General features: G+C 64.5%; 53 protein-coding genes and 1 pseudogene (1 of these 54 running past the window's edge). 23 read left to right on the top strand and 31 right to left on the bottom strand.

Annotated elements, in window-relative coordinates; translation table 11 throughout:
- From J5M67_RS15085 to J5M67_RS15050, 8 genes are all read right to left on the bottom strand, one after another.
- Positions 1 to 309, bottom strand: partial view of an NAD(P)-dependent oxidoreductase gene (locus J5M67_RS15085; RefSeq protein ID WP_207886148.1) — the 5' end (the start) only. The gene continues 600 nt to the left of window position 1, outside the view; 309 of the gene's 909 nt are visible here — the first part of the coding sequence; its start codon is at positions 307 to 309; the stop codon falls past the left edge of the window.
- 73 nt (positions 310 to 382) lie between these two features.
- Positions 383 to 1219, bottom strand: a complete 837-nt coding sequence (locus J5M67_RS15080; protein ID WP_207886147.1) for an SDR family NAD(P)-dependent oxidoreductase — start codon at positions 1217 to 1219, stop codon at positions 383 to 385.
- A gap of 37 nt (positions 1220 to 1256) precedes the next feature.
- Positions 1257 to 2015, bottom strand: a complete 759-nt coding sequence (locus J5M67_RS15075) for an SDR family oxidoreductase (protein ID WP_207886146.1) — start codon at positions 2013 to 2015, stop codon at positions 1257 to 1259.
- Between the two features lie 40 nt (positions 2016 to 2055).
- Entirely contained in the window at positions 2056 to 2202 is a 147-nt protein-coding gene (locus J5M67_RS15070; RefSeq protein WP_207886145.1) for a hypothetical protein, read from the bottom strand.
- Positions 2203 to 2224: 22 nt separating this feature from the next.
- The gene (locus J5M67_RS15065; RefSeq protein WP_207886144.1) at positions 2225 to 2641 is read right to left on the bottom strand and encodes a nuclear transport factor 2 family protein; all 417 of its coding nucleotides are present in this window, start codon (positions 2639 to 2641) and stop codon (positions 2225 to 2227) included.
- 94 nt (positions 2642 to 2735) lie between these two features.
- Positions 2736 to 3509: an SDR family NAD(P)-dependent oxidoreductase gene (locus J5M67_RS15060; protein WP_207886143.1), complete on the bottom strand. Its 774-nt coding sequence runs from the start codon at positions 3507 to 3509 to the stop codon at positions 2736 to 2738.
- A gap of 170 nt (positions 3510 to 3679) precedes the next feature.
- A complete protein-coding gene (locus J5M67_RS15055) occupies positions 3680 to 4432 on the bottom strand; it encodes a helix-turn-helix domain-containing protein (RefSeq protein WP_207886142.1) in 753 nt (250 codons plus the stop codon).
- Between the two features lie 264 nt (positions 4433 to 4696).
- Entirely contained in the window at positions 4697 to 5560 is an 864-nt protein-coding gene (locus J5M67_RS15050; protein ID WP_207886141.1) for a GyrI-like domain-containing protein, read from the bottom strand.
- 208 nt (positions 5561 to 5768) lie between these two features.
- Between J5M67_RS15050 and J5M67_RS15045 the strand changes: the two genes are divergently transcribed.
- The 3 genes from J5M67_RS15045 to J5M67_RS15035 all read left to right on the top strand — a co-directional run bounded on the left by J5M67_RS15045 (position 5769) and on the right by J5M67_RS15035 (position 7226).
- Entirely contained in the window at positions 5769 to 5936 is a 168-nt protein-coding gene (locus J5M67_RS15045) for a hypothetical protein (protein WP_207886140.1), read from the top strand.
- Positions 5937 to 6079: 143 nt separating this feature from the next.
- The gene (locus J5M67_RS15040; protein WP_207886139.1) at positions 6080 to 6604 is read left to right on the top strand and encodes a ProQ/FinO family protein; all 525 of its coding nucleotides are present in this window, start codon (positions 6080 to 6082) and stop codon (positions 6602 to 6604) included.
- A gap of 202 nt (positions 6605 to 6806) precedes the next feature.
- Positions 6807 to 7226, top strand: a complete 420-nt coding sequence (locus tag J5M67_RS15035; RefSeq protein WP_207886138.1) for a group II truncated hemoglobin — start codon at positions 6807 to 6809, stop codon at positions 7224 to 7226.
- Between the two features lie 102 nt (positions 7227 to 7328).
- Here J5M67_RS15035 and J5M67_RS15030 read toward each other — a convergent pair whose 3' ends face one another.
- Entirely contained in the window at positions 7329 to 8123 is a 795-nt protein-coding gene (locus J5M67_RS15030; RefSeq protein WP_207886137.1) for a helix-turn-helix transcriptional regulator, read from the bottom strand.
- 131 nt (positions 8124 to 8254) lie between these two features.
- Between J5M67_RS15030 and J5M67_RS15025 the strand changes: the two genes are divergently transcribed.
- Both J5M67_RS15025 and J5M67_RS15020 read left to right on the top strand, forming a co-directional pair.
- Positions 8255 to 9070 (top strand): carbon-nitrogen hydrolase family protein, encoded by an 816-nt coding sequence (locus J5M67_RS15025; RefSeq protein ID WP_207886136.1) that lies wholly within the window; start codon positions 8255 to 8257, stop codon positions 9068 to 9070.
- Between the two features lie 91 nt (positions 9071 to 9161).
- Positions 9162 to 10256 carry a polyamine ABC transporter substrate-binding protein gene (locus J5M67_RS15020; RefSeq protein WP_207886135.1) on the top strand — a complete coding sequence of 365 codons (1095 nt, stop codon included), beginning with the start codon at positions 9162 to 9164 and terminating at the stop codon, positions 10254 to 10256.
- 268 nt (positions 10257 to 10524) lie between these two features.
- Here the strand turns inward: J5M67_RS15020 and J5M67_RS15015 are convergent, their stop codons facing one another.
- Entirely contained in the window at positions 10525 to 11151 is a 627-nt protein-coding gene (locus J5M67_RS15015) for a TetR/AcrR family transcriptional regulator (RefSeq protein ID WP_207886134.1), read from the bottom strand.
- A 264-nt stretch (positions 11152 to 11415) separates the two neighbouring features.
- On the opposite strand from J5M67_RS15015, the gene J5M67_RS15010 reads away from it, so the two are divergent.
- The 7 genes from J5M67_RS15010 (at position 11416) to J5M67_RS14980 (ending at position 23342) form a co-directional block, all read left to right on the top strand.
- Positions 11416 to 12741 (top strand): hypothetical protein, encoded by a 1326-nt coding sequence (locus tag J5M67_RS15010; protein ID WP_207886133.1) that lies wholly within the window; start codon positions 11416 to 11418, stop codon positions 12739 to 12741.
- Positions 12742 to 12762: 21 nt separating this feature from the next.
- Positions 12763 to 13845 carry a polyamine ABC transporter substrate-binding protein gene (locus tag J5M67_RS15005; protein WP_207886132.1) on the top strand — a complete coding sequence of 361 codons (1083 nt, stop codon included), beginning with the start codon at positions 12763 to 12765 and terminating at the stop codon, positions 13843 to 13845.
- Positions 13846 to 13888: 43 nt separating this feature from the next.
- Positions 13889 to 15580 (top strand): amidohydrolase, encoded by a 1692-nt coding sequence (locus tag J5M67_RS15000; RefSeq protein WP_207886131.1) that lies wholly within the window; start codon positions 13889 to 13891, stop codon positions 15578 to 15580.
- 57 nt (positions 15581 to 15637) lie between these two features.
- Entirely contained in the window at positions 15638 to 16789 is a 1152-nt protein-coding gene (locus J5M67_RS14995) for an MFS transporter (protein WP_207886130.1), read from the top strand.
- A 57-nt stretch (positions 16790 to 16846) separates the two neighbouring features.
- Positions 16847 to 18043 carry a benzoate/H(+) symporter BenE family transporter gene (locus tag J5M67_RS14990; protein ID WP_207886129.1) on the top strand — a complete coding sequence of 399 codons (1197 nt, stop codon included), beginning with the start codon at positions 16847 to 16849 and terminating at the stop codon, positions 18041 to 18043.
- 353 nt (positions 18044 to 18396) lie between these two features.
- Positions 18397 to 22083: a PAS domain S-box protein gene (locus J5M67_RS14985; RefSeq protein WP_207886128.1), complete on the top strand. Its 3687-nt coding sequence runs from the start codon at positions 18397 to 18399 to the stop codon at positions 22081 to 22083.
- 113 nt (positions 22084 to 22196) lie between these two features.
- Positions 22197 to 23342: a two-component system response regulator gene (locus J5M67_RS14980; protein WP_207886127.1), complete on the top strand. Its 1146-nt coding sequence runs from the start codon at positions 22197 to 22199 to the stop codon at positions 23340 to 23342.
- A 147-nt stretch (positions 23343 to 23489) separates the two neighbouring features.
- Here J5M67_RS14980 and J5M67_RS14975 read toward each other — a convergent pair whose 3' ends face one another.
- From J5M67_RS14975 to J5M67_RS14965, 3 genes are all read right to left on the bottom strand, one after another.
- Entirely contained in the window at positions 23490 to 24017 is a 528-nt protein-coding gene (locus J5M67_RS14975) for a hypothetical protein (protein WP_207886126.1), read from the bottom strand.
- A complete protein-coding gene (locus tag J5M67_RS14970) occupies positions 24001 to 24798 on the bottom strand; it encodes a winged helix-turn-helix domain-containing protein (RefSeq protein ID WP_207886125.1) in 798 nt (265 codons plus the stop codon). The genes J5M67_RS14975 and J5M67_RS14970 overlap by 17 nt, the downstream gene beginning before the upstream one ends.
- A 190-nt stretch (positions 24799 to 24988) precedes the next feature.
- Positions 24989 to 25648 carry a hypothetical protein gene (locus tag J5M67_RS14965; RefSeq protein ID WP_207886124.1) on the bottom strand — a complete coding sequence of 220 codons (660 nt, stop codon included), beginning with the start codon at positions 25646 to 25648 and terminating at the stop codon, positions 24989 to 24991.
- Positions 25649 to 26131: 483 nt separating this feature from the next.
- Between J5M67_RS14965 and J5M67_RS14960 the strand changes: the two genes are divergently transcribed.
- The 3 genes from J5M67_RS14960 to J5M67_RS14950 all read left to right on the top strand — a co-directional run bounded on the left by J5M67_RS14960 (position 26132) and on the right by J5M67_RS14950 (position 28344).
- On the top strand, positions 26132 to 26809 hold the full coding sequence (locus J5M67_RS14960) for a DUF3313 domain-containing protein (RefSeq protein WP_207886123.1): 678 nt from the start codon (positions 26132 to 26134) through the stop codon (positions 26807 to 26809).
- Positions 26810 to 26891: 82 nt separating this feature from the next.
- The gene (locus J5M67_RS14955) at positions 26892 to 27566 is read left to right on the top strand and encodes a MarC family NAAT transporter (RefSeq protein ID WP_207886122.1); all 675 of its coding nucleotides are present in this window, start codon (positions 26892 to 26894) and stop codon (positions 27564 to 27566) included.
- 88 nt (positions 27567 to 27654) lie between these two features.
- The gene (locus tag J5M67_RS14950) at positions 27655 to 28344 is read left to right on the top strand and encodes a GNAT family N-acetyltransferase (RefSeq protein WP_207886121.1); all 690 of its coding nucleotides are present in this window, start codon (positions 27655 to 27657) and stop codon (positions 28342 to 28344) included.
- Positions 28345 to 28708: 364 nt separating this feature from the next.
- Here the strand turns inward: J5M67_RS14950 and J5M67_RS14945 are convergent, their stop codons facing one another.
- From J5M67_RS14945 to J5M67_RS14905, 9 genes are all read right to left on the bottom strand, one after another.
- Positions 28709 to 29443 carry a lipoate--protein ligase family protein gene (locus J5M67_RS14945; protein WP_207886120.1) on the bottom strand — a complete coding sequence of 245 codons (735 nt, stop codon included), beginning with the start codon at positions 29441 to 29443 and terminating at the stop codon, positions 28709 to 28711.
- The gene (locus J5M67_RS14940) at positions 29440 to 30144 is read right to left on the bottom strand and encodes a 2-oxo acid dehydrogenase subunit E2 (RefSeq protein WP_207886119.1); all 705 of its coding nucleotides are present in this window, start codon (positions 30142 to 30144) and stop codon (positions 29440 to 29442) included. The genes J5M67_RS14945 and J5M67_RS14940 overlap by 4 nt, the downstream gene beginning before the upstream one ends.
- Positions 30145 to 30147: 3 nt before the next feature.
- Positions 30148 to 30381 (bottom strand): biotin/lipoyl-containing protein, encoded by a 234-nt coding sequence (locus J5M67_RS14935; protein ID WP_207886118.1) that lies wholly within the window; start codon positions 30379 to 30381, stop codon positions 30148 to 30150.
- 4 nt (positions 30382 to 30385) lie between these two features.
- A complete protein-coding gene (locus J5M67_RS14930) occupies positions 30386 to 31411 on the bottom strand; it encodes an alpha-ketoacid dehydrogenase subunit beta (RefSeq protein ID WP_207886117.1) in 1026 nt (341 codons plus the stop codon).
- Between the two features lie 24 nt (positions 31412 to 31435).
- Positions 31436 to 32515 carry a 2,3-butanediol dehydrogenase gene (locus tag J5M67_RS14925; RefSeq protein WP_243434685.1) on the bottom strand — a complete coding sequence of 360 codons (1080 nt, stop codon included), beginning with the start codon at positions 32513 to 32515 and terminating at the stop codon, positions 31436 to 31438.
- 56 nt (positions 32516 to 32571) lie between these two features.
- Entirely contained in the window at positions 32572 to 33561 is a 990-nt protein-coding gene (locus J5M67_RS14920) for a thiamine pyrophosphate-dependent dehydrogenase E1 component subunit alpha (protein ID WP_207886115.1), read from the bottom strand.
- Between the two features lie 12 nt (positions 33562 to 33573).
- Positions 33574 to 35154: a GMC family oxidoreductase gene (locus tag J5M67_RS14915; RefSeq protein ID WP_207886114.1), complete on the bottom strand. Its 1581-nt coding sequence runs from the start codon at positions 35152 to 35154 to the stop codon at positions 33574 to 33576.
- 51 nt (positions 35155 to 35205) lie between these two features.
- A complete protein-coding gene (locus J5M67_RS14910; protein ID WP_207886113.1) occupies positions 35206 to 35724 on the bottom strand; it encodes a transcriptional initiation protein Tat in 519 nt (172 codons plus the stop codon).
- 501 nt (positions 35725 to 36225) lie between these two features.
- Positions 36226 to 36507 (bottom strand): hypothetical protein, encoded by a 282-nt coding sequence (locus J5M67_RS14905; RefSeq protein ID WP_207886112.1) that lies wholly within the window; start codon positions 36505 to 36507, stop codon positions 36226 to 36228.
- Positions 36508 to 36836: 329 nt separating this feature from the next.
- Between J5M67_RS14905 and J5M67_RS14900 the strand changes: the two genes are divergently transcribed.
- Positions 36837 to 38786, top strand: a complete 1950-nt coding sequence (locus J5M67_RS14900) for a sigma-54-dependent Fis family transcriptional regulator (protein WP_207886111.1) — start codon at positions 36837 to 36839, stop codon at positions 38784 to 38786.
- 61 nt (positions 38787 to 38847) lie between these two features.
- Here J5M67_RS14900 and J5M67_RS14895 read toward each other — a convergent pair whose 3' ends face one another.
- Positions 38848 to 39399 carry a VOC family protein gene (locus J5M67_RS14895; protein WP_207886110.1) on the bottom strand — a complete coding sequence of 184 codons (552 nt, stop codon included), beginning with the start codon at positions 39397 to 39399 and terminating at the stop codon, positions 38848 to 38850.
- A gap of 261 nt (positions 39400 to 39660) precedes the next feature.
- On the opposite strand from J5M67_RS14895, the gene lipA reads away from it, so the two are divergent.
- Positions 39661 to 40638 carry a lipoyl synthase gene (lipA, locus tag J5M67_RS14890; RefSeq protein ID WP_207886252.1) on the top strand — a complete coding sequence of 326 codons (978 nt, stop codon included), beginning with the start codon at positions 39661 to 39663 and terminating at the stop codon, positions 40636 to 40638.
- Between the two features lie 26 nt (positions 40639 to 40664).
- Here lipA and J5M67_RS29570 read toward each other — a convergent pair.
- Positions 40665 to 40841, bottom strand: a pseudogene (locus J5M67_RS29570) (ABC transporter permease); the annotation flags it as partial.
- A 97-nt stretch (positions 40842 to 40938) separates the two neighbouring features.
- Complete coding sequence (locus tag J5M67_RS14885; protein ID WP_207886109.1) at positions 40939 to 41388, bottom strand: tautomerase family protein; 450 nt, start codon at positions 41386 to 41388, stop codon at positions 40939 to 40941.
- 96 nt (positions 41389 to 41484) lie between these two features.
- Here J5M67_RS14885 and J5M67_RS14880 point away from each other — a divergent pair, with 96 nt between their 5' ends.
- On the top strand, positions 41485 to 42459 hold the full coding sequence (locus J5M67_RS14880; RefSeq protein WP_207886108.1) for a GlxA family transcriptional regulator: 975 nt from the start codon (positions 41485 to 41487) through the stop codon (positions 42457 to 42459).
- Positions 42460 to 42594: 135 nt separating this feature from the next.
- Here J5M67_RS14880 and J5M67_RS14875 read toward each other — a convergent pair whose 3' ends face one another.
- The 6 genes from J5M67_RS14875 to speB form a co-directional block, all read right to left on the bottom strand.
- A complete protein-coding gene (locus J5M67_RS14875) occupies positions 42595 to 43314 on the bottom strand; it encodes a PA1136 family autoinducer-binding transcriptional regulator (RefSeq protein ID WP_207886107.1) in 720 nt (239 codons plus the stop codon).
- A complete protein-coding gene (gene hchA, locus J5M67_RS14870) occupies positions 43311 to 44189 on the bottom strand; it encodes a glyoxalase III HchA (RefSeq protein ID WP_207886106.1) in 879 nt (292 codons plus the stop codon). The genes J5M67_RS14875 and hchA overlap by 4 nt, the downstream gene beginning before the upstream one ends.
- 343 nt (positions 44190 to 44532) lie before the next feature.
- Entirely contained in the window at positions 44533 to 46218 is a 1686-nt protein-coding gene (betA, locus tag J5M67_RS14865; RefSeq protein WP_207886105.1) for a choline dehydrogenase, read from the bottom strand.
- Between the two features lie 38 nt (positions 46219 to 46256).
- Complete coding sequence (locus J5M67_RS14860) at positions 46257 to 47762, bottom strand: cytosine permease (protein WP_207886104.1); 1506 nt, start codon at positions 47760 to 47762, stop codon at positions 46257 to 46259.
- A 132-nt stretch (positions 47763 to 47894) separates the two neighbouring features.
- Positions 47895 to 49403 (bottom strand): aldehyde dehydrogenase family protein, encoded by a 1509-nt coding sequence (locus J5M67_RS14855; RefSeq protein ID WP_207886103.1) that lies wholly within the window; start codon positions 49401 to 49403, stop codon positions 47895 to 47897.
- A gap of 61 nt (positions 49404 to 49464) precedes the next feature.
- Complete coding sequence (gene speB, locus J5M67_RS14850) at positions 49465 to 50436, bottom strand: agmatinase (RefSeq protein ID WP_207886102.1); 972 nt, start codon at positions 50434 to 50436, stop codon at positions 49465 to 49467.
- Between the two features lie 370 nt (positions 50437 to 50806).
- Between speB and J5M67_RS14845 the strand changes: the two genes are divergently transcribed.
- The 5 genes from J5M67_RS14845 to J5M67_RS14825 all read left to right on the top strand — a co-directional run.
- Entirely contained in the window at positions 50807 to 51706 is a 900-nt protein-coding gene (locus J5M67_RS14845) for a LysR family transcriptional regulator (protein ID WP_207886101.1), read from the top strand.
- 40 nt (positions 51707 to 51746) lie between these two features.
- Entirely contained in the window at positions 51747 to 53264 is a 1518-nt protein-coding gene (locus J5M67_RS14840) for a sigma-54-dependent transcriptional regulator (RefSeq protein WP_207886100.1), read from the top strand.
- Between the two features lie 327 nt (positions 53265 to 53591).
- Positions 53592 to 53963 (top strand): glycine cleavage system protein GcvH, encoded by a 372-nt coding sequence (gene gcvH / locus J5M67_RS14835; RefSeq protein ID WP_207886099.1) that lies wholly within the window; start codon positions 53592 to 53594, stop codon positions 53961 to 53963.
- 10 nt (positions 53964 to 53973) lie between these two features.
- Positions 53974 to 56847: an aminomethyl-transferring glycine dehydrogenase gene (gene gcvP / locus J5M67_RS14830; protein WP_207886098.1), complete on the top strand. Its 2874-nt coding sequence runs from the start codon at positions 53974 to 53976 to the stop codon at positions 56845 to 56847.
- Between the two features lie 64 nt (positions 56848 to 56911).
- Positions 56912 to 57671 (top strand): serine hydroxymethyltransferase (locus J5M67_RS14825; protein WP_207886097.1); only part of this gene is annotated, 760 nt, incomplete at its 3' end.

The following is a 57671-nucleotide window of genomic DNA, read 5'->3' as shown; positions in this document are numbered from 1 at the left end:
CGCCAGCGCGAAGAAGCGCGGCACCGCGTCGACGTTCGCCCGTTCCCAGTGGGCGGCCTCGTCGGTGCCAGGCGGCAAGTGGCGGATGTCGTTGCCGGCCGCGAACACGACCGCGTCGAACGGCGCGAGGTCATCGCGGGTGAAGTTGCCGGCCACGTAGTCGCGCAGCAGCACGTCGAACTGCGCGAGCGCACTGTCGGCCGCGGGCAGCTTGCGCGCGGCGAGCGTAATCTGGTTGCCCTGTGCTTGCAGGTGCAGCGCGGCATGGCCGCCAATGAGACCGGTACCGCCGACGATCAGGATATTCATGGTATCTCCGGTAGCGGCGCAGGCACGCCGCGAGAAATGGACGGATGAAGCCGCAGCGACGTGCGGCTGGCGCTCAGAAGTTGAAGCCGTTGCCCGTGACGACGGGTATGTTGGTCCAGAAGCCCTTCGGGTCGCGGTACCAGCCGGCCGCCGCGAGCGCGCCGCCATCGACGTGCAGCGTGGTGCCGGTGACCCACGCGGCGAGCGGGCTCGCGAGGTACAGCGCGGCGCCAGCGATGTCGCCGGCGTCGCCGAAACGTCCGAGGGGAATCCAACGCGGGATGTGATCCTGGTGCTCCGCCGCGACCATCAGGCTGACAGGTACCTGCGGCGTCTCGGTGGTTTCGGGGGCGATCTGGTTCACGCGGATGCCGACCGGCCCGAGTTCGAGCGCGAGGCTTTTGGTGAAACCGGTCAGTGCAGCCTTGAACGACGCATACACGGCGCAGTTCGGAATCGCGCGGAAACCTTCGATCGACGATACACCGACGATGCTGCTGCCCGCGCCGCGCTTGCGCAGCAGCGGCAGCATCGCCTGCGTGACGATGAACACCTGGCGCAGGTTCACGTCGAACAGCCGAGCGATGTCGTCGTCGGTGTAATCGTCGAACGGCTTCGCGATCTGCAGGAAATCACCAACATTGTTGACGAGCACGTCGAGCCCGCCGAAACGCGCGTCGACCGTCCGCGCGAACGCGTCGACCTCGTCGCGGCGCGTAACGTCCACGATGTCGACGAGCGCGTCGACCCCCGCCGCCTCGAGCGCGTGCCGCACGTCCTGCGCGCGGGCCGCATCGATCTCGGCCACGGCGACGCGCGCGCCCGCCGCGCCGAAGGCTTCGGCGCACGCCCGGCCGATACCCGCGCCGCCGCCAGTGACCAGTACTGTCTTACCGGTAAATGAAATCATCGAGGCACTCCATCGAATGGAAAAGCATTGCGCCGCATCACAGCGACGACACCAGTTGCGCGTTGTCGATCCGCAGTTCCGCGCCGTTCACGAAGCGCGATTCGTCGGACGCGAGGAACAGCACGAGATTCGCGACATCCTGTGGGTAGCACATGCGCGCCATCGGATCGCTGCCGATGCCCAGTACGGCCGGGTCGAGGCCGGGCATCAGCGCCTGCGTCATCGGCGTCCAGATCCCGTCCGGGTGGATCGAGTTGCAGCGGATCCGATAGCCGCTGCGCTTGCAGTGCACGGCGACGCTGCGGGTGAGCGCCGTCACCGCGCCCTTCGAGCCGGTATACGCGCACATCATCGGCAGCCCGCCGAGCGCGGCGACCGACGACATCATCACGATCGAGCCCGGCGTGTCGTTGCCTTTCATTGCGCCAATCGCGTATTTGCAGCCGAGGAAATAGCCGTCCGCGTTGGTGCGCATCACCCGCTGCCAGGTCCCGAGGTCGGTCTCCTCGATCGAGCCGACCGGGCAGATCGCCGCGTTGTTGACCAGCACGTCGAGGCGTCCGAAGCGCTCGAGCGTCGCGGCGATCGCGTGCCGCCAGCCGTCTTCTTCGGCGATGTCGTGACGCACGAACATTGCGGCGTCGCCGATCTCACGTGCGAGCGCCTGCCCCGCCGCTTCGTTGATATCGGACAGCACGACGCGGGCACCTTCGGCGGCAAGCAGCAGCGCATCCGCGCGGCCGACGCCGCTCGCCGCGCCGGTGACCAGCGCAACCTTGTTTGCGACTCGTTTCATGGATGATCGATTTCCCGTGGTGTGGAGAGAAGGCATGCACTCATGCAGCGCCAGGCACGCGGCCGGCCTTTACCGCGTCGTGGCGGCGGCCCATCAGCACGACGGCCGCACCGTCCGCGAGCAGCGCCTGCGCACAGGCCGCGAATACCACCGGCACCGCCGGTAACCAGCGCAGTTTGGCCGTCAAGGGGACGAGACGTGAGCATCGTTCAGCCCTCCAGCGGCAGGTCCTGGGTCCAGTCGACGTGCAGTGTGCGCGCCGCGAAGCGCCACGTGCCGCCGTCGAACAGGCAGCGGTCGTGATAGCGCAGCCCCCAGTCGAGCTTGCGCTTCACGCCATCGCGCACATAGACGTGGCACGCAACGCCGTAGGTCTCGACGTCGGCCACACCGCCGTCGAGCGTGACGAGCTGGTTGTGCACGTGATGCTGCGTCGTTTCGTAGCGCTCGATCGCACCCATGCCGGCGACGATCGCGTTGCGGTCGTCGAAGCGGAAGCCGGGACCGGCAAGGGATGCGTCGGCGGTGAAGAGAGTGCTGAGCCGAGCCCAGTCGCGTCGGTCGACAGCTTGTGCATAGCGGCACGCGAGTTCGTACAACGCGTGGTGGGGATTCAAATCGGTCATGCCGTACTCCAGGGCAGGAAAGGACGGCCGCGCCGAGCATGCAGGCGCGGAGGTATCGGTGAACAGCGACTCTCGATTGGGGCCAGAAGAGGCCCTAGATGCCGTACCCGCCGGACACGTTCAGCTGTTGCCCGGTGATATAGGCGGCGTTGTCCGAGGCCAGGAACACGGCGGCACGACCGATTTCCTCGGGCTTGCCCCAGCGCTTGAGCGCCAGCATGTGCAGCGTTTCGTCGATCCACCGCTGGTCGAACTGGCCCTGCTCCAGGAGTTGCGGGAACATGCCCGCCTCGATGACGCCGACCAGGACGGAGTTCGCACGGATGTTGTAGCGGCCTTCCTCGCGGGCGAGACCCTTTACCAGCGACTCGTTGGCAGCCTTCGGCGCGACCGACAGGCCATCACGATCCGGCCAGCGCAGGTGGCCGGCGGAGCCCAGCGTGACAAACGAACCGCCCCCCGCGGCGCGCAGGTGCGGCAGCGCGGCCTTGGCGGCATTGAAGAAGCCCATGACCTCGACATCGATGGCGCGCTTCCAGTCATCGGGGTCCATTTCGCTGATATGGAGCTGGTTCACGAAAGGCCCGGCAGCCCAGACGATGGTGTGCACGCGACCGTGGATTTCGATGGCCGCGTCCAGCGTCGCCTGGATCTGGTCGACATCGGTGACGTCGACCTGGTGGATGCTCGCGTCGACGCCCTCTTCCCGGATCTGGCCGGCGACGCGTTGCGCTACCTCGGCCTTGCTCCGGTAGGCGACCGCGACCGGCACGCCAGCGCGTGCGAACTCGAGGGCAACGCATTGTCCGATGCCACCGCTGCCGCCAAAGACCAAAGTGGCGCCCTGCGGGAATCCGCTCTTTCTCATCATTGCCTCTCCTTTCCTCGGTAGATCGACAGGGTGTCGTTGAGGAAAAGTATCAGCAGGCGAACCCACATGGACTGCCCAATGCGGGACTATTAAGAAAGTATCTCGGGGTGATACTTAATAGTGTCGCATTGCGGTACGCGCGCCCCATGGCAGCACGCCAGCCAGCGTCACTCGGTCCAGAAGATTCGCGGATCGGTGAGGCGAGCCATGCAGAGCATGCTGTACCACTCCGTCTGCCCGTCAGGCAGGGAACGATCGTCGGTGGCGAGCTCGCGCATACGCTGCGAAAGCGAGGCCATCATCTGACGCAACTGGTCTATCGAGCCGCGCGACAACTTGACGGTTTCGAGCTGCCAGACCGACTGCGGGTCGTGGAAGTCCATCGCTTCGAAATGCCGGCGCATCGTGTCGTCCACTGCCCGCCGCAGCGGGCCGCCTGGTATCCACTCCGGGTGCCGCACGGTCAGCAGTCGTACACGGTTGCCGGGAAACAGGTCGAGCAACCGGAGCTTTTCCAGCCGCCTGAGGTGAAGGAAGATGTCCGCGTCGTTCAGCTCGAACTCCTGCTGTATCTGTCGGGGCGTCCAGTCATAGCGCAACAGCAGAAAGATGAACGCCGTGAACGGCGCATCGGCCAGCCCCTGCTCCTGCGCGATGCTCAGCGAGCGAATCTTGCTGTCGCTTCGCCGCGCCGCCAGTTCGGCAAGATCGATCAGGCGCACACCCGCCATGGAACAGACCGACTCGAGCATCGATACGCTCAGACCATGCCCGGTCAACTTGCGCTTGATGGTTGTCTCGCTCAGGTTCAACTGCTCGGCAATATCGCAATAGCGGATATTGCGATCCTTCAACAGACGCTTCAGCTCCACGAGCAGCAGCGATTCATCGGTGGCGCCATCGAGGTTCTTCGGATGCATGGTCGGGCGTGTTCCAGTCGCAGATTCGGAGCGTTCGCAACGCCGTGCCGAGTCGCGCGGTTCGGTGGGCATGGAGGGTCGGCAGGCACTATATCTTCCGCCAACGCGGCTGAGTAGGCGGTGCGTACCTGTCGCCCACCCCGGGCAGCAAGACGGAACGATGAACGCATGGAAGGCAATGCACCTGGCCGTCGATGCGACTGGGCAGCACAAATTGCCGCCGCCACGAGTTATTCGGACGACGGCACGGTGCGAGAGCCCGTGCTATTGCAGCGGGATATAGATATCCGTCTGCCACTCTTCCAGGGGCGTCTCCGGGAAGATGCTCAGGTAGTGGAAGAACAGCGGGTGGTCGCGGAGCTCTTCGTTACTGCCGGGGAGCCAATCGCGATAGATCGGATAGATGCTCTCGCCGATGTGATCAGGCGAACCGATGTGGCGAACGACCACGCAGCGGCCACCGGGAATGACCCGCTCGCGGACGCCATAATCGTTCGGCGCCACGGCTTCGCCAATCTCGCCACAGATATCGAAGCGAAACTCTTCCGCGGGTGTCGTGTCGGGGTTGCCGTAGGGAATGCCGAAGGTGCGGTTCACGCCTACCGGCGACTGCCCGCTGCCCATGCGCCACTGGATGAACTGGCGCACGCTCTCGTCGAGCAGTGCGGGAGGGCCGCAGTGTTCGAGAGCGGCAACCCTGACTTCGGCGAAATCGACGATGCGTGCCTGCATGGTGATGCTCCTGGAAAAATGGGGAATGGCGAAAACCGCATGCCAGGTCTGCCAGTTCGGCTGTTGCCGGAATGCACTGGGCGCCGTACCGAAGTCTCGTCGAAAGGCCCGGCTGAATGCCTCGGGGCTGTCAAAGCCGGCGTCGAGCGAGGCGTCCAGCACCGAGTATTCCGCGCCGGACGCCAGGCGATGCGCCGCCCGCCGCAGGCGCATCAGCTGCACATAACGCGCAACCGGCACGCCCACATAGGCGGTGAATTGCCGATGGAAGTGAAACGCCGAGAAATGCGCCACCTCGCTCAAGGTCTTCACCGAAAGGTCACCCTCCAGGTGGCTATCGATGTAGGCAAGCACGGCGTCGAATCGTTTGGCGTAGGCAGTCGGAATATCGGACACCGGGTGGAGGCTCCTGGTTATGCGGTCGACGACAGAATCACCCAATCCGCGGTGGGTGCACCTAGCCGGGCTTGCTCAGGTTACGCCCCCGGCGGGCCTCCTCACCTGCCGGCCGGCTATGACGGTCCGTTGTCACGACAACGGCAGCCATGAGGATGGCTAGCATGCGGGCGAACTGTCCCGGATTGACGCCCAGGATCATTTTTCCGTGCCGTCGTTGAGCGCGATCGAGCTGCCATGCGGCTACCTGGCCGAGTCGGAGATCTCCAGCACCGGCACGGCTACCGAGCAGAAGATGATTCCGAGAGTCACGGGCAGTTTCGGCAGCATGTCGGGGTTTGTTGTCGTTATCGAGGAGGATACCGACCCAAAGTAGGCCCCCGCCAGTGACGGCTAACGGTCAGGAGCGCATAGAATTTCCACGACACCCGAGGCGATTTATCCGGTTTCAGATGATCCCAAGGGCCGTATCGAATACCCTTGCGCCACGTACTCAACCTCGAAGCTGTGAATTGAACGATGGGTTTTGAACAACTAGCTGGACTACGTGACCGCCTGCGGGCTGAAAAAGAGCAGGCAAAGGCCGATAGCGCGAAACATCCCAAGCGGAAGTCATCGCCACAGGCGAAGCCTCGTGAGCAGGATCCGGCGGTGGAAGCGATCTGGCGATTGCAGAAGCACTTTCCATTGGCCTTCCCGGTCAATCCGGCCCCCAAGGTTCCGCTCAAGGAAGGCATTCTCAAGGATGCCGAGCAACACCTGGAGCTGCTCGGCATCACCAGCGAACAGCTGAAGCTGGGCATCTCGACCTGGTGCCGGGGAGCCCGCTACTGGGCAAGCATGGTGGAAAATGCGCCGCGCCTGGACCTGAACGGTCAGGCAGCGGGCATCGTAACGGCCTCCCAGGCGCTGCATGCGAAGCAGCAGGCTGCGCGGCAACGCAGCCAGGACCGACGAAATCGCGCGAAGTCAAAGACGCCCGTCCCAGCCCCCGCTGCTGCCGCCGATACTGCCGATACCGCAGTGGAACAGACCGCGGACTGAACTCGGTCGCGCCCTGCCGGGGGCTGTGCTGCGGCTCCTCGGCAGGTTGCCCGTGGATGACGAATGCCTCTCCCGGGTGCGGGTTCTTGCCCGCACCCGGGGATGCCGCGTCCGTCTCCCGGGGAACGCGACGAAATGCCAACTGATCCGCCGCTGGCGCGCCGGGTATGATGGGGTTTCCGAACCTCAGCGAGCCCCGACCGTGAGCAGTACCCTCCCCTTCGGCACAGGCGATGCCTCCTATCAGGCCGCAGGCGGCATCGATGGCCTGCGCCGCCTGGTCGACGACTTCTACCGGCTGATGGACGAACTGCCGGAGGCGGCCGACCTGCGCCGCATGCACCCGGAAAGCCTGGAACAGTCTCGCGACAAACTGGCGTGCTTCCTCAGCGGCTGGCTGGGCGGCCCGCGGCTGTTCAGCGAAAAATACGGTTCCATCTCCATCCCGTCCTTCCATGCACAATGGCCGATCGACGAAGCCCGCAGCGCCGCCTGGCTGGGCTGCATGGAGCGCGCCATTGCCCTGCAGCCCTTCTCGCCGGAATTCGCCGAATACCTGCTGACGCAACTGCGCTTGCCGGCGCACCGGGTGGTACAGGCGAGCCGGGCACGGCACGGCTGAACGCACTCCGCCGCCTGCCCGGCATTTGCCCAACCGAGGCCCCTTCTGGCCGATATCTATCTGTGGCGATGGACAGTTGTCGACGCGGAGCAAGGGTTGCTCTCAGGCGGAGACTACCTGCGCGTTCTGAAAGATCTTGAAGAGCTCGGACTGCGACTTGACCTTGAGCTTGGCGTAGACATGCCGTCGATGCACCTTCACCGTCTCGGCGGAAATATCGAGCTTCGCGGCCACCTCCTTGTTGGAACAGCCACTGAGCACCAGCCGGATGACATCCAGCTCCCGGCCGGTCAGCGGTGTTCCCAGGCGCTCCATCATCTGCTCCAGGTTGCCCTGCCAACCCGCGCCGGGCCGGACCGCCGGCTCGCTGGTGCCACCCTCGAAGAACAGGCGCTGGCGCATCAGCGCGCAGACCCAGGGACGGATCATCTCCAGCAGCGCAATCTGCTGCGGTTCGAAGCGTGAACGGCTGCCGAGCGAAAGACACAGGCTGCGCCCGCCCTCGAGGCAGACGTTGTACTGCACTTCGTCCTCCACCACGTTGTGGGTGAAGTACAGCCGGTAGTACTCGGTTTCGCGGAAGCACTCCGGGGCCACCTCGCCCAGGCGAAACAGGCCGCTCGCCGGGCGCTCGCGGTTGGCGAGGTAGAAGGGATCGAGCAGGTACAGGCCCTGCACGTAATCGTTGAACAGCGGATCAGGCCCGCCGCCTTCGTAGCGGCTCTCGGCGAAGATACGCGGACGCTCGTCGCTGAACATCAGGGCTACCCAGCTGCCCAGCGCCAGATGGTCGCCCAGCACCTCGGCCAGCGCGCGCCAGAAATCGGGCTGGTCGAGACGCTCGGCCAGTTGCCCGAAGGCGCGGTGCCAGGCCAGGTCCAGGAGGGTCAGAGTCATGCGGGTACCCCAGGGGTTAACCAAACGGCGGAATAGGAAATTCGGTCAGGGTTCGCATACTTGCATCAGCCCCGGCGAAAAGTCACCCGGCTTTCCGAATACGCCTCCGGTTCATCGACAAGGTCCCGACAATGAAGCTTGAACTCGTACAACAGGCCGCCCGCGACGGCGACACGCCCTACAACCTGCATCGCATCCTGCAAGCCATCGCCGGCTGCTCGCCGGACACCGATATCGTCGTATTCCCCGAGGCGCAGATCACCGGGTTTCTCAACGCGCAGAACATCGCCGCCAACGCCGAGCCGCTGGATGGTCCGAGCGTCCAGGCCGTGCAGCGTGCCGCGCGCGAGCGTGGCGTGGCGGTGGTCGTCGGGTTGATCGAGAACGACGGCGGCCGCTTCTACAACACCACCGTATTCGTCGCCCCCGAAGGGCTGCTGCTGAGCTACCGCAAGACCCACCTGTGGGTCTCCGAGCCGGGCCTGGTACTGCCCGGCGACCGCTACGCCACCCTCGAATGGCGCGGCGTACGCATCGGCCTGCTGATCTGCTACGACAGCGAGTTCCCCGAGAGCGCCCGCGCCCTGGCGGAACTGGGTGCCGAACTGATCCTGGTCACCGACGGCAACATGGAGCCCTTCGGCCACGTTCACCGCACCTCGATCGCCGCTCGTGCCCTGGAGAACCAGGTATTCGCCGCCGTCGTGAACCGCGTGGGCGAAGGCGATGACGACATCACCTTCGCCGGTTGCAGTGCGGTGGTCGACCCCTTCGGCCATATCCAGTTCGAGGCCGGCAACCGCGAATGCCGGCACTTCGTCGAGCTGGATTTCGAGCAGATTCCGGCCGCCCGCGAGCTCTATGACTACCAGGCGGAAAAGCGCTTCCGCCTGCCCGGACAACGCACCGAGTACGCCGACGGGCGCCGCGAGTTGCTGATCCCCTGATCGCTGCACATTCATATCCGCTTTCGCTGCCTGCCAATAACAACAGACCGCTGGCCGTCCCCAGGGAACAGGCCAGCCAGGAGCCACACAGATGAAATTCCCGCGTCTTTTCTCGCTTGGCCTGACATCCCTGCTCGCGTTGGGCACCGCCCATGCCGAGCAACCGACCGTGCACCTGTACAACTGGTCGGACTTCCTCGCGCCGGAGACGGCCAAGGAGTTCAAGGCCGCCACCGGGACCACGCTGGTCCAGGACGTCTTCGACGACGCCGAGGTCATGGAAAGCAAGCTGATGGCCGGGCGTAGCGGCTACGACGTGGTCATCATCCCGGACGACCTGATCCCCAACTTCGCCAAGGCCGGCGTCCTGCAGGAACTGGACCGCTCGCAGCTGGGCAACTGGCCGCGCCTGGCTCCCGAAGTACTCGCGAAACTGCAGGTGAACGACCCGGGCAATCGCTATGCGGTCCCCTACATGTGGGGCACTACCGGCATCGGCTACAACGTGGACAAGGTTACCCAGCTGCTGGGGCAGGACGCGCCGGTGAACTCCTGGGACCTGATCTTCAAGCAGGAAAACATTAGCAAGCTCAGCCAGTGCGGAGTCGCCATGCTCGACGCGCCGGTGGAGATCATCCCGATCGCCCTGCATTACCTGGGCTTGCCGCCAAACAGCAAGAACCCCGCCGACTACGAGAAGGCCGAAGCCCTGCTGCGCAGTATCCGCCCGTACATCCGCTACTTCGACTCCTCGAAATTCACCTCCGACCTGGCCAACGGCGACATCTGCGCCGTCGTCGGCTGGGGTGGCTCGATCTACAGCGCCCAGCAGACCGCCGAGCGGGCCCACAACGGCATCAGGATCAACTACAACATTCCCCGCGAAGGCGCGCCGGTCTGGATGGAAAACATGGTGCTGCTCAAGGATGCGCCGCATCCACAGCAGGGCTACGCCTTCATGGACTACATCCTGCGGCCGGAGATCACCGCCAGGAACTCCAACCATGTGGGCTATCCCAACGGCAACAAGGACGCCACCGCGCTGATCGATGCCCAACTGCGCGAGAACCCGGCGCTCTATCCGTCCCAGGAGGTCATGGGCACGCTATACCCGCTGGAAACCCTGCCCCTGCGGCTCGAGCGAGTGCGTACCCGCATCTGGACCAAGGTCACGACCGGCACCTGATCAGGCCTGGCAGAAAATCAACCGGCCGCTTCCTGCCTGCCGCAGGCGGAAAGTGGCCGGAAGCGGCCCTGAAGCCGCGAGCGATGCACCTTGGTTCGTCACTCATGTGGAGTGACGAATCATGACCTCAGCCACAACGAAAGCCCGAGAACCGGTCTCTCCCGGAGCGGGTGGCAGGTCGGTGAGCAGCGCCCTTCGGGCGGCTCATGAATCCCGCCAGCAGGTTTACGGACTCGTCCCCATCAACGCTCGTAACGGACGGCGCAGCTCAGGAGCCGCCAGCCATGCCACGGAGGATCAGCGCCGTGGATCGCCGCACCTCGGCACGGTGGGCTTCCAGGTCAAGCTGATCGTCGCTGCACAGGCGCAACAGTTGCAGATGGCCGTAGTCGTTGAGCAGGAACGCGGCGTACTCCACATCCAGATCGGCGCGCAGCTTGCCGGCGTCGCGCAGGTCGCCCAATAGCAAGGCCATCTCGCTGACCAGGGCGTCGTTGTTGCGCTTGTACGCCTCCGGCAACTTGCGTTGATCCCCGCCCAGCAAGGGCAGCAGCGGCGGCAGGATCTCCCGCCACAGCGGCGGCGGAAGCACCTCGAAGGCGTACTCGGTCAGGCGTTGCTCGAAATAGCAGATGGTGTCCAGCGGATCGGCGAACTCCGGCGCACGCTGGCGTGCCTCGGCGATGGCGCGGTGATCGGCCTCGCGCAGCTTTTCCAGAAGAATTTCCTGCTTGCTGCCGAAATAAGCGAACACCGTGGGCACCGAAACCGCCGCCTGTCGGGCGATCTGTTCCATGGTGGTGGCCTGGTAGCCCTGGCTCTCGAACAACCCGAGGGCTGTGCGGCTGATGGTCTCGCGGCGCCGGGCCTTCTGCTGCTCACGCAATCCGCTCACGGACGCTCCTCGTACGGATATTGGTTGATGAGCCGGCAGCATAGCCGAACTTGCATCGGATAAAAATTTTATTGACTAAAGTTTTTTACCGATTAAAAAATACACCGCCGCGTCCTCTCCGCCATCCGGATCGGGTACGTGCCCCATACCTCCAGAAAACAAGCCTTCGAAGACCCCAGGCGCTCGGGTCAGGGCCTCGTCTTGCCCGTCGCCAGGTACCACCGCACTGCCCACAAACAAGTACAACGACAACGGAGCAGCAGAATGACCAGATCCAGGCACACCTGGACGCTATTGGCGCTCGGCGCCATGGCCAGCACGCCCACCTGGGCCGGCTACGCTTTCGACGCCGGCGACCTCAGCGGGGAACTCACCCTCGGCGCCGGCGCCGCCAACATCGCCGCCCGCAACGTCAACTTCGGTCTCGGCCGCATCGACCTGCGCGACGGTCGTAATACCGGGGAGAAGGCCGACTGGCAGGAGGCCTACGTCAAGCCCGGGTTGACCCTGGGCTACGCGTTGGATCCGGACACCCGTCTGCTGGCCGGCGGTTCGGTGCTGGCCGCCGGCACCTGGGGCGACGGCGACGCCGGCGGCTACACCCGCGGCAACGACGGGCGGACCGGCGTGGAAGAGGCCTGGGCCGGTGTGCAGCACGGCGAATGGAAGCTCAGCGGCGGACGGCAGAACTTTATGGTCGGCACCGGATTCATCGTCATGGACGGCGATCTCGACATGCACGACGATGGCGCCTACTGGCTGGGCCCGCGTACGGCGTTCCGCGACTCGGCGATCCTCGCCTTCGGCCATGACGAAGTCAGCGCCCAGGCTTTCAGCCTGCGCACCGACGACCACCTGGGCGACTTCCGCATGGACGGGGTGAACCTCGACTACGCGGCCGGCGGCGCGGTGACCCTGGGTGCCATGGCCATGCGGGTGAACTCGCTGGATCGGCAAGCCAACCAGCTCCAGCCGCGCGACGGCATGCAGGTCTACAACCTACGCGCGCTGCAGGGCAAGGTGCCCGGGATCGACGACCTGACCCTGCATGGCGAATACGCCATCGAACGCGGCAACGGTTCGGGCATCGACTACGACGCCAGCGCCTGGTACGCCCAGGCCGACTACGCCCTCCCCGCCCTGCCCCTGCAGCCGCTGCTGAGCTACCGGCACGCACGCTTCTCCGGCGACGACGACCCCAGCGACAACACCCAGAAGAACTGGGACCCGCTGAGCAAGGGCTTCATCGACTGGAGCACCTGGCTGCTGGGCGACATCGTCGGCAACTACATGCTCTACAACAGCAACGAGCGCGTCGACCAGTGGACCCTGCGCACCCACGTCGCGCCGACCCTCAGCCTGGGTGGCATCCACTACCGCTTCAGCCTCGACGAGAAGGTCTTCAACGGCATCCCGGTCAGCGACCGGCGCTTTGCCAACGAGAACGTGGTGTTCCTCGACTGGACACCGACGCCGGCCATCTACACCTCGCTCTCCTATAACTGGGCCCAGCCCCTGGGCGCAGCGCGCGAGCTGTTCGGCAACGATGATTTCCGCACCCTCGAGATGTACGTCACCTACCGCTACTGAGCCCTCCTACGGAGAAGCCCCATGAAAGCCCTGCTCGCTACCCTGTTGTCGCTGTGCTGCTGTCTGGTCCAGGCCGAGGAGCGCACCGTGCGCATCTACAACTGGATCGAATACCTGCCGCCGGAAGTGCTGCAGCAGTTCCAGAAGGAAACCGGCATCCGGCCCATCTACGACACCTTCGATTCCATCGACATGCTGCAGACCAAGTTGCTCACCGGGAACTCCGGCTACGACGTGGTCTTCCCCAGCACCTCCAACCTGCACAAGCTGATCGAAGCCGGCGCCATCCAGCCGCTGGACAAGGCGCGGTTGCCCAACCTGAGCCACCTGGACAGCGACTTCATGGGCAAGATCGCCACGGCCGGCGATCCGGGCAACCAGTACGCGGTGCCCTACATGTGGGGCACCACGCTGATTGGCTACAACGTCGACAAGGTGCGCCAGGTGCTCGGTGCCGACGCCCGTCTGGACAGCTGGGACCTGATCTTCGACGAGCACAACATCAGCCGCCTGGCCGCCTGCGGCGTGGGCTTCATCGATGCCCCGGACGAGATCCTGCCGATCGCCATGCGCTACCTGGGCCTGGACCCGAACTCCAGCAACCCGGACGACTACAAGAAAGCCCAGGCACTGATGCTCAAGGTTCGCCCGCACATCGCCTACTTCAACTCCTCGCGCTTCTCGATGGACCTGGCCAACGGCGATACCTGCGTGTCGGTGGGCTGGTCCGGCGGCTTCGCCCTGGCCGAGAAACTGGCAGCCCAGGCCGGCAAGGGCGTGCACCTGAACATGATGATCCCCCGCGAGGGCGTGCCGATGTGGTCGGACGTGATGGTCATCCCCCGGGGCGCGCACACCGAAGAGGCCCACGCCTTCATCGACTTCATCCTGCGCCCGGACGTGATCGCCAAGGCCAGCAACGCCGTGGGCTACCCCAATCCCAACAAGGACGCCACGCCCCTGGTCGACGCGCCCATCCGCGAGAACCCGAACATGTACGTGCCGGTCGAGCGCCAGCCGCTGCTCTACCCGATCAAGCCCCTGCCGATGCGCACCGAGCGCGTCCGCACGCGCACCTGGAACGCCATCCGCACCGGCGTATGACGCCGCCGCATCCCTTTCGATCCACCCTGCAAGCGAGAACGCCATGACCGCCGAAGCCACTTATGCCGACCTGATCATCCACAACGCCCGCATCTACACCGTCGACCCGCACTTGCCCTGGGCCAGCACGGTGGCCGTGCGCGGCGAGCGCATCCTCGACGTCGGTGACGAACTGAGCGTCATGGCCCACCGCGGGCCGGCCACCCGCCTGATCGACGCCGGCGGCAAACTGGTGCTGCCGGGCTTCGTCGAGTCCCACTGGCATTTCTGCACCACCGCCTTCGCCCACCAGGCCTTCGTCAACCACGAAGACCCGAACGAAGTCCTGGCGATGCTCAAGCGCTACGTCGACACCCACCCCGAGGAAAAGGCCATCACCGGCATGGGCTGGATCCAGGCCCTGATGCCCGTCGAACTGCTGCGCCGCGAGACCCTCGACGCGATCTGCGCCGACAAGCCGGTGTGCCTGCTCTCCACCGACTACCACACCATGTGGGTCAACAGCTGCGCCCTGGAGATTGCCGGCATCGACCGCGACACCCCGCCGGTGGAAGAAGGCGCCAGCTGGTTCGAGAAGGACGCCGTCACCGGTGAACCCACCGGGGTGATCGTCGACGGCGCCGCCTACTCGCTGTTGATGCAGCGCCTGAGCGACGCCGGTTACCTGCCCGTGGGCATCGACCTGTACCTGCGCTCCATCGCCCTGTGGCAGGAGAAGCTGGTGGCCGCCGGCATCACCACGGTATTCGACGCCGGCTTCCTCGACCCGAGCGGCGACCAGACCCTGCTCTACGAAACGCTGCAGCAACTGGAGCGCGAGGAGCGCCTGAAGCTGCGCGTGGTCGGCAGCTTCATCGACATGGGCACCGAGAGCGATCCCGTGGCAACCCTGCAGGACCTGCGCGCCCGATATGACTCGCCGCTGGTCAAGGCACAGGCGCTGAAGCTGATGCTCGACGGCACCGAGATGAACCACACTGCCTTCCTGCTGGAGCCCTATTGCGACAAGCCGCACAGCTGCGGCTCGACCGTGATGCCCGAGGAAGTGTTCGAACGCCACGTGCGCAAGGCGGACGCCAATGGCATCGACGTGATGGTCCACGCCGTGGGCGACGGCGCCGTGCGCATGGCCCTGGACGTATTCGAGCGCACCTACGCCGCCAACCCGCCGCGCGACCGCCGCCACGTCATCACCCACGCCTTCCTCACCCACCCGGACGACATCCCGCGCTTCCGCCGCATCGGCGTCATGGCCAATACCCAGCTGCAATGGGGTGTCGTCGACGCCTACGCCGAAGCCATCCAGAAGTCCTACGGCTACGAGCGCTGGGCCTCAATGTACAAGTTCCGGACCTTCATCGACCAGGGCGTGACCGTCTCCATCGGCATGGACGGCCTGGCCTGCCAGTGTCGCTGCCAGCACCGCCCGGTGGAACACATCGAGTCGGGCCACACCCGCCAGTTGGCCGGCGAACCGAACGCACCGGTGATGCCCGACGGCAACGAGCGCCTGAGCATCCCCCAACTGATCGCCGCCTATACCCTCAACGGCGCCTACCAGCTGGGCCTGGAGAAGGAGCTCGGCTCCATCAGCGTCGGCAAACGTGCCGACATCATCGTCATGGAACAGGACCTGTTCGAGCTGGAGCGCTACCAGATCGGCAAGACCGAGGTGGCCCTGACCCTGATGAACGGCCAGATTACCCACGACGCCGGCACCACTGGCAAAGCCTGACCCCGCATGGGCGCGGCGAGAGACAGCCGCGCCCACCTCCTCCGGTGAGAATCGACCATGCATAACAACAACACCCGGGGCCTGCGTGCCACTCTGATCTACATCGCCGCCACCGCGCTCATCGTCATCGGGGTCCAGCCGATTCTCATCGGCCTGTTCAGCGAACGCCTCTCCCTGGACCTCAGCCAACAGGGCTGGCTCCTCTCCAGTGACATGGCCGGCATACTGCTCGGAACCTTGCTGCTGCCTGCGGTAGAACGCCGTATCGGCGGGCGCGGCCTCTACCTCTGCGCGGCGCTCGCCACCGCCGCCTTCAACATCACCAGCGCTACGCTGGATGGCTTCGCCGCCTTGCTGGCCTGCCGTTGCGCCTGCGGCGTCGGCGCCGGCCTGCTCTATGCCGGTGCCATCAATGCGCTGGGTCGCCTGCCCGGCCAGGATCGCTCCTACGGCCTCACCCTGCTCCTGCAAACCCTGGTGTTTGCAGCGTTCGCCGCCAACCTGCCGGTGCTCGCCGTCGCTGTCGGCGACAGCCTGGCGCTCGCCTCCATCGGCATCTGGTTCGTACTGATCGCCCTGGTCTGCCTGGCCATTCCGGCGCAGCTGCGCAGCGAGGGGCCGGCCAGGAACCCGGGGTCGGGCGTCGGTTCGGCACGCATTGGCCGCTTCGCCCTGCTCGGCATGCTCTGCCTGCAGCTGGCGATCTACTGCATCTGGGGATTCATCGATCAGCTGGGCCGGGAGCGCGGCATCGGCGCCATCGACATTGGCTGGGCCTTCGGCCTTGGCGTGCTGGGTGGACTGCCCGGTGCCGCCCTGCCGAGCCTGCTGGGCGGACGGGTCAGCCGTGGGCCGATGATCGGCCTGGGCTCGTTGCTGGTCCTGGCGTCCATCATCATGCTGGACGGCTATACCAGTACGGGCAGACAGCTTTGCGCCGCACTGTTCCTGATGAACTTTGGCTGGGTCCTGGCCCTGACCTATTACATGTCCTCGATCAGCACCAACGACCCTCGGGGTAATCTCACCCAGTTGGTGAGCGTGGTTCAGTCCGGCGCGGCGACCATCGCCCCCGCGCTGATCGCGGTGCTCTTGCAACGAACCGATCATGAGGCGATCTTCCTGACGTCCGGCCTGGCAGTTATCACCGGGTTTGGCCTGAAATGCGCCGCCGGAGTATCCGTACGAAGGTCCGCCTCGGAAGGCTGAAAACAGCCGAATCGAAAGCGCTTATGGCGTTTATGCAAAACCAGCCTGTGGAGTGCCATGAAAGACCTCATCCGCCACCTGTCCGTCTCCGCCGTGGTGGCGGGACTGATAGCGACCTTGATCTCCTACGCCGGTCCGCTGGTGATCGTCTTCCAGGCCGCACAGAGCGCTGGGCTTCCCGACAGCATGGTGTCCTCCTGGATCTGGGCCATTTCCATCGGCAGCGGCGTCCTCGGGATCGTGCTGAGCCTGCGCTACAAGGTACCGATCATCATTGCCTGGTCGGCGCCGGGTTCGGCCTTGCTCGTCACGCTGCTGCCCCACGTCACCCTGAACGAGGCCATCGGCGCCTATCTGGTTTCCGGCCTGATCATCTTCCTGGTCGGCGTTTCCGGTGCATTCGATCGTATCGTCGGCAAGCTCCCGCCAGCGATATCCGCGGCCATGCTCGCCGGCATTCTGTTCAGCTTCGGGACCCAGCTGTTCGTGTCTCTTCAGGCCAAACCCGTGCTGGTTCTGGCGATGCTCATTGCCTACCTTCTGGGCAGGCGCCTCGCGCCGAGATACGCCGTTGCCCTGGTTCTTGTAGTGGGTTGCACGACCGCAATCGCAACGGGGGATCTGCACGCATCCGCCCTGGTCATAGGCCTGGCGACACCGCAGTGGATAAGCCCGGCGTTCAGCCTCCAGGCGATATTGAATATTGCCTTGCCGCTCGTGGTGGTCGCCCTTACCGGACAATTCGTTCCCGGCATCGCGGTGTTGCGCAATGACGGCTACCAGACGCCTGCCCGGCCGCTGCTCGCCAGCAGCGCCCTGGGCACGCTCCTGTTGGCGCCGTTCGGTTGCCACGGGCTGACGCTCTCGGCAATCACGGCGGCGATCTGCACCGGCCGGGAGGCCCATGAAGATCCTTCCCGCCGCTACGTAGCCGGCGTAGCGGGAGGCGTCGCCTATCTGCTTCTGGGACTCTTCGGCGCGACGCTGGTGTCTCTCTTCAGCGCCTTCCCCCATGAACTGATCGCAGCTCTCGCTGGCCTGGCCCTTCTGGGCGCGATCGGGGGAGCGTTGAGCGGCGCGATGGGCAGCCCCCAGGACCGCGAGGCCGCTCTGATCACCTTCCTGGTGACCGCATCGGGCATGTCGTTCCTCGGCCTCTCGGCAGCCTTCTGGGGATTGATCGTTGGCCTTTTCGCCCACCTTGTACTGGCGGTCCGCAAAGCGAGGCGAAGTGAAGTGTCGGTTGCCGGCTGATCGGCCGATAGCGACGAGGGTGCGCCTCCCCGCCGCCTGGAACGTCCTTCATCAATCATTTATTGAATGCAGCAACAGGGGGGATCAACCGGACAGCATGGAGGGCTAGCCAAGCCCTTCTCCGAATCTGACCTGGATACGGACGCCTGCTCTTCGCCCCCTGTCGAACCCTGGGTCCTGCGCGACGCGGGCTTCTCGCAATCAGCCGGCGGCACACCGGTTTCATAGCCATTCAGGGTAAATCACCGCAAATTCATGGCTTTTCATAACTGAGGCACCTGCCGCATGCGTTACTGCGTCCAGCCCGATCCCGTGCGGGGCGGAGCAGTATTTTTCTTTGCGGAGCGTCATGCATGAGTCTCGACCGTCTGAGCCGGCTGCTGACTGTTGGCATTGTCCTGATGTGTAGCGGCAGCCTCTTCACCACCTGGCTCGCCGACAGGAATTATCGCCATGCCATTCAGACCGAACAGGAGCGCGACGCCGTCGCGGACCTGACTGCGACCCTGTTCGAAGGCAATCAGCGACTTACCCAGCTTGCCCGGCAGTTCATGGCCACGGGTGATGCCATGTTCCTTCGGGCGCACACCGGCGAGAGCGATCAGCGCCAGACGTTCGAGAAGGCAGTGGAACGCCTGCTATCGATGAATCTGCTCGACAAGGAGCGGGCCCTCCTGGAGGACATCAAGCGGATCAACGCAGCCCAGGGGCTGGTGGAAGTGGAGGCCATGCGGACTCGTACCCAGGCCAAGCCCATGGAAATGCTGGACGACACCCCTTACATCGCCAGCGAAGCGCGTATCAGCGACCTGATCGGCCAGCTCAGAAAAAGCGCCAACAGTCGCCTGGACCAGCAAGTGCTGGTCACCCGCGAATATGCCCGCCTGGCCCATCTGCTTTCGCTGGGCATGCAGGTGCTGTGGCTTATTGCCCTCATCACCGGGATATTCCTGCTGCGCTACCGCCTGGTCCGGCCCCTGCTCAGTCTCACCCGACAGACCCGGAACCTGCAGCTGGGCCTGCCTCTGCAAAGGATCGCCTCCCCCTGTGCGCTCAGTGAAATACGCAACCTGGCAAAGGCCATGGACGACTACCGGGCGGTCAATCGGCAGGCTGAGCAGCGCGCCTGGGGCGACCGTTGCCTGAGCGAGCTGGGCGTCGCCCTCCAGGAACGGGTCACCCGGGACGACTTTGCCGCCGAACTGGGCCGGCAATTGGGCGCCATGCTGCTGTGCAGCGATGTGCGGCTGCTGCCGACACCGGCAACGGACGACAACGCCCACCCCGAGCGCGTGCTGCTGCCCCTGAGCCACGCCAATCAGGAGCTCGCGGTGCTGGAGCTGACGTTCTCCACCCCGTGTGGCCCCGAACAGCAGATGCTGATGCAGCGCCTGGCACCGGCGCTGGGGCAGCTGCTCGCGATCCAGCAGCAGCGCGAATACCAGAAGCAGCTTCTGACCAACCTGGAAGACCGGCAACTGACCCTGACCGCAACCGAAAACTGGTATCGCGGCATCATCCAGGCCGCACCCGATGCCCTGATGGTCTTCGATGAGTCCGGGTGCGTCACCCTGGCCAATGCCGAGGGCGAGCACATCTTCGGCTACCGGCAGGATGAATTGCAGGGCCGGCACTTCAAGACACTGGTTCCGCGTGACCAGTGGAAGGCGCTGGCGATGATGCTGGAGGTGTATCTGCGAACCCGGCAGAACCTGCGCCAGGACAGCATCGCCCTGCGCCGGGATGGATCGGAATTCCCCATCGAGATTCGCCTGTCTGACCTGCCATCGCTGGATGGCCGTGGCCGCTCGCTGTGCGTGGTGGTTCGTGACATGACCCAGAGCCGGGCCCAGGAGCTCAGCCTGGCCAGGGCGCACGAGCACCGTCAGGCCATGTTCAATTCAGCCCCGCACGGTATCGCCTTCGTTCGCGACGGACTGATCATCCAGGCAAACCCGCGGCTGCACGAGCTCTTCGGCCAGCAGGCGGACGCCTTGATTGGCACCAGCCCGACCAGCTGGGCGCATCCCGACAACCTGGCGGCGCTGGAGCAGGAAATCCGGCGGCGACTGGCCCATGGCGAAATATTCCATCGGGAGTTGCCGGTCTACCGGCCCGACGGCACGCATTTCTTCGCTGCCATCAGCGCCAGGGCGGTGAAGTCCCGGGATTTGCGCGAAGGCTCGATCTGGATTGTCGAGGATGCCAGTCTCCAGCACGCCGCCAGGCTGGAAATGGCAGAAGCCCGCCAACTGGCCGAAGAAGCCGCCCAGCTCAAGGCCGATTTCCTGGCGAACATGAGCCACGAAATCCGCACGCCCATGAATGCCATCATCGGCATGACCCACCTGCTTTCACAGACCACCCTCGACGTGCAGCAACGCGACTACCTGAGCAAGGTCCAGGGCGCCAATCGGCATCTTCTTGGCGTGATCAACGATATTCTCGACTTTTCCAAGATCGAAGCCGGCAAGATGGAACTGGACATCCAGGACTTCTCGTTGCACCGGCTACTCCTGGAGGTGACTGACCAGGTGCGTCCGGATATCGAGCGAAAGGGCCTGGATCTGTTCGTCGAGATTGATGAAAGCCTGCCGGAGCGGCTGTCCGGAGACCCCCTGCGGCTGCGCCAGATTCTGCTCAACTACCTGAGCAACGCCGTCAAGTTCACCGAGCAGGGGCATGTCGAGGTGCGCGTCGATGGTTCACCGCAGCCCGAGGAGCGCCTGCTCGTGCGCTTCCGCGTCAGCGACACCGGCATCGGCATGAGCCCCGAACAGTGCTCGCGGGCCTTCCAGAGCTTCCGGCAGGCGGATGCAACCACTACCCGCCGTTACGGCGGTACCGGTCTCGGCCTGGCCATTGCCCGGCAGCTGAGCGAACTGATGGGCGGCGGGGTCGGGATCAGCAGCACCCCGGACGTGGGCAGCTGTTTCAGCTTTACCGCGAACCTGACGGAGGCCACTTCCAGCCCTGAGGAGGAAGAATCCCGGCAGGCGCTGGCGATCCCCCAGTTCATCGGCGCGCATATCCTCCTGGTGGAAGACAACGAGCTGAACCAGCAGGTTGCCAGTGAACTGCTGAGTGCCACCGGTTGCCATGTCGACATCGCCGATAACGGCCAGATCGCCCTGAAGCGCCTGGAAGAGCAGCCGTATCACCTCGTGCTCATGGACATGCAGATGCCCGTACTCGACGGTGTGGGTTGCTGCCTGCAACTGCGTCGGCGGGACACATGGAAGAACCTGCCGGTCATCGCGATGACGGCCAATGCCCTGAAGTCGGATCGGGAAAAATGCCTTGCCGCCGGCATGAACGACTTCATCAGCAAACCCCTGGAACCCAGTGTCCTGTTCGATGTGCTGCGCCGCTGGCTGGCCGAATACCTGAGCACGCCGGCAGGCGCGGCCCCCGTCGAGACCGCCGTCCAGCTCGATCTCGAAGCCCTGGGACAGGCCGGATTGAACACCGGCGCCGCCCTGTACCGCATGCTGGGCAAGCAGGCGCTGTACGAGACCTTGTTGCGCAAGTACGTGGCTACCCAGCCCGCGCTGCTGGACGGGCTGCAGCAAGCGCTCGACGGCGGCGACCAGCGGCAGGCACGACTGCTGGCGCACTCCTGCAAGGGCGCCTCCGCCAATATAGGCGCCGAGGCGGTAGCGGAGCTCGCCGCGGCGCTGGAGCAGTCCATTGCGGCAGAGGCCGATCCGGCTCAGGCGTCCTCCCAGCTCGATCGACTGGCGCGGACGCTGGGAACTTTGCTGGCAAGCCTGGCTCGCTGCCTGCCGGACGAACCGGCCCCACCCACCTCGACCGAACTCGACCTGAGCGAACTGCCGATCATCGCCGGACGCCTCGACGACCTGCTGGGTGACCATGACGCCACCGTCATCAGCCTGTTCCAGGAACACCGTGCCCTGTTCAACGCCGCCTGCCGGGTTCGCGGACGGCTGCTGGATACGGCCCTGTCGTGCTTCGACTTCGAGCAGGCCAGGGAAAACCTGAAGGCCTTCATGACTCCGCCACAACCCTTGTCCTAGACGGTCTTCAGAACTTTTCAGGGTGATTCAGCGGTAATCAGGACATCTCAGAGCAGCCTGAGGCGGTCCCGTGCCTAATGCACGGGAGCCATGCATTCAGAGGACAGCAGCCGATGCTCAATACAAGAAAACCCAGCGTGCTGGTGGTGGACGATATGCCGGACAACCTGAGCCTGATCAGCTCGCTGTTGCTGGATGACTACCACGTCCGCGTGACCACCTGCGGCGAAAAGGCCTTGAGTCTCATCGAGCAGCACACCCCTGATCTGGTCCTGCTCGATGTCATGATGCCGGGGATGGACGGCTATGAAGTCTGCAGCCGCATCAGAAGCAATCCACGCAGCCGGGATGTGCCGGTCCTGTTCCTCACGGCGCAGCATGAAGTCGACGACGAGCGCTCCGGACTGGCATTCGGCGCCAATGACTATCTGCACAAGCCGATTGTCCCGCCGATCCTGCTGGCCCGCCTGGCGACCCAGTTGCGCCTGAAGCAGGCCAAGGACCAGTTGCACGAACAGAACGACCGCCTCGACCGCGAAGTGCGCGCCCGCACCCGGGAACTGGAAGCGACCCACGACGTGACCATCCTGGCGCTGGCCTCCCTGGCGGAAACCCGCGACAACGAAACCGGCAACCATCTGCTGCGCACACAGCATTATGTAAGAACCCTGGCCGAGCACCTGCGGGAACACCCTCGCTTCGCCGCGCAACTCAGCCCCGCGGCCATCGAGCGCCTGTTCAAGTCGGCACCCTTGCACAACATCGGCAAAGTCGGCATTCCCGACCGGATACTGCTCAAGCCAGGACGCCTGGAGCCTGCCGAGTACGACGTCATGAAGCGCCACCCCGAGCTGGGCTATCGCGCACTCGCCAACGCCGAGGCGTTGCTCGGCCAATCGATTCCGTTCCTGGAGACGGCCAAGCAGATCGTCCTCTGCCATCACGAACGCTGGGACGGCACCGGCTACCCCCAGGGCCTGGCCGGCGAGGCCATCCCCCTTGGCGCCCGGCTGATGGCCGTGGCCGATGTCTACGACGCGATCATCAGTCGCCGCATCTACAAGCCCGAGATGCCCCACGCCAAGGCGGTGGACGTCATACGCGAAGGCAGCGGCACGCATTTCGATCCGGATGTCGTCGTGGCCTTTCTCGCCGTGGAAGACCTCTTCAGGGACATCGCCCGGCGCTTCGCGGACACCGAAGAAAGCCTGCAGGCAAAGCGGGACTATCACTCGCTGGCCACAGCGGTGGAGGCCTGACGCCTCATCAACGTACCGAGCCCCCCTGCCCTGCGGACTCAGGAGGATTCCTCGTGATGACAGCCGAAACGGCCATTCTCGTCGTCGACGATGCCGAGCTCACGCGACTACGGTCGACTCTGCCGGCGATCACCCAGGGCACGTCAGCTATTCCGGCTCCCCGGCATCTGCAAGCTGCGCAGGCGTGACCTTGCAGTAGTACTTGCTCCCCAGACCGTTGTCGATCAGGTAGGCCGAACTGCCCAACCGCTCCAGGCGCAAGCCTATCTCGGCGCCGGGCTGGAACAGGCTCAGGCTGATCATGGGAATCTGGCTATCGGCAAGGCTGTCCGTGCGGCTTCGTCCGGCGCGCTCGACGGACAGCCGCAGGCGGGCCCCGTCACGGCTATAGCGCAACGCCGCGTAGCGGTGCATGTACGCCTGAACCTTTCCCTCGTCATCGAGCACCCGCCCGCGGATACGCAAAGCGCCCTGTCCATCGGAGCCCAGCTCCAGCATGAGTTGTGCCAGCAGCCAGCGCGGCTGCCCACCGGCGTCCAGCGGCTGGACGAACTGGCTGGAGCACCAGACATCCTCGCGCTGTTGCATGGCGCCGAACACATAGGCCGCCACCATTCCCAGCAATGCGAGCATGCCCGCCAGGACCGGCGCCAAGGTGCTAGTAGGTGATTTCATAGGGAAGCATTCCCAGGCATTTGCCGCGTTCATCCAGCAACGGCGCGGTGCACAGGAAGCCCTGTGTCTTCTGCGGCGCCAGCAGGTACAGGTGCAACGGCGTGGCGTGCCATTGCGCCAGTCGTGCCACGTGCAGGGCCTGCTCGCGCCACCGTCGCAGCTCCTGCACCGTCGGCTCGGAATTGCCGGTGGGCAGATAGATCAGCACGTCCTCCTGCTTCAATGGCGCGGCGAACGACAAGGGTGCCATTTTCAATCCAGGGGTCGGCAAAAGGGCTCCCGCCAGATAAGCAAGGATGCCGAGTACCAGGGTTGCGAGAATCCATCGCCCGATCGGCCAATGCGTATGCCGGCGCCCCTCCTGCTCGGCTGGTGGAAGGGACGCAAGCGGTGCCGCCAGTTCTTCCTCGACCAGCGCAGTGGGCGCAGCGTCGCACGACTCGTACGCCTGCCAACTCAAACGCTCGCTCAACCGGTAGCCGATCCGCGGCACGGTGATGATGCATTCCTGCCCGGGCAGGATCGCCTCGAAGGCCACGCGCAACTGACGGACAACCTGGGCAAGGCTGTTCTCCGTCACCTCTAGGCCGAACTTGCCCCAGGCCCCCTCCATCAGATCACGCTTGCCCACCACCACCGCCTGGGACAGGAGCAGCTGGAGCAGGCACCGGCTGGCGAATACGCCCAGACGCTGCGGCTCTTGCGCGTCGTCGGGCCAACGCTGAAGCGTGAAATTGTCGGTATCGAACATCACGCAGTGATTTATGAGGAATCGACTCATCCTGGTCGGTCCGGCCATCGTTATGCAGGTAATCCAGTGAACTTGTTCCGGTATTTCAACACGCTGCCGGGCCGGCTCGCATTGGCCGAATCGGCACCGGGACCAGGCGCTGAGCGGGAAGACCGCCGCCTGCGCTGCTATTCAGAGCGACTCGCAAGCAGGCAGCCCGCCTGCCACGCAACGCAACGCATCAGCCACCCAGGGCGATGATGGCGAACAGCAGGGCCGTACCCACGACCGCCAGCGCCCCGCCGCCCACCCAGGGCGTGCCGCCGGAGTAATGGGCCAGAATCCAGCCGGAGATGAACAGCATCCCCAGGGCCACCAGGTTGGAGAGGCGTATGGCCGTTCCGGTGTGGTCGGTCAGCAGGAACGGGATGACCAGCGGAAAGGTCGCCAGCACCACCAGCAGGAAGGTGCCCAGCGCCCCCTTGATATCCTCCAGGTCCAGCCGTGCGCGAATCGGCGCGGCGTTGGCCAGCAGGCGCATGCGCAGCATCTCCAGGGCGTCCGTCCCCGCCGCCTCGGCGATGCGCGGCGGCAAGGCATCGGCGATCAGGCCCTGGCCTTCGCGTGGGTCAGCACCGCCGCCCAGGCGGGACAGGAGGGTCCGGCTGCGCGTGCGCTCGGTCCAGGTCCGCAGCAGGTAGATGACGGCATCGGCCAGGCCCCAGGCGAGGTTGCAGCCCAGGGCCGCAATCAGCATGGTGCGCGCCTCTTCGCGCCCCGCCGTCGCAACGCTCAGCGAGCCGATGAACGTCATGGCCATCAGCAGGCCGAAAATCACTTCGGTCACGCGATCCACGGGATCGAGGACTCTTTGCCAGGTGCCAACTCGCGGTCTGTCCATCGCGCCCTCTCCACGGCGGCGGACGGGTCGTACCATCCACCGTTTGCTCACTGAGTCAGGGTTGAAGAAGCCGTCGTACAGGAGGTACTCGGCTATCGGCGTCACCGCGAAAAATCGACGTCTCCACGCAAGTAAAGACGCTGGTGCCAACTCGCGCCTGGCCATGACGAACAGAATCCCTCCAGTCGGCGGGATCAACGCATTGATGAACGCCGGATCTGCCTGACGCCGCAACGGCCGACCGCCCCTGGATCGAACGGATCCGATTCGATGGCGCGGGCACGCTCCTCGGTGGCCAGGGACAAAATCGCGCCTAAACTTCTTCGCGATTCTGCTCACAAAAACCAATACGGCTACCTGCGTCGACCACCTGGAACCGGGTCGATGCTCCCGCTGAGGTATTGGCCGTCGGCATGAAGATCGCCAGCAGAAACAAGAGCTTCAGTTCCCAATGCGCCCGACCGTAGCCGAGGAAATCCCATCATGAGCCGAATCGCCAGAACGCTTCTCTGCGCCCTCTTCAGCAGCCTGCTGCTCAGCGCCTGTGTTTCGCAGGTCACGGAGCAGGACCAGTACTCCGGCTTCCTGCCCGACTACTCCGGGCTCAAGGAAGCGACATCACCCAATGGCCACCCGGTGATGCGCTGGATCGCCCCCGGCTTCCAGCCGCGCGCCTACAGCACGGTCGTCTTCGACAGGCTTGAGCTGTACCCGGCGCCCAAACCGACGGAGCGGGTGAACCAGCAAACCCTGCAGGACCTGCAGAGATACGCCAGTTCCACCGCGCGGGAAACCATTGCCCTGCAATACCGGGTCGTTCCCAATCGGCAGTCGGTCCCCGCTGGCCAGCGCGCCATGTTCATCAAGGCCGCCATCACCGGCGTCAGCGCCTCCAACGAAGGCATGAAATGGTACGAAGTGGTTCCGATCGCGGCCGTCGTCGGCGCCACGTCGGCGGTCACCGGGCATCGGGACCAGAATACCGAGCTCTATATCGAAGCCAGCATCAGCGATGCCTCGACCGGTCAGCCGCTGGCCTACGTGGTGCGCAAGGTATTCGGCAAGACGCTGGAAAACGACAAGCAGGCGATCACCGCCGACGATTTCAAGCAGGCCATCAGGGAAATGAACAGCGATCTGAGTATCATGCTCAGCCGGTAGCGGGTCATGCAGCGGCAAGAGTGAAACTCCGCGACTCAGAGGCGGCGGAGACGATCCGGAACACTACAAGGACGCCCCGGATATGAGCAGTTTGTTCGACGCTATCGTTCTCGGCCTGCTGGCCATACTGCCCTTGATCAACCCGCCGACGACGGTAGCGTTGTTCCTGGCCCTTTCCCAGGGCTTCAGCCGGGAGGAAAAGAACAAGCAGGCGCTCCTGACCGCCTTCTACGTGTTCCTCATCATGACGTTCACCTACTACATCGGCGAACTGATCATGGACGTCTTCAACATCTCCATCCCCGGCCTGCGGATCGCCGGCGGCGGCATCCTCTGCATCATCGGCGGCAGGATGCTGTTTCCCCAGCCCCTGCCCGCCGCCGCCGCGCAGGACGGCAATGCCGAACGCGCCAGCTTCGCCTTCATCCCCCTCGCCATGCCCAGCACCGCGGGACCGGGCACCATCGCGATGATCATCAGCTCCTCCGCCACGATCAAGCACAGCACCAGCTTTCCGCAGTGGGTCCTGCTGACCGCACCGCCGCTCATCTTCCTGTCGGCGGCGCTGACGCTCTGGCTCTGCCTGCGCGCCTCGGACTGGATCATGAAGATGACCGGACAATCCGGCATCGATGCCATTTCCCGGCTGATGGGCTTCCTGCTCGTCTGCATGGGCGTTCAGTTCGCCATCAACGGCGGAGTCGAGATCGTGCAAGGCGTCATCAACAGCAACGCGCAGCTCCTCCAGGCCCGGTGAGCACGACGGGAACGCTCGACGCTCGCCGGCGCTACAATGGCGCCCGCACCGATCCCCCCGGATCGGACACGCCCGGAGCCCGCGTCAGATGTTCACCCTCGTAAACCTGGACACACCGCCACCCGAATCCCTGAAGAGTCAGATTCTGCAGATGGTGGTGGACTACTTCAGCGACATCAGCCCGGTGCCGCTGACGCCCAGCAATCCGCTCTATCAGCTGTATCAGTACGTGATTGGCTACGAGGTGCACCTGTACCTGCAAGCCATGGACGGCTCCGCGGGTAGCCCCGCGCGACTGATCCTGGCCCTGGACGATGAAGATCCCTCCCAGGTGCTGGGTTTCGCCCTCTACCTGCCGAGCCGGGACGATGCCGAGGCCTGCACCCTGGCCTATCTGGCCGTCAGCGCCAGCCACCGCCGGCACGGCATCGCCCGCGCCATGCTGCAGCGGATGATCGAGCAGCGCCCCCATGTCGAACTGGCCTGCGCGGCGAGCAAGGCGCCAGTCTTCGAATCAATGGGGTTCCAGGTACTGGCAGCGCAGGGGCCGCACGTGCTGCTGAACACCCGCGACCACCGCTCGGACGGCATGGTGGCGGTGCAGGACCTGGCCCCGATATTCCGCTCCAAGGAAGTGCAGCAGATCCACGCCTACCTGCTGAAGCAGAACGGCAGGAAGGCCATGAGCGAGGCCGAGAGCAAACGCGACCGTTTGCTCGACCAGATGGCGCGTCAGGCTGAGGCGTTGGTGAAAGAGCGTTTTCCGACAATTCACTGAGGCCACGGGGGGATTTGGCTTTCCTGCCTTTGAGCGTCTGCTTTCCACCAAGCCGCCACTCGATGAAGGCAGTTCTCGACGGAAAAGGGAAGCTGTGCGGCATCTGTGTGCTGATGACAGAGATTAACGCCTCCTCCCATCCGTGATGCTGCATTGTACGGCTATCCAAATCAGCGGCACGATACGACCAACTTGGATACACCACGCGCCCAGGCGGCTCTGGGGACAAAGAAACAGCCCAACAGCCTGGATAGCCGCCAGCGGCGCCGTTTATACATGGCCAGGGCCCATAGCAGACGCTTCCTTGCGCCCACTACGACGGGAACGTCTGGATCGTGCTTTTGCTTGGACACCAGGGTCCGGATCAATAGAAAGCCGTCTGACTGCCCGCCCCCTTTTCGGGCGACCACACCTCCCAAGGTATTTCGAACCAGTCAGCGAGGCTTTTCGCTTCCTGCCACACAGGGGCCCGCCACTCATCCAGAGACACGTGACTGCCAGCTCGGCATCGTTGCTCCAGACCGCATCTCTGGTAGAAGCGATTGACCACATCGACCATGGCGGCGCGCTGGTCCTCGAACAGGATTGCACCATGAACCAACACCACCAGGCGATTATCTGCCGCACGCCGCCGCCAACGTTGCGCGGTTCCCACCAGCTTACGGCGCCCCAGGGTCACGTTGAACCGACCGTCGCAGAACGCACCGGAAACCTCCCCGAGACCAGGTAGCAGCCCCATCCCCCTCAACCACTGGCAGATGGGTTCGCACAGTCGCAGATAGGCCGCCTCTATCCGCGACTGTTCGTCCTCCTTCAGCGGCACGATGTAGGCCAAAGCCACATTGAGCACCGCCGACGACTGCGGCACCGGTTCGCCACCGGTGTCTCGCAATGCGATGGGCCAGCCCAACGCGGCACAGCTGATGTCTGCCGCCATGAACCCCGGAAGGCGGCTCAGCCTGCGAGGCATGACCAAGGCGGAATCAGACGGCCGCCATAACAACACACCCCACTCTTCCTCGCCGGCGTGCACACGGTCGAACAGCTGCCGCTCGGCTTCCAGGCCAGCTTCGACACTGACACGCCAGATTTGGCTCATGACGACTCGCCTCCTTCGATCCGCTGGCACAGGTCATCGATGAAGTCGGCGGCAGGTGCACCGTTGACAGCCCGGTGATCGAAGGTCAGCGAAAGTCCCATGAAATCGCGCTCCACCAAAGCACCATCGGAGTCCCGTTGCAGGCGCCGCTGGACGCCTCCCAGTCCGATGATGGCCACCTGGGGAACATTGAGAATGGGGGTGAAAAACCGCACCCGCGACAAGCCCAGGTTGGTCACGGTCACCGTGGCACCCGTCAGCTCCTTCACCGACAGTTTCCCGGAAAGGGCCTTGTCCACCAGGGCCCGGCGTGCCAGCGCCAGGCCCTCCGCATCCAGCTGATCGGCATCGAATAATGCAGGCGCCACCAGGAGATCGTCCGGCAGCGGGATCGCCAATCCCAAATGCACCGAACCGTGCGAAGTGATCTGATTATCGGCCAGGGTTGCATTGAGTCCCGGATGGTCCTTCAGGGTACGTACGATCTCGAACAGCAGCAGGTCCTGGAGCGACACCAGGCTACCCGCAGCCTTCAGCTTCGCCCTTTTAGCCTGAAGGGCCGTCAGCTCGCACTCGGCATGGTGAGTGAGCTGTGCCGCGGTCTGCAGGCTCTCGCTCATCTTCGCAGCGATCATTTTGCGCATGCCTTTCAAGGGCACGGTGCTCCCGGTACCCGCAGCTGGAATCTGCATTTGCCCCATGGCTCACTCCACTAATCCGATGGTTGCGCCCTTGCCGACCACTGCGTCCTCTTCTTCAAGGATCTTCAGCAGACCGGAAGCCGGAGCCTCGATCTCGAACTGTGCCTTCTCGGACATGATCTCGGCCACCAGGTCACCCTGGCCGACTTCGGCACCGTTACTCACCAGCCAGGAGGTGATCACGGCTTCGGCATCGCCTTCCCAGAGGTCGGTTGGAATCAGGATTGGGTTGGACATAGTGTTATTCCTCGTTCTTCAGATTCTGGTAGGCCGCGACGATCTTGGCGGCGGAAGGCATTGCCCAGTGTTCCATGGGCGGGGTGAAGGGAATCGGGATATCGGGAAAGGCGACCCGCTGCGGACGCGCCTTGAGCATGCCGATATCGTGCTCGACGACGCTGGCGATGATTTCGCCGCTGACGCCGAAGCTGTGGTAGTCCTCGTCCACCACAATCAGCCGTCCGGTCTTGCGTACCGACTCGATGACGTGCTCGCGGTCCAGCGGCACGAGACTGCGCAGGTCCACCACCTCGGCACTGACACCCTGCTGCTCCAGTTGCTGGGCAGCGCGCAGTGCGTGGTGCACGCCGGCGCCAAGGCTGACGATGCTGACGTCGCGGCCCTCACGCACAGTCTTCGCCTTGCCGATCTCCACCGTATAGGGGGCTTCCGGTACCGCCACCGTGGCGCCCTTCTCGGTGCCCAACCAGCCCATGCCCTGCAGGGCCTTGTGGAACAGGTAGATAACCGGGTTGTCGTCGCGGATGGCGGCGGTCATCAAGCCCTTGGCGTCATAGGCGTTGCTCGGCACCACGACCTTCATTCCCGGCAGGTGCGCAAAGGTGCCGTAGAGGCATTGGGAGTGCTGCCCTGCGTCGGAATAACCGGCGCCGGTGGAGGCCATCAGCACCATGGGCACGCTGACCTTGCCGCCGGAGAAGTAGGTGTTCTTCGCCATCAGGTTGTAGATGGCGTCCATGCACACGCCGAAGAAGTCGACGAACATCAGTTCGACGATTGGCCGCATGCCATCGGAAGCCGCCCCCACTGCGGCGCCGATGAAGGCGGTTTCCGAAATTGGCGTGTCGCGGACGCGCGCGCTGCCGAACTCTTCGTGCAGGCCACGGGTATTGCCGAACACCCCGCCGAGCTGGCCGATATCCTCACCCATCACGAACACGCGCGGGTCGAGGCGCATTTCCTGGGCCACCGCCTCGGCCATGGCGCGGGCGATGGTGAGTTTGCGTTCTTTGATCGCTGCGGACATTTCTCGATTACTCCGTCTATGGGATCAGTGACGGGCAGCGGCAGGCGCGCTCGGCCTGACGATGATCTTCACGTTCTGGTCCTTGTTGTTCACCAGCTCCTCGAAACCCTTTTCGAGGATGTGTTCAAGTTCGATCCGCCCGGTGATCAGCGGGGCGACGTCCAGGCGACCGTCGGCAATCAGCGCGATCACATCGGCGAATTCGCCGTTGTAGGCCAGCGCGCCCATGACCTGTTTCTCGGTGGCGACTATCTCGAAGAAGTTGAATTCGCTGGGCTCCTCGAAGATGCCCACCATCACGCAACGGCCACCCTTGCGGATGACATCAATGGCCACTTTGGCGGTGGCCTTGTGGCCGATGCACTCGAAGGACACGGCAGCGCCGTAGCCTTCGGTGAGCTCGCGCACGGCGGCGATGGCGTCGCACTGGCTGGGGTCGATGACTTCAGTGGCACCCACTTCCAGAGCCTTGGCCTTGCGCGCCGTGGACATCTCCAGGGCAATGATTCGTGCCGCACCGGCGGCGCGGGCACACATGATGGTGCACAACCCGATGGTGCCGGCGCCGACCACCACCACCGTCTGGCCGAGCAGCCTGCCAGCCTTCTTCACGGCGTGCATGCCCACCGCCAAGGGCTCGATCAACGCACCGGCTTCGGTGGGGAAGCCTTCCGGCAAGCGATACAGCAGGTTGGCGGGAACGTTGACGCGTTCGGCAAAGGCGCCGTTGTTCATCAGCCCGGTAAAGGCAAGGTTCTCGCACAGGTTGTACTGGCCCTGCTGGCAGAACCAGCATTTGCCGCAGTGCTGGCAGGCGTCGGCGGCGACGCGCTCGCCCACCGCGAAATGCGAGACGCCCTCGCCCACGGCGATGATCTCGCCACAGAACTCGTGACCAAGGATGCACTGGCCCTTCAGGCCGGTGAGCGGATGGGCTGTGTCGGTGGGAATGAATACCGGACCGGCCAGATATTCATGGAGGTCCGAGCCGCAGATGCCGCACCACTCGACGCGGATCTGCACCCAGCCGGCCTGCGGTTGCGGCGGGAGGGCGACATCCTGCAGGCGGATGTCGCGGCGGCCGTGCCAGACTGCCGCCTTCATGGTTGGTTGTCGGTACATGTCGGTCTCCGTTCTGTCGTTGTTAGGTTGAGTTCCGTTCACACGAACACCATTTCCAACGCTTCTTCGGGTGCCGGATAAGCGCTGTCGCGGGCAAAGCGCACGGCGGCATCGACGCGGCTGCGGGCGCGCTCGTCGATGTCGGCGGCGGCGATTTCGTCCAGCACACCCAGCTCCAGCAGGCGCTGGCGATAGGCAGGGATGGGGTCCTTGGCCAACAGCGCCTCCTTCTCGCCGGCCGGGCGGTAGGTTTCGCCGTCGCCCATGAAGTGGCCGGCCAGGCGGTGGGTCTCGATCTCGATCAGGGTCGGCCCTTCCCCGGCGCGGGCGCGGGCGATGGCCTCACCGGCGGCAGCGAATATGGCGTCGGCGTCGTTGCCGGGGATGAACACGCCGGGCATGCCATAGGCGGCGGCACGCAGGTAATTGCGCTCGATGGCGGTGGAAGCGGCCTTGGCCACCGAGATGCCCCAAGCGTTGTCCTCGATGACGAACACCACCGGCAGCTTCCACAGCGCTGCCAGGTTCAGCGTTTCGTGGAAGGCGCCCTGGTTCGCAGCGCCTTCGCCCAGATAGGCCACGGCGACGCCGGACTTGCCTTGCAGCTGGCGCGACAGTGCGGCCCCCACGGCTGGGCCCATGCCTTGGGCAATGATGCCGGAGCAGGAGAAATTCACCCTGGCGTCGAACAGGTGCATGTGACCACCCCGGCCACCAGACAGGCCGGTCTTCTTGCCGAAGATTTCGGCGACCATCTCGTCCAGATCGACGCCCTTGGCCACGGCGATGTGGTGCGGGCGATGGGTGGCGGTGACGATGTCTTCGGCCGTCAGATGGGCGCAGATCCCCACGGCGCAAGGCTCCTGGCCGTTGGACAGGTGCATTTCGCCGGGGATGGGCCCATTGGCCATGTTGAAGACTGGCGTCTTGCCTTCCATGTAGATGCGTTCGATGGACTCTTCCAGGTAGCGGCTGACGAGCATCTGCTCGAACATCCAGCGGCGCTGGTCATTACTGGGTGTGGTCATGGGATCGGCTCCTCAGAGGGCACGCTGGTTGATCAGCGAGCCGATGTGCTCGGCCTGGCGCAAGGCAAGGGCGACAATGGTCAGCGTCGGGTTCTGCCCGCCGCTGGTGGTGAACTGGCTACCGTCGGAGACGAACAGGTTGGGAATGTCGTGGCTCTGGCCCCACTTGTTCACCACACCGTCGGCGGCCTTGGCGCTCATGCGGTTGGTGCCCATGTTGTGGCTGGCCGGGTAGGACGGCAGGCGGATGACTTCCGTGGCGCCGACCGCCTCGTAACACTTGCGGGTCTGCTCCACGCCGTGGTCGCGCATGGCGTTGTCAAAGGCGTGGTCGTCCTTGTGCACCACCGGAATCGGCAGGCCGTACTGGTCCTTCTCGGTGCCGTGGAGGGTGATGCGGTTGCTCTCCATGGGCAGGTCCTCGCCGCACAGCCAGACGCCGGACATGTGGTCGTAGCGCTCCATCTTCGCCGTGAAGGCACGGCCCCAGCCCTGTGGAGTCGGGTCGAGGAAGGCGGACATGAATGGCAGGCCGAGCGAGAGGATTTCCAGGCGGTAGCCGCCTACGAAGCCGCGCGAGGTGTTGTTGTAGGACTCGTCCGAAATGATCCCGGCGCAGGTGGTCCCCCGGTACATGTGAACCGGCTTGGGTAGAACCGCGTAGATTCCAGCGGTGGTATGGCACATGTAGTTGCGCCCTACCTGGCCAGAGGAGTTGGCCAGTCCATCCTTGAACTGCGAGGACTCCGAGTTGAGCAGCAGGCGCGGCGACTCGATGGAGTTGCCGGCCACACACACCACTCTGGCTTTCTGCCGTTGCTGGTTGCCCTGGGCATCGGCGTAAACCACTCCGGTGACCCGGCCGCGAGCGTCATGCTCGATACGCAGCGCCATGCTCTGCGGCCGAACCTCGCAGTTGCCGGTGGCCTCAGCCCGGGGAATATCGGTGTAGAGAGTCGACCACTTGGCGCCAATGCGGCAGCCCTGCATGCAGAAACCGATCTGCATGCAACCCGGCCGGTTGTCGTACGGCTGGGTGTTGATCGCCATCGGGCCGGACTGGATTTCCTTGTAGCCGATGCGCTGGGCCCCGGTGGCCAGCACCTTGAAGGAGTTGTGCCACTGGTGGTACGGCATCCCGGTGCTCGGACCGGTCACCCCCATGTGCTTCTCAGCCTTGACGTACCAGGGCTCCAGCTCCTCGTAACTGATCGGCCAGTCCAGCACGTTGGCGCCCTTGATATCACCATTCTCGGTGCGCATGCGGAACTCGAAATCGCGAAAGCGCAGGGCGACACCGGCCCAGTGCACCGAACTGCCGCCGACCGCCTTGACGATCCACGCCGGCAGATTCGGATGGTTGCGCGCCACGTCCCAACCGCCGGTGGCGATACGTTTGTCGAGCCAGGAAATCTTGTTGAACATGGCCCATTCATCGTTCTCGATGTCGGACATCTCGTAACGCTTGCCAGCTTCCAGCACCACGCTACGGATACCTTGCCGGGCCAGGGCGTGGGCCAGGGTGCCGCCACCGGCGCCCGAGCCAATGATCACGACGACGTCGCTGTCGTCCTGGGAGAATTTCGCTGCCATGGGGTTAACCCTCATTGTTGGAATGGATGGAGCCGCGAAGAGAGTGGCCGCTCAGAGCCAGTCGAGGTCGTTGAAGCCACGCGCGATGTAACCGCCCTTCTCCGCCGACGCCCCCTCGTAGCCGAACAGAGGGAACAGAGTCTTGTTGTCGTAGAGACCGAACATCAGCGCGCTACGGGTTTCGCAGAAGAAGGGGGTGGTTTCGATCTCGCGCAATAACGCGACGCGGTCGTCTTCGTTGGCGATGCCCTCGAAGGCTCGGCCATGCACGGCTCGGGCGCGGACCTGCAATGCCTTGATGCCTTCACCAACCAGGTCCGGCTTCTTGCCAACCAGCTCGAACAGCGACTTGGCGTAGGGCGCATCGCCGAGGCGGTCATGGGGATAGATGTCGCGGCCCATGCGCAGCAGACCGGCGGGCAACGGGGGCAGTACGTCGTCGGCGAGGACTTTGAGCGGGATGAGCTGGCCGGTAACGGCGGTGGCACCAATGATCAGTGCGGACTGACCCGAAAGGCTGAGGAAGCGTCGGCGGCTCAAGGTACCGCTCAGGGGAGCAGAATCATGCATGGCAAAAGTTCCAGGCTATTGCCGGCACGCCTGCAAGGTGGGAACAGGTGCGGCCGACGTTGTTGTTATTCGTCCGGGTGCCTTTTCGGCCCCTCGACAGCCATGGAGCAGCTTGTGTGCCAATGCCGACAAATATCTATAACAACCTGTTTTTAAAGAAATTTATCCTGACAGCCAGATACCATGGAGGCAGGACCTGTAAAGCGAAGGCTTTACACCTGTAAGCATCCTTCCAATCGGTTTACAGCCGCACGGAAGTCGATCCGACGTCATGGACGCCTCCCCTGCCCCCGAGAAACCCCCGAAAAAAAAGGGCCCGTGGGCCCCAAGAGAACGTACCGACCAGACCGCTCAAAACACCGGCATCAGGCGTATGTTCAACCTGTGCGCTTCACGAAGGCCGTTTCCACGGCGAATTCCCGTCCATAGGTGGCCGCGACCTGTGTCTTCAGCAGGAAGAACCAGGAGACGCCAAGGTTCCACTTGCCAGCCTCCAGGCGCTCATTCAGTTGGAGTCATCAATGCAGGCAGCCCCGGCACGCCGGGTTGGCTGTGCCCCGCGCGGTACAGCCGATCACGCTCGGCCACATGCAGATAGAGCGGGCCCGGTGTGGTGCCGGCAGGTGCGGCCAGATGATCACTGGCATCGAGATCGGACGCCCTGGCCGGCCACGTGACGGAGAGTCCGCTGGCTAGCAGCACGAGGCCCCACGCAGCGGCCCAGGTTCGGTTGTCGAGTGACGCGGGCCCCGTCAGGCCGGTCCGTTGCAGGTAAGGCAGCATCGAGCATCCTCTTTCTTGTTGTAGTAACCCGGAGGGAACCGGGGTAGCGAGGCGCAGAATGCGTGCCAAACCGTCGGATGATCCTTCAAGGCTATGAATCAAAAGGATTTCTCAGCCACGAGAAGCAAGCCCGATGCTCGCCTTCAAGTGTTCGGGGTATTACAGGTGTAAGAACGATGCGCCTGACCTCGACTAACAGGCAGGTGACGTCGGAGGGCTAAACTCGTAAGGTGATTGCACCTGTGCCAGGCAGCTCCCTGTGCAACCGCTCAACAAGAACAAGATCGTCACGGATCTCGGGCGCCTCACCCTCGAGTCCGGGAGGCCGCATGAGCAACATTTCGACCCCCAGCCTGCATATCGACACCGTGCTGTCCTACGCCAATGACGGTGCCGGGCACGAATCCATCATCACCCGCTCCTGGAAACGCTGTATTCAGGATTACGGCCTGGACCCGGCAAAACCAGCGCCCCCGCGCTTCGTCCCGCGTCAGGTATTGCGAGAGCATCAGGACCATGCAGACGAGCTGATCAATGTGGCGCGGGCCGGTGTCGAGCAGTTGTACCGACACATCGCCGAGCTCGGCTACGTCATACTCCTCACCGACAGCCGGGGCATCACCGTGCAGTTTCTCGGTGATCCGCTGGATGAGGCGGCACATCGCAAAACCGGCCTTTATCTGGGTGCCGACTGGAGTGAAGATCATGCCGGGACCTGTGCAGTGGGAACCTGCATCAAGGAGCAGCAGCCGCTGACCTGCCACCATCATGACCATTTCAGCGCTCACCACGTCGCGCTGACCTGTACTGCCGTCCCGATCTTCAATCCCCAGGGGCAGCTGTTGGCGGTGCTTGATATCTCCGCATTGAAATCGCCGCCGTCCAAGGACTCGCAGCTATTTGCCCTGCAACTGGTCAAGCAATACGCGCGGATGATCGAAGATGCCTACTTCCTGCGCCGCTACCGTGCAGCGCACATCCTCTGCTTCGACCGATCCCGCGAGTTCGTCCTGATCAATCGCCAGTACCTGCTGGCGCTTGCCGGGGACGGCAGTCTTCTGGCAGCCAACACCGCGGCCCGGGGGTTGCTGGGCGACTGTGGCCTGCAGTTGGCGGAGCGACCGTCGGCTCTGGCGCGCAGGATCGGTATCCAGGATCTGTTCGACTGCGTGCCTGAAGATATCTTCAGCATTCCTCACGCCAGTCCCGACCAGGTACGGGCCTTCCGCACCCACCGACAGAACGCCCTGTTCTTTGCCGCCTTGATGGAGCCCAGCCGGGTGCCTGCTGCCCCTCAGGCCCAGCGCACAAATCAGGAAAGCTGCCCACTTGACGAGTTGGCCGACGACGACCCTGTCATGCGCAAAATGCTGGCGCGTGCCAAACGACTGTGCAGCGAGCCGCTGAACGTACTGCTCAATGGCGAAACCGGTACAGGCAAAGAACGCCTTGCCCGCGCCTTGCACGACAGCAGCAACAGGCGGAAAGCCCCCTTCATCGCCATCAACTGTGCGGCGATGCCCGAATCATTGATCGAAAGCGAACTCTTCGGTTACCAGCCCGGCACCTTCACTGGGGCACGCAGCAAGGGTATGCGAGGACTGATCCAGCAAGCCGATGGCGGCACACTCTTCCTGGATGAAATCGGTGACATGCCACTGCACCTGCAGACACGGCTGCTGCGCGTGCTTGCCGAGCAGGAAGTGATGCCGCTGGGCGGCGAGAAGCCGATCAAGGTCGATATCCGTGTCATCGCGGCGAGTCACCGCGACCTGCGGCAAATGATCGAACAAAACGAATTCCGCGAAGACCTCTACTACCGCCTCAATGGCGCAATCTTGCGCCTGCCTGCGCTACGCGAACGGGCCGACAAGAATTACCTGATAGAACGCATATTCAGAGAGCTCTGTGATCAACGCCAACGTCCCGCACGAATCCGGGGCGACGCCATGAGTGCTCTCCTCGGTTACACCTGGCCCGGCAATATTCGCGAGTTACGCAATGCGCTGCAGTATGCCCTGGCCACCGCCGAGACGGATGAAATCACGGTAAACGACCTGCCCGAAGAATGCCTTCGGAGCGTCAATCCAAGGCAGGTCTTGAGCGCTATTCCGGGCCAGGAGCAGCGGACCGCCCATGGGCGTGCAATCGAGGATTGCTTGCGCCGGCAGCGCTGGAATGTCAGCGCTGCAGCGCGTGAGTTGGGAATGTCGCGCCCGACCCTGTATCGCTGGATGAAACTTCATCACATCATTGCGCCCAATACCCTGGACAGCTGAACGGCGACCTCAAGTGCCCTGGCCGGCGCCACGCGGGGCCGACCAGGACCATTGCGCCGAATCAGTGCTCAGGCGTGCGCGGATCCCACAAAAGACGTGTCAATCCGCTCTCATAGCCCATCCCATCGGGGAAGCTGACCAGTTCCAGCTGCAACCCCCAGGGCGCCAGAAAGTACACCCACGTCAGTCCTTTGGCTGGGCCTTCGGTGAAGGTCGATGGGGCATCCAGTATCTGTACGCCACGAGATTTGAGGTAGTCGACCGCTGCCTCCATATCGTCGACATAGAACGCCAGATGGTGTCCACCGACATCACTGTTACGGGGCAACCGGCGATTCTGGTCTGGCGCCGAGTACTCGAAAATCTCCAGGTTGGTGCCATTGCCGCAGCGAACCATCTGGAAGTCGCGAATGGCTGCTCGCGGATGCACATTGAGGTGCCGCTCCATCCAGTCGTCTTCAAAACGAAACTCGCCGAAGGTGAAGTATGGCTCGCAGCCAAGCACCTCGACGAAGAAGGCAACGGCCTCTGAAAGGTTTGGAACTGTGATACCGATATGTTGCATTCCGCGCATTCCAGGCAGAACGCCATTCGGATTGTAATCAAGGGTCATGAGGGCCTCGCTTGTTGTTGTTGGAGTTTCGATAGCTCGGTGCTACCAGACTCCCTGTTGCACACTCGATACCACAAGCTAACCCACTGATTTAAAATGTATTCTTTCTTACCGACAGCCTTAACGGTGTAAAGGTCTTTTACACCTGTAAGGTGTTACAACAGTGCCATTTGATGGCCGCCGCCCCTGCCAAACGGTCCTGCACAACCTGGCCCGGCTCTTGCGTAAGACCTATCGATCTGTTCTGAACGATGGAGATCGATAGTGGAGCCTCGACACACTGCTTTTGGGCCAAGAAGCGTGCAGACCGGAGTCAAGTTACGCGGTGCCGAGAAGGTCGCGCGCATTCCGGTGAAGATCATCCCCACCGACGAACTGCCGAAGAAGCCCGACTGGATTCGCGTGCGCATCCCCGCCTCGCCCGAGGTCGACCGCATCAAGCAACTGCTGCGCAAGCACAGGCTGCACAGCGTCTGCGAGGAGGCCTCCTGCCCGAACCTCGGCGAATGCTTCTCCGGCGGCACCGCCACCTTCATGATCATGGGCGACATCTGCACCCGTCGCTGCCCGTTCTGCGACGTCGGCCACGGCCGGCCGAAGCCGCTGGATGTCGATGAGCCGAAGAACCTCGCCATCGCCATCGCCGACCTGCGCCTGAAATACGTGGTGATCACCTCGGTGGACCGCGACGACCTGCGTGACGGTGGCGCCCAGCACTTCGCCGACTGCCTGCGCGAGATCCGCCAGCTGTCCCCCGGCATCCAGCTGGAAACCCTGGTCCCGGACTACCGCGGGCGCATGGACATCGCCCTGGAAATCACCGCCAACGAGCCGCCGGACGTGTTCAACCACAACCTGGAAACCGTGCCGCGCCTGTACAAGTCCTCGCGTCCGGGCTCGGACTTCGAGTGGTCGCTCGACCTGCTGCAGAAGTTCAAGCAGAGGGTCCCCCACGTGCCGACCAAGTCCGGCCTGATGCTAGGCCTGGGCGAGACCGACGAGGAAGTCATCGAAGTCATGCAGCGCATGCGCGAGCACGACATCGACATGCTGACCCTCGGCCAGTACCTGCAACCCTCGCGCAACCACCTGCCGGTGCAGCGCTTCGTCCACCCGGACACCTTCGCCTGGTTCGCCGAGGAAGGCGCGAAGATGGGCTTCAGGAACGTCGCCTCCGGTCCGCTGGTGCGCTCCTCGTACCACGCCGACCAGCAGGCTAACCGGCAAAAAATTACTTGACCCGGAGAGGAGAACTGCAAATGGGGTAGCGTTGCTGCCGCAAGAATGGTGGGGCTGATCTGTTCGCTCATCCCCGACCATATCTGCCGGGGAAGTCGTGCGCTGTTCGACTCCCCCGAGGAATGCACAACCACAGCCTCATCGAAAGACGTCACCATCGCGAACAATGCCCCGGAGATGGTTCCCGGCCGGATGATCGGCAAAAGTCACCTTGAAAAACGTAGAAGATTCGACCGACTCAGCCCATTGCGGCCAGGGTGCCCATGACAGTTGAAATCAAGCTCCGGCCTGACATGTTATCTAGGCGCCAGGGAGAAGATGCCCATAACCGGCAGCGCGAGTGAAATCGGCCAGTCGCCAGAGACTTCCGTTCGCCCCCCATGTGCCATCGGCGATGTCCGTCAGCTGTATCGACGTCATCAACACCCGCCCATCATCCGGCTCTGCGCATTGCTCGATGGCCTGGTGCAGGCCCAGCACGTAGTCCTTGCGCATCTGCTCATCGAGGACGCCGGCAGGCACTTTGACCATGACGATGCAGGGGATGGCCTGAGCGTGCACATTCGCGCCGCCACATAGCCAATCGGCAGCCCGAACCTCCTCGATGAGCACCCAGCACAGATTGCGCTGCCGTGGATCGTTGCCTATGCGCTCATGCGCGATGGCTGCCTCGCTGACGCGTTTCAACAGGCGCTCACGTTGCGGCTCGCTGAAAGCTCCGGTGGGTACCTTGATCAGGATGTTGGGCATGGCTGAAACCTTGACGATGGATTGGGCCGCTATTGGGCCTGGCGTTCGCCTCTTGCAAAAGTGTCTGATCCGTCCTCTTTCGGGCATAATCCGACAATGCATGATTTCACCATTCTGGTCGTACCAGGGGCATTCGCCTCGAGCGTGGCCTCCACCCTGGACATCCTCGCCACCGCGGCAAACGTCGGTGAGCGACGCGGCCTGGCCACACCGCGCTGGCGGGTTTGCGGTCCGCAACCGGGACCGGTGACGCTGGGTCATGGTTTGCTGCTGGATGTGGAACCGATGGAGCAAGGCGCCGAGGACAACTCCTGCTGGGTCATACCGGGGATCGGCGTCAGTGACCTGGGCCAGCTGGAGCGGCGCCTCGCGGAACCGTGGACAACTCCCCTCCTCTCTGCACTGAGCAATCACATCGCGAACGGCAAGGAAGTTGCCGCGTCGTGCTCTGCCGTCTTTCTTCTGCATGCAGCCGGGCTGCTGGGAGGCCGGAGGGTGACAACCTCCTGGTGGCTGGCACCGCACCTGCAGACACTCGCACCAGGCTGCCGCGTAGACCCGGACTTCATGGTACTGGCCGATCCCCCACTGACCACGGCGGGTGCCGCCTTCGCTCAAACCGACCTCATGCTGCACCTGCTACGCCGGCGCCTTTCCCCTGAAATCGCCGACACGGTGAGCAAGGCTCTTCTGCTCGACCGTCGGCAACTGCAGTCGCCTTTCGTCATCCCCGCCGTGCTGGTGCAAGGTAATGCCCTGATCTCGCGCCTGACCGCGCAGATCGAGGAATCGCTGCCGGAGCTTGCGGGAGTCAAGGCACTCGCCGCGAGTGTCGGCATGTCCGAGCGGACCTTGTCGCGCCACGTCCACAAGGCGACGGGGCACTCCACTCGGCAACTCATCCAACGGGTGCAGCTGAACAAGGCGCGAGCGCTTCTCGAATCCGGCCAATATTCCGTCGAAGCGGTTGCAGCGCAGGTCGGCTATCAGGACCCAACGGCTCTCCGACGCCTGTTGCGCCGCCTGTTGAACGCGACCCCGCGGCAATTGCGCCATAGTCGATCGGCTTGACGCTCCGCCACTCCAGCACATCCGCCTTGGGTCGGAAGTGAACGCCGGGCAAGGGCAGCTTTCCGGCCAAAAGCAGCCATGGCCATAAGGCAGGCTGCTCCGGTTATCAGCACACACGTGCTCATCCTGCGGCCTCTAGCCCTCCAGATCACCGTTGCGCATGGCAATGGTGATGGCCTGGGCAGTCGTTGCAACGCCAAGACGGCGGCGCGCCGAACGCAAATGGTTTTCCACCGTACGCTCCGACAGACCGAGTGTTGCGGCGATATCCGCCTGACGTTTTCCTGCAGCAGTCCACGCCAGAACTTCGCGCTCACGCTCGGAAAGCTTCCTGTACACCTCGCCTACCGGCGCTTCGAGCAAGCGGCGGGCGGAGAAGAATGCGGCCCTGGCCACAATGCTCAAGGCCAGGCGAACCCGGGGAGTCGATTCCACCTGCTCCCCGCCAAGACTCATGGCGCCTTCAAGCCCAAGCGGACCGAATACGGGTATTTGCACCCCATGAACGCCGGGGCCCGTTGGCGTGCATACCACCCGGTAAAGCTCGCCGCCATTGCCTTTCACCTTGCTCCAGTAAAAGGGCTCACGGGACTCCAGGATATGGCGGGTCACCGGACAGCGTCGGACATAGGTCTGTGCGTCGACCGTAGCCTGGTCATCGAACCAGTTACCCTCCACCCAGTAGATTCGTTCGACCACTTCGTCCCGTGCAGATGTGGCGGAAAACAGGACAAAGCGGTCGTAACCAAAGGGCATGGCAAAGGCGCGGATCGCTTCCCGGATCACCGAAAGCGTTTGCGCACTCTCGATCGCAAGGACGGTTCGAAATGCCGCCTCGGCCACGTTCTGAGTCACCCCGCTGCAACCTCCTTCAGCAACGCGGCGGCCGCCAGCTTGCCCAGCGCGTTGCCCGCAAGCGGGCTGTCACCGGTGAGCAGCTTCCGGTCCTGGTGGGTTGCACCGGAGATGTCCTTGTTGATGATCTCCAGCCCCAACGCCTTCAGTTCTTCGCCGAACCGCCAGGTCAGATGGCCGGGCATGTAACCGATGTCAGGGGTCTTCGCGTCAAGATCATCGGGGAACGCGCAGATCTTGTAGCCGTTGTAGATGCAGGTGTCCCGGCTTTCACCGATGCCTGCTGCGAGCAGAGCTGCGGGGCCATGACAAAGGGAGATCACGAACTTGTCGTTGTCCGCAGCCCACTGAAGGACCTTCTTCACGTCTTCGCTCTCGGGCAGACCGATCAAGGCCCCGTGCCCGCCCGGAATGAACACGCCGATATAGTCGGAGTCTTCTCCCAGCTTCTGCTCGATCACATCAGCCAGCTTGAGCGGGGTCTTGAACTGATCGCGATACTTGGCGTACTGCCCTTTCACCTCGGCGTCTTCGGAGGGCATGGCCCAGAACTCGAATTTGACCGGGTTTCCGGACAGGGTCGCGATGTCGAAGGCAAACCCGGCCTTATCCACGTGGTACATGGGCAGCAATGTCTCTACGGGGTGGTTTCCTGTCGAAAACATGGTGCCGTTGTCCGTCAGCAAATAGCGCTCATCGGCCCCGATCATCAGGACCTTCCAACGCCCGCCGCGATAGGGGTTCGGATAGTCGGCACCGCTGAGGTCGGATTTGGGTGACGTGAACTGGCTGAGCGAGTACGGCGAAGGGAAGAAGGCATTGTCCTCGGCCGGGTCAGGGGTCGGACGCTTGTCGTCGGTCTGTACGGTAGCCATGGTTTTTCTCCATCGATCGGGTCGATTACCTGGAGCAATGCTAAGGAGGCGCAACACCCTCAGACAATGAGGGTTTTCCCTCAACGCCTACGCTGAGTCACACGAGGCGGATGCCAACCTCAACTGCAATCAGTAAGTCTAGCCGCACAACCTGGACTCCTTCAGGCTGAAATCTGCCCGTCGCGACCGGCAGAAGCCGGCCAGTAGCTGCCCTTTACAGAGGGGCAGCTATGAGTCGAAAACAGCCATTCGCGCATACCCGCAATCGCCCCACGGCCCTCAATGGCTGAGCCCCTCAAACACGACGCCAGCCCCAGCGGCCGGCGTCGCCCTCCGTCAACGATCAGGCCCTGACCTGGCGCACCGGCGCCCTGCTCCGCTGCTGCTCCTCCCAGTCCTCCACCACGCCCACCGGCACGTTCGCCGGTGCCAGCATCTCGCGGCCGCGCACCAGGTCGGAGGCGCGTTCGGCGAGCATGATGGTCGGCGCGTTGAGGTTGCCGTTGGGCTCGGTGGGGAACACCGACGAGTCGATCACCCGCAGGCCCTGGAGGCCGCACACGCGCAGCTCGGAATCGACCACCGCCAGTTCGTCCTCGCCCATGCGGCAGGAGCCGCAGGGGTGCATGGTGCTTTCCATGTTGGCGCGGACGAAGGCATCGATTTCCTCGTCGGTCTGCACCTGCGGGCCGGGCGCCAGTTCCTCGCCACGGAAGCGGTCCATGGCTGGCTGGCCGATGATCTCGCGGGTCAGGCGCACGCAGCGGCGGAAGCCCTCGCGGTCCTCCTCGCTCTCCAGGTAGTTGAAGCGGATTTCCGGGTGCTGGTACGGGTCGGCCGAGACGGCGCGCACGTAGCCCCGGCTCTTGGGTTTGTTCGGCCCGGTGAGAATCATGAAGCCGTGGCCCTTGAACGGCTTGTCGCCGTCGTAGCGCATGGCCGCGGGCAGGAAGTGGAACTGGATGTCCGGCCAGCGCAGGCCCTTGGAGGAGCGGATGAAACCGCCGGCCTCGAAGTGGTTGCTCGCACCCAGGCCGTCCTTGAACAGCAGCCAGCGCAGGCCGATCAGCGCCTTGCCCAGCAGGCTCATCTTGCCGTTGAGGGTGACCGGCTCCTTGCAGGCGTACTGGATGTAGATTTCCGAGTGGTCCTGCAGGCTCTCGCCGACGCCCGGAAGGTCGTGCAGCACCTCGATGCCGGCCTTGCGCAGCACCGCCGCCGGACCGATGCCGGAACGCTGCAGCAGGTGCGGCGAGCCGATCGGGCCGGAGCTGACCAGCACTTCGCGGTTGCAGTAGACGGTGTGGGTCTTGCCGCCCTGGTCGTATTCCACGCCGATGGCGCGCTTGCCTTCGAGAAGGATGCGGCGGCTCATGGCGTGGGTCACCACGGTGAGGTTCGGCCGCTCCATGGCCGGGCGCAGGTAGGCGTTGGCGGTGGACCAGCGCACGCCGTTCTTCACCGTCATGTGCATGGCGCCGAAGCCTTCCTGCATGTAGCCGTTGCAGTCGTCGGTCTTGATGTAACCGGCCTCGGCGCCCGCCTCGACCCAGGCGCCGTACAGCGGGTTCTGCATGTTGTTGCCGTTGTTGGTGGACAGCGGCCCTTCGGCGCCACGGTAATCGTCGCCGCCGAACTTGTAGCCCTCGGCGCGCTTGAAGTACGGCAGGCAGTTGCGATAGCCCCAGCCCTTGGCGCCCAGGGATTCCCACTCGTCGAAGTCGTAGGCGTGGCCACGGATGTAGACCAGCCCGTTGATCGACGAGGAGCCGCCCAGCACCTTGCCGCGCGGGCAATGCAGGCGGCGGTTGTCGAGGTGCTTCTCGGCGGCGGTTTCGTAGCGCCAGTTGTATTTTTTGGTGTTCATCGGGATGGAGAAGGCGCTGGGCATCTGGATGATCACGCTGCGGTCGCTGCCGCCGAATTCCAGGACCAGGACCGAGGTACGCGGGTCTTCGCTCAGGCGATTGGCCAGGACGCAGCCGGCCGAACCCGCACCAATGATGATGTAATCGTATTTGTTAGTCATTTCGGATCTCGCTGGGCGCGGGGGGCCGCGCCGTTCGGTTACCAGGCCTTGCCGGTGGAGAAATGCGGCGTGGCGCTTTCGATCTGGCGAATCAGCTGTTCCTCCTTATCGAGGTCCAGCGACAGGCACAGCAGGTAGTAGGCGATGCCGGAGACGATCAGCCCGACCAGCCAGGCCATGTCGACGCCGCCGATCATCCGCGCCAGGGGGCCGACGAAGATTTCGTCCGCGCCGTTGTAGATGGTGAAGAACGGGATCATCACCACGAAGCCGATCAGGTAGGCGATCAGTCCGCGGCTGCCCCAGTGGCCGTAGATGTTGTCCTGCGGCATGAAGAAGTGCGGGATGGCGTAACGGCCCTTGCGCACAAAGAAGTAGTCGGTGAGGTTGACGGCGGTCCAGGGCACCAGGAAGTACAGCATTACCACCAGGTACATGTTGAGCACCGACAGGCCCGAGCCCGAGGCGTTGATGGCGATGGCCATGCCCAGTTGCAGCAGCACTACGAAGAGGATCGCCCAGATGCGCACGCGGGGCGTCGGCTTGATCTTCCTGAACGAGTCGACGCCGGTGAGGGTGGTGAGCTTGGCGCTGTAGATGTTCATCGCGATCACCGGCAGGAACGCCAGGATGGTCAGCGCCACCATCAAAGTGCCCAGCTGCGGCGCGAAGCCCGCGCCCACGGCGTTGAGCGCGACCAGTACGTCGGTGGTGTGCAGGTGCTCGGCCAGCCAGCCGCCGACGGCGATCATCCAGGCGCCGGACAGCGAGGCCCCGAGGAACACGGCGAGGATCAGCTTGCCGCTGGAGGTGTTCTTCGGCAGGTAGCGCGAGTAGTCCGAGACGTAGGGCGCATAGGCGATGTTGTAGCTGGCGCCAGCGGCGAACTGGGCGACGAAGCCGACCCAGGTGAAGCCCAGGGCGACAGTCTCGGTGCTGCCGGCGGCAGCGGGCGCGGAGTGCACCCAGCCCATCAGCACCGCGAGCGAGAGCAAGCCGTAGAGCGGCAGCGAGAGGAACAGCGACCACTTGAAGGTGCGGTGCATCCAGTCGTGGCCGAGGATCGCCAGCAGGGTCGCCGGCACCGTGACCGCCAGGGCCACCTGCATCGGTCCCCATTGGAACAGCGTATGCAGCCCCTGCATCATCAGCACCAGGTTGACGATGTTGAAGCCGGCGAAGACGAACAACGTGGCGAACAGCACCAGGATGACCCCGCGATAGCCGAACTGCGCGCGCGACTGGATCATCTGCGGCAGCCCCAGGTGCGGGCCCTGGGAGCCGTGGAAGGCCATGAACAGGGTGCCGAACATGATGCCGAGGGTGCCGGCGATCATCGTCCACAGGGCGTTGAGGCCAACGCTGGGGCCGACGAAGCCGATGGTCATGGTGAAGAAGGTGAAGTTGCCGACGAACCAGAACGGGCCCTGGGTCGACAGTTTGTCGGTGCGCTCGTGCTCCTCGATGAAATCGATGGAGTGCCCTTCTATTTCCAAGCCGCGCGCTCCTTCGGAAAGGGGGGCGGTCTGCGAATCTGCTTTCATGGTTCTCTCCGGATTGTTCTTGTATGGAGTCTCACCAGCAGGCACCGCACCTGAATTCGAGTCTGTTACGACGCGGGCTCCAGGTACAGCGCCTCATGCATCAACGATATGGCGATTGGCCAGGCGGCCCGATCAGGGCAATGTGATCCACACCGCCTTGGTTTCCAGCAGGTACTCCAGCTGCTCCGCTCCCATATCCTTGCCGTAGCCGGACTGCTTGTAGCCGCCGAAGGGCATCGAGGGATCGAGGGTGCTGTGGGCATTGACGTAGACGGTGCCGGCACGCAGGCGCGGGATCAGCCCATGCACCCGGCCGAGGTCGTTGGAATACAGCGCCGCCGCCAGGCCGAAGCAGGAGTCGTTGGCCAGCGCCAGGGCTTCCTCCTCGTCGTCGAAGAGCGCGGTGACCAGCACCGGGCCGAAGATTTCCTCCTGGACTATGCGCATGTCGTTGCGGCAGTTGGCGAAGATCGCCGGCTGCACGAAGAAGCCGGGGCCTTCCACCGGCTGGCCGCCGTAAACCAGCTCGGCGCCCTCCTCCTTGCCGGTCTGGATGTAGGCCAGCACGCGCTCCTGCTGCTGCTTCGACACCAGCGGGCTGATGAAGCAGTCGGCGTCCAGGCCCGGCGCCATCTTCAGGCTGGCGGTGTACTCGGCCAGCTCGCGGAGGAACTCGGCGTAGATGCTGCGGTGCACGTAGGCACGGGTGCCGGCGTCGCAGACCTGCCCGGAGTTGAAGAACACGCCGTTGGCCACCGCCTGGGCGGCTGCCTTGATGTCCGCATCGGCGAAGACGATCACCGGCGACTTGCCGCCCAGTTCCAGGGTCAGGCGCTTCATCTGGTCCATGGCGGCCTTGCCGACGTTGCAGCCGACCGGGGTGGAGCCGGTGAAGCTCAGCTTGTCGATGCCCGGATGCTCGGCCATCGCCGCGCCGACCACGCTGCCGCGACCGCTGACGATGTTCACCACGCCGTCGGGAATCCCGGCTTCCTGCACCAGCTCGGCGAAGCGCAGTGCCGACAGCGAGGTCAGCTCGGCCGGCTTGACCACCACGGTGCAGCCCACTGCCAGCGCGGCGCCGAGTTTCCAGGCCATGGTCTGCAGCGGGAAGTTCCACGGCACGATGACGCCGACCACGCCCACCGGCTCCTTGCGGGTGTAAGCCACATAGTTGCCGGGCAGCGACGGTTCGACGGTGCGGCCGTGGATCTTGCTCGCCCAGCCGGCGAAGTAGCGGAAGGTGTCGATGGTGCCCTGGATGTCCACGGCCCGCGCCTGGGCGACGGACTTGCCCATGTCGACCGATTCGATCTCGGCCAGCTCGTCGCCGTTGGCTTCGATCAGGTCGGCCAGGCGATGCAGCAGGCGCTCGCGCTCCAGCGGCTTGAGCTGACTCCAGGCGCCGCCGTCGAATTGCGCGCGGGCGGCCTGCACGGCGCGGTCCAGGTCGGCGGCGGTGCCCATGGGGATACGGGTCAGCGCGGCCTCGGTGGAAGGCTCGATGACCTCCGCCGTGGCGCCGTCGCTGGCATCCAGCCACTCACCGCCGATGAACATCTTCTGCGCCTTCGACAGGAAGCGCTGGGTGGCTTCGGAAATGCCGAAGCGCTGCAGGTAGTCTTTGACCTTGGTGTCCACTCTCATGTCCTCGTAATGGGGCGGGCGTCGGCGCCCGCCGCTTGCATGACGGTTGCCGGGCTCAGCGGGCGCGAGCGCGGGCGTGGAAGATGAAGCCGATGCTGTTCATCAACAGCTGCGCGGCGAGGATCGAGGTGACGCCGGCGGGGTCATAGGCCGGCGCGACTTCCACCAGGTCCATGCCGACGATGCGGCCGTGGCTGCGCTTGGCCAGCGCCTGGATGATTTCCAGCACCTCGTAGTACTGGAAGCCGCCGTGGCTGGGGGTGCCGGTGCCGGGGGCGATGGACGGGTCGAAGCCGTCGATGTCGATGGTGATGTAGTAGTTGCGGTCCTGCGGGATCATGTCGACCACTGCGTCGCAGCCCAGGCGGCGCACGTCGCGCACCGAGAGGATCTGCGAGCCGGACTCGCGGGCGGCGTCGTAGTCGGCGCGGTTGGACGAGGACACGTTGCGGATGCCCATCTGGGTCATACCGACGATGTGGTCCATTTCCGAAGCGCGGCGCAGCGGGTTGCCGTGGCCGTAGCGCACGCCGTGGCGCTCGTCGACGAAGTCCAGGTGCGCATCGAAGTGCACGATATGGATCGGCCCGCGTCCTTCGAAGGCCTTGATCACCGGCGCGTGGATCGAATGGTCGCCGCCCAGCACTACCGGCATGGCGCCGGACGCGAGGATCTGGCGCACGGCGGATTCGATGTTGGCGTTACTGGTTTCCATGTCGGTGTGTACGATGTCGGCATCGCCCACGTCCACCATGCGCACCTGGTCTTCGGTCAGGTAGGTGGCGTCGTCTTCGTGGTCATAGGCGCCGGCGTGGCCGAAGGAGAACAGCGTGGATGCCTCGCGGATACCGCGCGGTCCGAAGCGCGCGCCGGAGCGCCACTGGGTGCCCATGTCGTTTGGCGCGCCGAGGATGGCCACGTCGGCATCGATGGCGTTCCAATCGGTGCAGATGGGCGACTTGGCGAAAGTGCAGTGCCCGACGAAGGGCAGGTTCAGGCGGCCGGACTCGTAACCGTGCTTTGCCATGGTCGTGCTTCTCCATTTCTTGTTCTGTTGAGGAGGTGGGGCGGCGGGGAGCGCCCTTGGACCGACTATGGGCGCAGGTAAGCAACAGAAAAATGCGCAAGTTCAGATACTCACATCGGCTCTGCCGAAGTATCCGCCGCTGCCCTTCTCTAGCTTTCGCGCGCCCGCGCAGGTGTCTGGAACGCGCCTTTCAGCGATTACCCAGGGTGCCAAGGCCTGCGAATAGCGGGCGCTGCACGATCCGGCCAGGCACTTTTGCAACGCCCCCGCCGTTGCGATTCCCGGCGCCGCCGGTTTACCTTGGGAAAAACAAGACGATCCCGCGCTCATATCAGCCCAGGCGATGTGACCAGTCGGACAGGAGACACCGGTGATCCAGCTGCACGACGTCGATCTGAAACTCCTCAGGGTGTTCGCCACCATCGTCCGCTGCGGCGGTTTTTCCGCCGCCCAGGCCGCGCTCAATACCGGCCAGTCGACCATCAGCGAACAGATGACGCACCTGGAAACGCGCCTGGGGGTCAAGCTCTGCCAGCGCGGGCGCAGCGGCTTCCGCCTCACCGAACAGGGCGTCGCCATCCACGAGGCCACCCAGCGCCTGCTGTCGGCGGTGGAGAGCTTCTGCATGGACACCGACGTGCTCAAGCAGCACATCAGCGGCCAGCTCAACCTGGGCATCATCGACTCGACCCTGACCGACCCCGACTCGCCGCTGCCGCGCACCACCCAGCGCTTCGTCTCGCGCGGCCACGACGCCCACCTGAACGTCTACATCGGCGCGCCGGCCGAGCTGGAAGAGCGCGTGCTGGACGGCCGCCTGCACCTGGCCATCGGGCACTTCCCGCTGCGCGTCGCCGGGCTCTCCTACCACCCGCTGTACAACGAGGCCCTGGGCCTGTACTGCGGTCGCCGCCATCCGCTGTTCGCCAGCCAGGCGCAGAACGGCCGCCTGCTCGAAGAGGTTCGCAGCAGCCGCATCGTCGCGCGCGGCTACATGCAGCAGTACGACCTGGAACAACTGGGCGTGAGCAAGGCGGCGGCCACCGTGGAGAACATCGAGGCGGCGGCGATCCTGATCATTTCGGGTGCCTACATCGGCTTCCTTCCGGCACACTTCGCCGAGCAATGGGTGAAGACCGGCGAGATGCGCCGCCTGGGCGCCAGCGCGCTGAACCTGATGTCGCCCTTCGACGCCATCACCCGCCGTGGCGCGGCGCCGCCGCCGATCCTGCGCGCTTTCCTCGAAGACCTGGCGGCCTGCGCGCGCTGACCCGAAGATACTGAACGCACACTTTCCGTAGAGCCTCTCCATGCGCATCCACGTCAGCTTCATCGACCGCGTCGGCATCACCCAGGAAGTCCTGGCGCTGCTGGTCGGCCGCAACCTCAACCTCGATGCCGTGGAGATGGTGCCGCCGAACGTCTACATCGACGCCCCGGCGCTGAGCTTCACCGTGCTCGACGAGCTGCGCGGCGCGCTGCTGCAGGTGCGCGGGGTGGAAGCGGTAACCGTGGTCGACATCCTCCCCGGCCAGCGCCGCAGCCTGCAGCTGGATGCCCTGCTGGCGGCGATGAGCGACCCGGTGCTGGCGGTCGATACCGAAGGCCGCGTGCTGCTCGCCAACCCGGCGCTGCTGCAGTTCTGCGAGCAGCCGCCGGAGGGCCGCCTGCTGTCCGAACTGTTCGACGACCCGGCGCTGGCCGCCACCCTGGTGGAACAGGGCTTCCGCGTGCCGCTGGGCGAAGTCACCCTGCGCGGCCAGGCGCTGCTGCTCGACGCCACGCCGATCCACGAGAACGACAACCTCACCGGCGCCCTGCTCACCCTCTACCCGCCGAACCGCATCGGCGGCCGCCTGGCCGCGCTGCACCACGACCACGCCGAAGGCTTCGACGCGCTGATCGGCGACTCGCAGCCGGTGCGCGCGCTCAAGGCCCGCGCCATGCGCGTGGCGGCGCTCGACGCGCCGCTGCTGATCCATGGCGAAACCGGCACCGGCAAGGAACTGGTGGCCCGCGCCTGCCACGCCGCCAGCGCGCGCAGCGCCCAACCCTTCCTCGCGCTGAACTGCGCGGCGCTGCCGGAAAGCCTCGCCGAGAGCGAGCTGTTCGGCTACGCCCCCGGCTCCTTCACCGGCGCCCAGCGCGGCGGCAAGCCGGGCCTGCTGGAGCTGGCCCACCAGGGCACGGTGTTCCTCGACGAGATCGGCGAAATGTCGCCCTACCTGCAGGCCAAGCTGCTGCGCTTCCTCAGCGACGGCTGCTTCCGCCGCATCGGCGGCGACCGCGAGGTGAAGGTCGACGTGCGCATCCTCAGCGCCACCCACCGCGACCTGGAGAAGATGGTCGGCGAAGGCAGCTTCCGCGAAGACCTGTTCTACCGCCTCAACGTGCTCAATCTGGAAGTGCCGCCGCTGCGCGAACGCGGCCAGGACATCCTGCAACTGGCTCGGCACTTCATGCAGCACGCCTGCACGCAGATCCAGCGCCCGCCCTGCCGGCTGGCCGCCAGCGCCTTCCCCGCGCTGCTCGGCAACCGCTGGCCGGGAAACGTACGCCAATTGCAGAACGTGATTTTCCGCGCCGCCGCCGTGTGCGAGGGCACGCTGGTGGAAATCCACGACCTGGACATCGCCACCGCCGTGGCGCCCCTGGCCAGCGGCGAGATCGGCAGCCTGGAAGAGGCCGTCGAAGGTTTCGAAAAGGACCTGCTCAGCCGCCTCTACGGCAGCTACCCCTCCACCCGGCAACTGGCCGCACGCCTGAACACCTCCCACAGCGCCATCGCCACCCGCCTGCGCAAGTACGGTATCCCCGGCAAGGCCTGAGCCAGCGAAAGCGCTCAAGGACGAGCCTTTCAGCCAGTCGTATCGAATTCAATACATCGTACTCATTTCAATACATGCAGCTCCCCGCCTAGCCCTGCGCGGCCTGACCACAGGCCGCCGCAAGCCGACCCGGAGCTAGCGTATCGAATTCAATACACACGCACCACCAAAACCCTCCTCTATAAATCATAACTATTTGATTTATATGTAAAAAATAAAACTGGCATTCGCCTTGCTCTTACTTCCTCGACACCGCTCGTTACCCGACACGAGCCAATCCCAATCGCCCGCCTGAAGAAGCGGCGAGTCTGACCCCGAGGAGTTCCCATGAGCCAAGTGCGCTTTACCGTCGAACACGAATGGCTGCGTCTGGATGCCGATGGCCTGATCACCGTCGGCATCACCCACCATGCCCAGGAAGCCCTCGGCGACGTGGTCTTCGTGCAACTGCCCGAGCCGGGCACCTACGACGCCGGCCACGAAGTGTCTACCGTGGAATCGGTGAAGGCGGCCAGCAACATCCTCATGCCGCTGGACGGCGAGGTGGTCGAAGTGAACACCACCCTCGAAAGCTCCCCGGAGCTGGTCAACGAGGACGCGCAGAACGGCGGCTGGTTCTTCCGCATGCGCCCCAGCGACGCCGACCAGTTCTCCGCGCTGCTCGACGAAGCCGCCTACCAGCAACTGATCAGCGCCTGAGGAACCCACCATGGCCAGCCATGACAATGCCCTGGGCACCCAGGACGAATTCGTCGCCCGCCACATCGGCCCGCGCGACAGCGATGTCCGCGCCATGCTCGAACTGCTCGGCTACGCCGACCTCGAAGCGCTGACCGCCAGCGTCATCCCCGAGAGCATCAAGGGCAGCAGCGTGCTGCCGCTGGGCGCCGGCCAGAGCGAAGCCGAAGCGCTCGCCGCGATCAAGGCCATCGCCGGCAGGAACCAGCTGTTCAAGACCCACATCGGCCAGGGCTACTACCCCTGCCACACCCCGGCGCCGATCCTGCGCAACCTGCTGGAAAACCCGGCCTGGTACACCGCCTACACCCCCTACCAGCCGGAAATCTCTCAGGGCCGCCTGGAAGCCCTGCTGAACTTCCAGACCCTGGTCAGCGACCTGACCGGCATGCAGATCGCCAACGCCTCGCTGCTCGACGAAGCGACCGCCGCCGCCGAGGCCATGACCTTCTGCAAACGCCTGTCGAAGAACAAGGCGGCCCAGGCCTTCTTCGCCTCCGTGCACTGCCACCCGCAGACCCTCGACGTGCTGCGCACCCGCGCCGAGCCGCTGGGTATCGAAGTCGTGGTCGGCGACGAGCAGGCGCTGACTGACTTCAGCCCCTACTTCGGTGCCCTGCTGCAGTACCCGGCCAGCCACGGCGACGTGCTCGACTGCCGCGCGCCCATCGCCGGCTTCCATGCCACCGGCGCCCTGGTGGCGGTAGCCGCCGACCTGCTGGCCCTGACCCTGCTCACCCCGCCGGGAGAATTCGGCGCCGACGTGGTGCTCGGCAGCGCCCAGCGCTTCGGCGTGCCGCTGGGCTTCGGCGGCCCGCACGCGGCCTACTTCGCTACCCGCGATGCGTTCAAGCGCGACATGCCCGGCCGCCTGGTCGGCGTCTCCATCGACCGCTTCGGCAACCGCGCCCTGCGCCTCGCCATGCAGACCCGCGAGCAGCACATCCGCCGCGAGAAGGCCACCAGCAACATCTGCACCGCCCAGGTACTGCTGGCCAACATCGCCAGCATGTATGCCGTCTACCACGGCCCCAAGGGCCTGAAGAAGATCGCCCAGCGCATCCACCAGCTGACCGCCGTGCTCGCCCTGGGCCTGGCCAAGCTGGGCGTCAGCGTCGAGCAGGACAGCTTCTTCGACAGCCTGACCCTGAACCTCGGCCAGGCCGACCAGGTCGCTGCCGCCCATGAGCGGGCGAAGGCCGCGCGGATCAACCTGCGCCGCGTCGATGCCCAGCGCGTCGGCATTGCCCTCGACGAAACCAGCACCCCGGCGGATGTCGAGCAACTCTGGGCGCTGTTCGCCAACGGCCAGGCCGCGCCGGACTTCACCGCCCTCGCCGCCTCCGCCGCCAGCCGCCTGCCGGCCGCGCTGCTGCGCCAGTCGGCCTTCCTCGAACATCCGGTGTTCAACCGCTACCACTCGGAAACCGAGCTGATGCGCTACCTGCGCAAACTGGCGGACAAGGACCTGGCGCTGGACCGCAGCATGATCCCGCTGGGCTCCTGCACCATGAAGCTGAACGCCGCCAGCGAGATGATCCCGGTCACCTGGGCGGAGTTCGGCAACCTGCACCCCTTCGCCCCCGCCGAGCAGGCCGCGGGCTACCGCGAGCTGACCGACGAGCTGCAGGCCATGCTCTGCGCCGCCACCGGCTATGACGCCGTGTCGCTGCAGCCCAACGCCGGCTCCCAGGGCGAGTACGCCGGTCTGTTGGCGATCCGCGCCTACCACGCCAGCCGTGGCGAAGGTCACCGCGACGTCTGCCTGATCCCCTCGTCCGCCCACGGCACCAACCCGGCCACCGCACAGATGGCCGGCATGCGCGTGGTGGTCAGCGCCTGCGACGCCAAGGGCAACGTCGACATCGCCGACCTGCGCGCCAAGGCCGAGGAGCACCGTGAGCGCCTGGCCGCGCTGATGATCACCTACCCCTCGACCCACGGTGTGTTCGAGGAAGGCATCCGCGAAATCTGCGCCATCGTCCACGACAACGGCGGCCAGGTGTACATCGATGGCGCCAACATGAACGCCATGGTCGGCCTCTGCGCGCCGGGCCGGTTCGGCGGCGACGTCTCCCACCTGAACCTGCACAAGACCTTCTGCATCCCCCACGGCGGCGGCGGTCCGGGCGTCGGCCCGATCGGCGTGAAGGCGCACCTGGCGCCCTTCCTGCCGGGCCACGGCGAGCAGCTGGAGCGCAAGGTCGGTGCGGTGAGCGCGGCGCCCTTCGGCAGCGCCAGCATCCTGCCGATCACCTGGATGTACATCCGCATGATGGGCGGCGCCGGCCTGCGCCGTGCCTCACAGCTGGCGATCCTCAACGCCAACTACGTGGCCCGCCGCCTGGAAGAGCACTACCCGATCCTCTACAGCGGCGGCAACGGCCTGGTCGCCCACGAGTGCATCCTCGACCTGCGTCCGCTCAAGGACAGCAGCGGGATCAGCGTCGACGACGTGGCCAAGCGCCTGATCGACTACGGCTTCCACGCCCCGACCATGTCCTTCCCGGTGGCCGGCACGCTGATGGTCGAGCCGACCGAGAGCGAATCCAAGGAAGAGCTGGACCGTTTCTGCGACGCCATGATCCGCATCCGCGAGGAAATCCGCGCGGTGGAACGCGGCGAGCTGCACGCCGAGGACAACCCGCTGAAGAACGCCCCGCACACCGCGGCGGAGCTGGTCGGCGAATGGACGCATCCGTACAGCCGCGAACTGGCCGTGTTCCCGGTCGCCGGCCTGATCGACGGCAAGTACTGGCCGCCGGTGGGCCGCGTCGACAACGTGCATGGCGACCGCAACCTGATCTGCGCCTGCCCGTCGCTGGAAAGCTACCAGGAAGCCTGAAGCCGCTGGCGCGGCCCGGCCTCTGCCGGGCCGCGCCCCACCCGACATTCGTGAGGATTCATCCATGTTCAGCAAGCACGACCAGATCCAGGGTTACGACGACGAACTGCTCGCGGCGATGGACGCCGAGGAGGCCCGCCAGGAAGACCACCTCGAGCTGATCGCCTCGGAGAACTACACCAGCAAGCGCGTCATGCAGGCCCAGGGCAGCGGGCTGACCAACAAGTACGCCGAAGGCTATCCGGGCAAGCGCTACTACGGTGGCTGCGAGCACGTGGATAAAGTCGAGCAGCTGGCCATCGACCGCGCCAAGCAACTGTTCGGCGCCGACTACGCCAACGTCCAGCCGCACTCCGGCTCCTCCGCCAACGCCGCCGTCTACCTGGCCCTGCTCAACGCGGGCGACACCATCCTCGGCATGAGCCTGGCCCACGGCGGCCACCTGACCCACGGCGCCAAGGTCTCCTCCTCCGGCAAGCTGTACAACGCCGTGCAGTACGGCCTGGACACCGCCACCGGCCTGATCGACTACGACGAAGTCGAGCGCCTGGCCGTGGAGCACAAGCCGAAGATGATCGTCGCCGGCTTCTCCGCCTACTCCAAGACCCTCGACTTCCCGCGCTTCCGCGCCATCGCCGACAAGGTCAGTGCGCTGCTGTTCGTTGACATGGCCCACGTCGCCGGCCTGGTCGCCGCGGGCCTGTACCCGAACCCGCTGCCCTACGCCGACGTGGTCACCACCACCACCCACAAGACCCTGCGCGGTCCGCGTGGCGGCCTGATCCTGGCCAAGTCCAACGAAGAGATCGAGAAGAAGCTCAACT

It is taken from the genome of Pseudomonas sp. 30_B (assembly GCF_017491605.1).
Lineage (GTDB): Bacteria > Pseudomonadota > Gammaproteobacteria > Pseudomonadales > Pseudomonadaceae > Pseudomonas.
The sequence above is the reverse complement of the archived record's forward strand: the minus strand, read 5'-3'. Positions and strand labels throughout refer to the sequence as shown.

Coding starts and splice junctions, on each gene's coding strand:
- J5M67_RS14950 (WP_207886121.1), top strand. CDS start 27,655: ATGTTCACCCTCGTAAACCTGGACACACCGCCACCCGAATCCCTGAAG.
- J5M67_RS14990 (WP_207886129.1), top strand. CDS start 16,847: ATGAAAGACCTCATCCGCCACCTGTCCGTCTCCGCCGTGGTGGCGGGA.
- hchA (WP_207886106.1), bottom strand. CDS start 44,189: ATGGCTACCGTACAGACCGACGACAAGCGTCCGACCCCTGACCCGGCC.
- J5M67_RS15040 (WP_207886139.1), top strand. CDS start 6,080: ATGGGTTTTGAACAACTAGCTGGACTACGTGACCGCCTGCGGGCTGAA.
- J5M67_RS15020 (WP_207886135.1), top strand. CDS start 9,162: ATGAAATTCCCGCGTCTTTTCTCGCTTGGCCTGACATCCCTGCTCGCG.
- J5M67_RS14880 (WP_207886108.1), top strand. CDS start 41,485: ATGCATGATTTCACCATTCTGGTCGTACCAGGGGCATTCGCCTCGAGC.
- J5M67_RS15005 (WP_207886132.1), top strand. CDS start 12,763: ATGAAAGCCCTGCTCGCTACCCTGTTGTCGCTGTGCTGCTGTCTGGTC.
- J5M67_RS14970 (WP_207886125.1), bottom strand. CDS start 24,798: ATGAGTCGATTCCTCATAAATCACTGCGTGATGTTCGATACCGACAAT.
- J5M67_RS14840 (WP_207886100.1), top strand. CDS start 51,747: ATGCGCATCCACGTCAGCTTCATCGACCGCGTCGGCATCACCCAGGAA.
- J5M67_RS14995 (WP_207886130.1), top strand. CDS start 15,638: ATGCATAACAACAACACCCGGGGCCTGCGTGCCACTCTGATCTACATC.
- J5M67_RS14960 (WP_207886123.1), top strand. CDS start 26,132: ATGAGCCGAATCGCCAGAACGCTTCTCTGCGCCCTCTTCAGCAGCCTG.
- J5M67_RS15060 (WP_207886143.1), bottom strand. CDS start 3,509: ATGAGAAAGAGCGGATTCCCGCAGGGCGCCACTTTGGTCTTTGGCGGC.
- J5M67_RS14925 (WP_243434685.1), bottom strand. CDS start 32,515: ATGAAGGCGGCAGTCTGGCACGGCCGCCGCGACATCCGCCTGCAGGAT.
- J5M67_RS15025 (WP_207886136.1), top strand. CDS start 8,255: ATGAAGCTTGAACTCGTACAACAGGCCGCCCGCGACGGCGACACGCCC.
- J5M67_RS14900 (WP_207886111.1), top strand. CDS start 36,837: ATGAGCAACATTTCGACCCCCAGCCTGCATATCGACACCGTGCTGTCC.
- J5M67_RS15065 (WP_207886144.1), bottom strand. CDS start 2,641: ATGACCGATTTGAATCCCCACCACGCGTTGTACGAACTCGCGTGCCGC.
- J5M67_RS14920 (WP_207886115.1), bottom strand. CDS start 33,561: ATGACCACACCCAGTAATGACCAGCGCCGCTGGATGTTCGAGCAGATG.
- J5M67_RS14935 (WP_207886118.1), bottom strand. CDS start 30,381: ATGTCCAACCCAATCCTGATTCCAACCGACCTCTGGGAAGGCGATGCC.
- J5M67_RS14905 (WP_207886112.1), bottom strand. CDS start 36,507: ATGCTGCCTTACCTGCAACGGACCGGCCTGACGGGGCCCGCGTCACTC.
- J5M67_RS14895 (WP_207886110.1), bottom strand. CDS start 39,399: ATGACCCTTGATTACAATCCGAATGGCGTTCTGCCTGGAATGCGCGGA.
- J5M67_RS14975 (WP_207886126.1), bottom strand. CDS start 24,017: ATGAAATCACCTACTAGCACCTTGGCGCCGGTCCTGGCGGGCATGCTC.
- J5M67_RS14980 (WP_207886127.1), top strand. CDS start 22,197: ATGCTCAATACAAGAAAACCCAGCGTGCTGGTGGTGGACGATATGCCG.
- J5M67_RS14930 (WP_207886117.1), bottom strand. CDS start 31,411: ATGTCCGCAGCGATCAAAGAACGCAAACTCACCATCGCCCGCGCCATG.
- J5M67_RS15030 (WP_207886137.1), bottom strand. CDS start 8,123: ATGACTCTGACCCTCCTGGACCTGGCCTGGCACCGCGCCTTCGGGCAA.
- J5M67_RS14945 (WP_207886120.1), bottom strand. CDS start 29,443: ATGAGCCAAATCTGGCGTGTCAGTGTCGAAGCTGGCCTGGAAGCCGAG.
- J5M67_RS14885 (WP_207886109.1), bottom strand. CDS start 41,388: ATGCCCAACATCCTGATCAAGGTACCCACCGGAGCTTTCAGCGAGCCG.
- J5M67_RS14965 (WP_207886124.1), bottom strand. CDS start 25,648: ATGGACAGACCGCGAGTTGGCACCTGGCAAAGAGTCCTCGATCCCGTG.
- J5M67_RS14910 (WP_207886113.1), bottom strand. CDS start 35,724: ATGCATGATTCTGCTCCCCTGAGCGGTACCTTGAGCCGCCGACGCTTC.
- J5M67_RS15080 (WP_207886147.1), bottom strand. CDS start 1,219: ATGATTTCATTTACCGGTAAGACAGTACTGGTCACTGGCGGCGGCGCG.
- J5M67_RS14985 (WP_207886128.1), top strand. CDS start 18,397: ATGAGTCTCGACCGTCTGAGCCGGCTGCTGACTGTTGGCATTGTCCTG.
- J5M67_RS14955 (WP_207886122.1), top strand. CDS start 26,892: ATGAGCAGTTTGTTCGACGCTATCGTTCTCGGCCTGCTGGCCATACTG.
- J5M67_RS14940 (WP_207886119.1), bottom strand. CDS start 30,144: ATGGGGCAAATGCAGATTCCAGCTGCGGGTACCGGGAGCACCGTGCCC.
- J5M67_RS15075 (WP_207886146.1), bottom strand. CDS start 2,015: ATGAAACGAGTCGCAAACAAGGTTGCGCTGGTCACCGGCGCGGCGAGC.
- gcvH (WP_207886099.1), top strand. CDS start 53,592: ATGAGCCAAGTGCGCTTTACCGTCGAACACGAATGGCTGCGTCTGGAT.
- speB (WP_207886102.1), bottom strand. CDS start 50,436: ATGGCAAAGCACGGTTACGAGTCCGGCCGCCTGAACCTGCCCTTCGTC.
- J5M67_RS14860 (WP_207886104.1), bottom strand. CDS start 47,762: ATGAAAGCAGATTCGCAGACCGCCCCCCTTTCCGAAGGAGCGCGCGGC.
- gcvP (WP_207886098.1), top strand. CDS start 53,974: ATGGCCAGCCATGACAATGCCCTGGGCACCCAGGACGAATTCGTCGCC.
- betA (WP_207886105.1), bottom strand. CDS start 46,218: ATGACTAACAAATACGATTACATCATCATTGGTGCGGGTTCGGCCGGC.
- J5M67_RS15055 (WP_207886142.1), bottom strand. CDS start 4,432: ATGCATCCGAAGAACCTCGATGGCGCCACCGATGAATCGCTGCTGCTC.
- J5M67_RS15000 (WP_207886131.1), top strand. CDS start 13,889: ATGACCGCCGAAGCCACTTATGCCGACCTGATCATCCACAACGCCCGC.
- J5M67_RS14915 (WP_207886114.1), bottom strand. CDS start 35,154: ATGGCAGCGAAATTCTCCCAGGACGACAGCGACGTCGTCGTGATCATT.
- J5M67_RS15010 (WP_207886133.1), top strand. CDS start 11,416: ATGACCAGATCCAGGCACACCTGGACGCTATTGGCGCTCGGCGCCATG.